The 57,279-nt window shown below is 64.5% G+C and carries 56 protein-coding genes and 2 pseudogenes (1 of these 58 only partly in view); 39 read left to right on the top strand and 19 right to left on the bottom strand.

Annotated features, from left to right (window positions below; genetic code table 11):
* Both P9A17_RS31760 and P9A17_RS31765 read left to right on the top strand, forming a co-directional pair.
* Window positions 1–186: pseudogene (locus P9A17_RS31760) on the top strand (S-(hydroxymethyl)mycothiol dehydrogenase); the annotation flags it as partial.
* Between the two features lie 10 nt (window positions 187–196).
* Window positions 197–1,378, top strand: a complete 1,182-nt coding sequence (locus P9A17_RS31765; protein ID WP_278042785.1) for an MFS transporter — start codon at window positions 197–199, stop codon at window positions 1,376–1,378.
* A 67-nt stretch (window positions 1,379–1,445) separates the two neighbouring features.
* Here the strand turns inward: P9A17_RS31765 and P9A17_RS31770 are convergent, their stop codons facing one another.
* Together P9A17_RS31770 and P9A17_RS31775 are read right to left on the bottom strand one after the other, a co-directional pair.
* A complete protein-coding gene (locus P9A17_RS31770) occupies window positions 1,446–2,804 on the bottom strand; it encodes a PE-PPE domain-containing protein (protein WP_278042786.1) in 1,359 nt (452 codons plus the stop codon).
* A gap of 304 nt (window positions 2,805–3,108) precedes the next feature.
* Entirely contained in the window at window positions 3,109–4,110 is a 1,002-nt protein-coding gene (locus tag P9A17_RS31775) for a YihY/virulence factor BrkB family protein (RefSeq protein WP_278042787.1), read from the bottom strand.
* Between the two features lie 154 nt (window positions 4,111–4,264).
* Between P9A17_RS31775 and P9A17_RS31780 the strand changes: the two genes are divergently transcribed.
* The 17 genes from P9A17_RS31780 (at window position 4,265) to P9A17_RS31860 (ending at window position 20,005) form a co-directional block, all read left to right on the top strand.
* Complete coding sequence (locus tag P9A17_RS31780) at window positions 4,265–4,426, top strand: hypothetical protein (protein WP_278042788.1); 162 nt, start codon at window positions 4,265–4,267, stop codon at window positions 4,424–4,426.
* A 115-nt stretch (window positions 4,427–4,541) separates the two neighbouring features.
* Window positions 4,542–4,847: a hypothetical protein gene (locus P9A17_RS31785; protein WP_278042789.1), complete on the top strand. Its 306-nt coding sequence runs from the start codon at window positions 4,542–4,544 to the stop codon at window positions 4,845–4,847.
* Window positions 4,848–5,170: 323 nt separating this feature from the next.
* On the top strand, window positions 5,171–5,977 hold the full coding sequence (locus P9A17_RS31790) for a SigB/SigF/SigG family RNA polymerase sigma factor (RefSeq protein WP_278042790.1): 807 nt from the start codon (window positions 5,171–5,173) through the stop codon (window positions 5,975–5,977).
* Window positions 5,978–6,151: 174 nt separating this feature from the next.
* Window positions 6,152–6,592, top strand: a complete 441-nt coding sequence (locus P9A17_RS31795; protein ID WP_278042791.1) for a response regulator — start codon at window positions 6,152–6,154, stop codon at window positions 6,590–6,592.
* 264 nt (window positions 6,593–6,856) lie between these two features.
* Entirely contained in the window at window positions 6,857–7,324 is a 468-nt protein-coding gene (locus tag P9A17_RS31800; protein ID WP_278042792.1) for an STAS domain-containing protein, read from the top strand.
* Between the two features lie 66 nt (window positions 7,325–7,390).
* Window positions 7,391–7,669, top strand: coding sequence for a hypothetical protein (locus P9A17_RS31805; RefSeq protein ID WP_278042793.1), 279 nt, complete (start codon window positions 7,391–7,393; stop codon window positions 7,667–7,669).
* Between the two features lie 92 nt (window positions 7,670–7,761).
* Entirely contained in the window at window positions 7,762–8,016 is a 255-nt protein-coding gene (locus P9A17_RS31810; protein ID WP_278042857.1) for a CsbD family protein, read from the top strand.
* 137 nt (window positions 8,017–8,153) lie between these two features.
* A complete protein-coding gene (locus P9A17_RS31815) occupies window positions 8,154–9,410 on the top strand; it encodes an MFS transporter (protein WP_278042858.1) in 1,257 nt (418 codons plus the stop codon).
* 113 nt (window positions 9,411–9,523) lie between these two features.
* Window positions 9,524–10,435: an MBL fold metallo-hydrolase gene (locus tag P9A17_RS31820; protein WP_278042794.1), complete on the top strand. Its 912-nt coding sequence runs from the start codon at window positions 9,524–9,526 to the stop codon at window positions 10,433–10,435.
* A 34-nt stretch (window positions 10,436–10,469) separates the two neighbouring features.
* Window positions 10,470–11,228, top strand: a complete 759-nt coding sequence (locus tag P9A17_RS31825) for an SDR family oxidoreductase (RefSeq protein WP_278042859.1) — start codon at window positions 10,470–10,472, stop codon at window positions 11,226–11,228.
* Window positions 11,229–11,339: 111 nt separating this feature from the next.
* Window positions 11,340–14,120: a LuxR family transcriptional regulator gene (locus P9A17_RS31830; protein WP_278042795.1), complete on the top strand. Its 2,781-nt coding sequence runs from the start codon at window positions 11,340–11,342 to the stop codon at window positions 14,118–14,120.
* A 124-nt stretch (window positions 14,121–14,244) separates the two neighbouring features.
* The gene (locus P9A17_RS31835) at window positions 14,245–14,970 is read left to right on the top strand and encodes a sigma-70 family RNA polymerase sigma factor (protein WP_278042796.1); all 726 of its coding nucleotides are present in this window, start codon (window positions 14,245–14,247) and stop codon (window positions 14,968–14,970) included.
* Entirely contained in the window at window positions 14,960–15,703 is a 744-nt protein-coding gene (locus P9A17_RS31840) for an SDR family oxidoreductase (protein WP_278042797.1), read from the top strand. Before P9A17_RS31835 ends, P9A17_RS31840 begins: the two co-directional genes overlap by 11 nt.
* 51 nt (window positions 15,704–15,754) lie before the next feature.
* The gene (locus tag P9A17_RS31845) at window positions 15,755–15,943 is read left to right on the top strand and encodes a hypothetical protein (RefSeq protein ID WP_347403869.1); all 189 of its coding nucleotides are present in this window, start codon (window positions 15,755–15,757) and stop codon (window positions 15,941–15,943) included.
* 204 nt (window positions 15,944–16,147) lie between these two features.
* Window positions 16,148–16,423 carry a hypothetical protein gene (locus tag P9A17_RS31850; protein ID WP_278042798.1) on the top strand — a complete coding sequence of 92 codons (276 nt, stop codon included), beginning with the start codon at window positions 16,148–16,150 and terminating at the stop codon, window positions 16,421–16,423.
* 52 nt (window positions 16,424–16,475) lie between these two features.
* Window positions 16,476–18,080, top strand: coding sequence for a S53 family peptidase (locus tag P9A17_RS31855; RefSeq protein ID WP_278042799.1), 1,605 nt, complete (start codon window positions 16,476–16,478; stop codon window positions 18,078–18,080).
* Window positions 18,080–20,005, top strand: coding sequence for a zinc ribbon domain-containing protein (locus tag P9A17_RS31860; protein WP_278042800.1), 1,926 nt, complete (start codon window positions 18,080–18,082; stop codon window positions 20,003–20,005). The genes P9A17_RS31855 and P9A17_RS31860 overlap by 1 nt, the downstream gene beginning before the upstream one ends.
* 22 nt (window positions 20,006–20,027) lie before the next feature.
* On the opposite strand, the gene P9A17_RS31865 is transcribed toward P9A17_RS31860, so the two are convergent.
* The 3 genes and pseudogenes from P9A17_RS31865 to P9A17_RS31875 form a co-directional block, all read right to left on the bottom strand.
* Window positions 20,028–20,606, bottom strand: coding sequence for a TetR family transcriptional regulator (locus P9A17_RS31865; RefSeq protein WP_278042801.1), 579 nt, complete (start codon window positions 20,604–20,606; stop codon window positions 20,028–20,030).
* Between the two features lie 121 nt (window positions 20,607–20,727).
* Entirely contained in the window at window positions 20,728–21,345 is a 618-nt protein-coding gene (locus P9A17_RS31870; protein ID WP_278042802.1) for a TetR/AcrR family transcriptional regulator, read from the bottom strand.
* Window positions 21,338–22,589 (bottom strand): annotated as a pseudogene (locus tag P9A17_RS31875) (cytochrome P450). The gene P9A17_RS31870 and the pseudogene P9A17_RS31875 overlap by 8 nt, the downstream one beginning before the upstream one ends.
* A 361-nt stretch (window positions 22,590–22,950) precedes the next feature.
* On the opposite strand from P9A17_RS31875, the gene P9A17_RS31880 reads away from it, so the two are divergent.
* Window positions 22,951–25,275 carry a bifunctional diguanylate cyclase/phosphodiesterase gene (locus tag P9A17_RS31880; RefSeq protein ID WP_278042803.1) on the top strand — a complete coding sequence of 775 codons (2,325 nt, stop codon included), beginning with the start codon at window positions 22,951–22,953 and terminating at the stop codon, window positions 25,273–25,275.
* Window positions 25,276–25,606: 331 nt separating this feature from the next.
* On the opposite strand, the gene P9A17_RS31885 is transcribed toward P9A17_RS31880, so the two are convergent.
* Window positions 25,607–27,142: an AMP-binding protein gene (locus P9A17_RS31885; RefSeq protein WP_278042804.1), complete on the bottom strand. Its 1,536-nt coding sequence runs from the start codon at window positions 27,140–27,142 to the stop codon at window positions 25,607–25,609.
* Between the two features lie 128 nt (window positions 27,143–27,270).
* On the opposite strand from P9A17_RS31885, the gene P9A17_RS31890 reads away from it, so the two are divergent.
* The gene (locus tag P9A17_RS31890) at window positions 27,271–27,855 is read left to right on the top strand and encodes a TetR/AcrR family transcriptional regulator (RefSeq protein WP_278042805.1); all 585 of its coding nucleotides are present in this window, start codon (window positions 27,271–27,273) and stop codon (window positions 27,853–27,855) included.
* A 13-nt stretch (window positions 27,856–27,868) separates the two neighbouring features.
* Here the strand turns inward: P9A17_RS31890 and P9A17_RS31895 are convergent, their stop codons facing one another.
* The gene (locus P9A17_RS31895; protein WP_278042860.1) at window positions 27,869–28,651 is read right to left on the bottom strand and encodes a TetR/AcrR family transcriptional regulator; all 783 of its coding nucleotides are present in this window, start codon (window positions 28,649–28,651) and stop codon (window positions 27,869–27,871) included.
* Between the two features lie 259 nt (window positions 28,652–28,910).
* Here P9A17_RS31895 and P9A17_RS31900 point away from each other — a divergent pair, with 259 nt between their 5' ends.
* Window positions 28,911–30,098, top strand: a complete 1,188-nt coding sequence (locus P9A17_RS31900; protein ID WP_278042861.1) for an amidohydrolase family protein — start codon at window positions 28,911–28,913, stop codon at window positions 30,096–30,098.
* A 73-nt stretch (window positions 30,099–30,171) separates the two neighbouring features.
* On the opposite strand, the gene P9A17_RS31905 is transcribed toward P9A17_RS31900, so the two are convergent.
* The 3 genes from P9A17_RS31905 to P9A17_RS31915 are packed head-to-tail and all read right to left on the bottom strand — an operon-like array spanning window position 30,172 to window position 32,068.
* Window positions 30,172–30,348 (bottom strand): hypothetical protein, encoded by a 177-nt coding sequence (locus P9A17_RS31905; RefSeq protein ID WP_278042806.1) that lies wholly within the window; start codon window positions 30,346–30,348, stop codon window positions 30,172–30,174.
* Window positions 30,330–30,986, bottom strand: a complete 657-nt coding sequence (locus P9A17_RS31910; RefSeq protein ID WP_278042807.1) for a nitroreductase family protein — start codon at window positions 30,984–30,986, stop codon at window positions 30,330–30,332. Before P9A17_RS31910 ends, P9A17_RS31905 begins: the two co-directional genes overlap by 19 nt.
* A complete protein-coding gene (locus P9A17_RS31915) occupies window positions 30,983–32,068 on the bottom strand; it encodes a dihydrodipicolinate reductase (protein WP_278042862.1) in 1,086 nt (361 codons plus the stop codon). Before P9A17_RS31915 ends, P9A17_RS31910 begins: the two co-directional genes overlap by 4 nt.
* 108 nt (window positions 32,069–32,176) lie before the next feature.
* On the opposite strand from P9A17_RS31915, the gene P9A17_RS31920 reads away from it, so the two are divergent.
* The gene (locus tag P9A17_RS31920; RefSeq protein ID WP_278042808.1) at window positions 32,177–33,085 is read left to right on the top strand and encodes an enoyl-CoA hydratase; all 909 of its coding nucleotides are present in this window, start codon (window positions 32,177–32,179) and stop codon (window positions 33,083–33,085) included.
* 38 nt (window positions 33,086–33,123) lie between these two features.
* The gene (locus tag P9A17_RS31925; protein WP_278042863.1) at window positions 33,124–33,537 is read left to right on the top strand and encodes a PaaI family thioesterase; all 414 of its coding nucleotides are present in this window, start codon (window positions 33,124–33,126) and stop codon (window positions 33,535–33,537) included.
* Here the strand turns inward: P9A17_RS31925 and P9A17_RS31930 are convergent.
* Entirely contained in the window at window positions 33,516–34,526 is a 1,011-nt protein-coding gene (locus P9A17_RS31930; protein WP_278042809.1) for an acyl-CoA dehydrogenase family protein, read from the bottom strand. The two genes, P9A17_RS31925 and P9A17_RS31930, sit on opposite strands and share 22 nt — an antisense overlap.
* A gap of 109 nt (window positions 34,527–34,635) precedes the next feature.
* Between P9A17_RS31930 and P9A17_RS31935 the strand changes: the two genes are divergently transcribed.
* Window positions 34,636–35,796 carry an acyl-CoA dehydrogenase family protein gene (locus P9A17_RS31935; RefSeq protein WP_278042810.1) on the top strand — a complete coding sequence of 387 codons (1,161 nt, stop codon included), beginning with the start codon at window positions 34,636–34,638 and terminating at the stop codon, window positions 35,794–35,796.
* Window positions 35,797–35,805: 9 nt separating this feature from the next.
* Here P9A17_RS31935 and P9A17_RS31940 read toward each other — a convergent pair whose 3' ends face one another.
* Genes P9A17_RS31940 through P9A17_RS31955 form a run of 4 tightly spaced genes read right to left on the bottom strand, consistent with a single transcriptional unit; the run spans window position 35,806 to window position 39,651 of the window.
* Window positions 35,806–36,630: an enoyl-CoA hydratase/isomerase family protein gene (locus tag P9A17_RS31940; protein ID WP_278042811.1), complete on the bottom strand. Its 825-nt coding sequence runs from the start codon at window positions 36,628–36,630 to the stop codon at window positions 35,806–35,808.
* Window positions 36,627–37,709, bottom strand: a complete 1,083-nt coding sequence (locus P9A17_RS31945; RefSeq protein WP_278042812.1) for a hydroxyacid dehydrogenase — start codon at window positions 37,707–37,709, stop codon at window positions 36,627–36,629. The genes P9A17_RS31940 and P9A17_RS31945 overlap by 4 nt, the downstream gene beginning before the upstream one ends.
* Window positions 37,706–38,821 carry a TauD/TfdA family dioxygenase gene (locus tag P9A17_RS31950; RefSeq protein ID WP_347403870.1) on the bottom strand — a complete coding sequence of 372 codons (1,116 nt, stop codon included), beginning with the start codon at window positions 38,819–38,821 and terminating at the stop codon, window positions 37,706–37,708. The genes P9A17_RS31945 and P9A17_RS31950 overlap by 4 nt, the downstream gene beginning before the upstream one ends.
* A 44-nt stretch (window positions 38,822–38,865) precedes the next feature.
* Window positions 38,866–39,651: an aldolase/citrate lyase family protein gene (locus tag P9A17_RS31955; protein WP_278042814.1), complete on the bottom strand. Its 786-nt coding sequence runs from the start codon at window positions 39,649–39,651 to the stop codon at window positions 38,866–38,868.
* A gap of 76 nt (window positions 39,652–39,727) precedes the next feature.
* On the opposite strand from P9A17_RS31955, the gene P9A17_RS31960 reads away from it, so the two are divergent.
* The 3 genes from P9A17_RS31960 (at window position 39,728) to P9A17_RS31970 (ending at window position 42,635) form a co-directional block, all read left to right on the top strand.
* Complete coding sequence (locus P9A17_RS31960; protein ID WP_278042815.1) at window positions 39,728–40,873, top strand: acetyl-CoA acetyltransferase; 1,146 nt, start codon at window positions 39,728–39,730, stop codon at window positions 40,871–40,873.
* Window positions 40,873–41,271, top strand: a complete 399-nt coding sequence (locus P9A17_RS31965; RefSeq protein WP_278042816.1) for an OB-fold domain-containing protein — start codon at window positions 40,873–40,875, stop codon at window positions 41,269–41,271. Before P9A17_RS31960 ends, P9A17_RS31965 begins: the two co-directional genes overlap by 1 nt.
* 62 nt (window positions 41,272–41,333) lie before the next feature.
* Window positions 41,334–42,635, top strand: a complete 1,302-nt coding sequence (locus P9A17_RS31970) for an amidohydrolase family protein (protein WP_278042818.1) — start codon at window positions 41,334–41,336, stop codon at window positions 42,633–42,635.
* Window positions 42,636–42,653: 18 nt separating this feature from the next.
* Here P9A17_RS31970 and P9A17_RS31975 read toward each other — a convergent pair whose 3' ends face one another.
* The gene (locus P9A17_RS31975) at window positions 42,654–44,228 is read right to left on the bottom strand and encodes an AMP-binding protein (protein WP_278042819.1); all 1,575 of its coding nucleotides are present in this window, start codon (window positions 44,226–44,228) and stop codon (window positions 42,654–42,656) included.
* A 57-nt stretch (window positions 44,229–44,285) separates the two neighbouring features.
* Between P9A17_RS31975 and P9A17_RS31980 the strand changes: the two genes are divergently transcribed.
* Window positions 44,286–45,182 (top strand): SDR family oxidoreductase, encoded by an 897-nt coding sequence (locus P9A17_RS31980; protein WP_278042820.1) that lies wholly within the window; start codon window positions 44,286–44,288, stop codon window positions 45,180–45,182.
* Window positions 45,183–45,184: 2 nt separating this feature from the next.
* On the opposite strand, the gene P9A17_RS31985 is transcribed toward P9A17_RS31980, so the two are convergent.
* Entirely contained in the window at window positions 45,185–46,003 is an 819-nt protein-coding gene (locus P9A17_RS31985) for an enoyl-CoA hydratase-related protein (RefSeq protein ID WP_278042821.1), read from the bottom strand.
* A gap of 100 nt (window positions 46,004–46,103) precedes the next feature.
* Here P9A17_RS31985 and P9A17_RS31990 point away from each other — a divergent pair, with 100 nt between their 5' ends.
* The 10 genes from P9A17_RS31990 (at window position 46,104) to P9A17_RS32035 (ending at window position 56,040) form a co-directional block, all read left to right on the top strand.
* Window positions 46,104–47,381 carry a MaoC family dehydratase N-terminal domain-containing protein gene (locus P9A17_RS31990; protein ID WP_278042822.1) on the top strand — a complete coding sequence of 426 codons (1,278 nt, stop codon included), beginning with the start codon at window positions 46,104–46,106 and terminating at the stop codon, window positions 47,379–47,381.
* A gap of 5 nt (window positions 47,382–47,386) precedes the next feature.
* Window positions 47,387–48,193 (top strand): enoyl-CoA hydratase-related protein, encoded by an 807-nt coding sequence (locus P9A17_RS31995; RefSeq protein ID WP_278042823.1) that lies wholly within the window; start codon window positions 47,387–47,389, stop codon window positions 48,191–48,193.
* An 8-nt stretch (window positions 48,194–48,201) separates the two neighbouring features.
* Complete coding sequence (locus P9A17_RS32000; protein ID WP_278042824.1) at window positions 48,202–49,446, top strand: acyl-CoA dehydrogenase family protein; 1,245 nt, start codon at window positions 48,202–48,204, stop codon at window positions 49,444–49,446.
* Entirely contained in the window at window positions 49,443–50,255 is an 813-nt protein-coding gene (locus P9A17_RS32005; protein WP_278042825.1) for an enoyl-CoA hydratase-related protein, read from the top strand. Before P9A17_RS32000 ends, P9A17_RS32005 begins: the two co-directional genes overlap by 4 nt.
* Window positions 50,252–51,070, top strand: coding sequence for an enoyl-CoA hydratase/isomerase family protein (locus tag P9A17_RS32010; protein ID WP_278042826.1), 819 nt, complete (start codon window positions 50,252–50,254; stop codon window positions 51,068–51,070). Before P9A17_RS32005 ends, P9A17_RS32010 begins: the two co-directional genes overlap by 4 nt.
* The gene (locus P9A17_RS32015; protein WP_278042827.1) at window positions 51,067–52,518 is read left to right on the top strand and encodes a class I adenylate-forming enzyme family protein; all 1,452 of its coding nucleotides are present in this window, start codon (window positions 51,067–51,069) and stop codon (window positions 52,516–52,518) included. The genes P9A17_RS32010 and P9A17_RS32015 overlap by 4 nt, the downstream gene beginning before the upstream one ends.
* 5 nt (window positions 52,519–52,523) lie before the next feature.
* On the top strand, window positions 52,524–53,126 hold the full coding sequence (locus tag P9A17_RS32020; RefSeq protein ID WP_278042828.1) for an SDR family oxidoreductase: 603 nt from the start codon (window positions 52,524–52,526) through the stop codon (window positions 53,124–53,126).
* Window positions 53,126–53,881 (top strand): SDR family oxidoreductase, encoded by a 756-nt coding sequence (locus P9A17_RS32025; RefSeq protein ID WP_278042829.1) that lies wholly within the window; start codon window positions 53,126–53,128, stop codon window positions 53,879–53,881. The genes P9A17_RS32020 and P9A17_RS32025 overlap by 1 nt, the downstream gene beginning before the upstream one ends.
* Window positions 53,882–53,888: 7 nt before the next feature.
* On the top strand, window positions 53,889–54,776 hold the full coding sequence (locus P9A17_RS32030) for a TIGR03619 family F420-dependent LLM class oxidoreductase (RefSeq protein WP_278042830.1): 888 nt from the start codon (window positions 53,889–53,891) through the stop codon (window positions 54,774–54,776).
* A 130-nt stretch (window positions 54,777–54,906) separates the two neighbouring features.
* Window positions 54,907–56,040: an amidohydrolase family protein gene (locus P9A17_RS32035; protein ID WP_278042864.1), complete on the top strand. Its 1,134-nt coding sequence runs from the start codon at window positions 54,907–54,909 to the stop codon at window positions 56,038–56,040.
* A 3-nt stretch (window positions 56,041–56,043) separates the two neighbouring features.
* Here P9A17_RS32035 and P9A17_RS32040 read toward each other — a convergent pair whose 3' ends face one another.
* Both P9A17_RS32040 and P9A17_RS32045 read right to left on the bottom strand, forming a co-directional pair.
* Window positions 56,044–56,901, bottom strand: coding sequence for a hypothetical protein (locus P9A17_RS32040; RefSeq protein ID WP_278042831.1), 858 nt, complete (start codon window positions 56,899–56,901; stop codon window positions 56,044–56,046).
* A protein-coding gene (locus P9A17_RS32045) for an LLM class flavin-dependent oxidoreductase (RefSeq protein WP_278042832.1) crosses the window boundary here: on the bottom strand, window positions 56,898–57,279 show its 3' end. It continues 587 nt past the right edge of the window; 382 of the gene's 969 nt are visible here — the last part of the coding sequence; its start codon lies off the right edge, out of view; its stop codon occupies window positions 56,898–56,900. The genes P9A17_RS32040 and P9A17_RS32045 overlap by 4 nt, the downstream gene beginning before the upstream one ends.

Raw genomic sequence — 57,279 nt, forward strand, 5'->3', positions numbered from 1 at the left:
AAATCCTCCTGGTACGGCGACTGCCTACCCGAACGCGACTTCCCCACCCTCATCAGCCTCTACCTCCAAGGCCGCTTCCCCCTCGACAAATTCGTCTCCGAACGCATCACCCTCGACCAAATCGAAGACGCCTTCCACAAAATGCACAACGGCGAAGTCCTACGCTCCGTGGTCGTGCTGCAATGAGCCCAGAGTCTTGACGATCGACCGCAGGCACGCGGCGCTCGTCAGCTCTCCCCTGCTGCTGATCGGTGTCGCGCTGGCGGCGTTCAATCTGCGTCCCGCCGTCACGAGCATTGCCTCGGTCCTCGGTGAGGTCCAGGGTGACGTCGGTGCGTCGCTGGTGTGGGCCAGCGTGCTGACTGCTGTCCCCGCAATCTGTTTCGGGCTCGCCGCGATCGCGGCGCCGTGGCTCAATCGACGGCTGGGACTGGCCCAGGCCATCGGTCTGGCGCTTGCGGTACTGACGTTCGGATTGATCCTCCGTGTGCTCGGCGGGCCGTGGACGGTGCTTGGCGGCACATTCATCGCCACGTCGGGCATCGCCATCGGCAATGTGCTGATTCCGGTGGTGGTGAAGCAGTCGTTCCCGCACGCGGTGGGACGGGTGACCGGGATGTACACCTCCGCGCTGGCCGCGGGCGGCGGGATCGCCGCGGCAGCCACTCCGGCGCTGGAGCATGTCCTGGGCGGCTGGCGCGGCGCAGTCGGGGCGTGGGCGGCGCTGTCTGCCGGAGCTCTCGCCTTATGGCTCATCGGAGTTCGGCACGAGGACGACGCCGACGTCCCCACGGTCACCGAGGCACGACGGCGGTCGCTACTGCGCAGCCCTGTGGCGTGGGTGGTGACGGGATTCTTCGCCATGCAGTCGTGTTCGGCGTACATCTTGATGGGCTGGCTGGTGGAGTTCTTCGTGTCGCACGGCGTCGCACGGACCGAAGCCGGGATCATGTTGGCGCTGATGAATCTGATGGGCATCCCGCTGAATCTGGTGATTCCGCTTCTCGCGCTGCGGAGGAACTCTCAGTCCGGCTGGATTCTGGCGGTCACCGCGTCGTCGATGATCGCCGTGATCGGCCTCGCCGCGGCGCCTACCGCAGCGCCGTGGGTGTGGACCGTACTTCTGGGGGTCGGTACCGCGACACTGCCGATCGCGCTCGGTCTCATCGCACTGCGGACCGCAGTGCCATCGGAAACAGCTGCGCTGTCGGCGATGTCGCAGGGCTTCGGCTACCTCATCGCTGCCGCGGGACCGTTGGCGTTCGGCATTCTCCATGCGATGTCGACGAGTTGGGCGTTGCCGCTACTTCTGCTCGGTGTCGTGACGGTTGTCCAGGGCATGCTGGGCTGGCTGGCCGGGCGGCCTCGACTCGTCTGAAAGATGTTGCCGCACAACCACGAGGCCCCGTTGTTCGACGGGGCCTCGTGGCTGCGGAGGTGCGGGGTTACTTGGAGCTCGGTGCGGAGTCCGAGGAATCCGCATCGGCATCGGTTGATTCCGTGTCGCTGCTCGACTCCCCCGAATCGGTGGACTCGGTGTCCGAATCGGCGTCTGCCGAGTCCGTGTCGGCGGCACCGGTGTCGGCCGCATCGGTGTCGGCGGCATCATCGTCCGGAGTGAGAGCGGAGGCCCCGTCCTCATCGGCGGCGCCCGTGAGCTTCTGCGTGATGGCCGTCAGAACGGAGCCGAGCGTGTCAGCCGTCGGCTGCGCAGCCTCAGGTTCGTCGCTCGCGGCCTCGATCTGATCGCTCAGACTCGACGGCGTCTCAGCATCGGCCTTGGAGGTGGCTTCGGCTTCGGCATCCTCCTGCAGGGCGGCGGTCCGGGCGAGATCGACGTTTTCGACCTCGTCGACGTCGGGGGTCACGATGTCGCGGATTCGCTGCGGGACATCGGGGCCGGCCAGACGGGCCGCGACGTTCGCGGGATCGTTTCGGCTGTAGGCCCGGTCGATCGTGGCCCGCAACTCGGCCTCACGCGGCGCCAGGCGCGGATTGGCCTGCACGAGCGGCAACGGTTCAGTCGGCACCAAGAGGCGAACGGTGGTGCCGCCCAACGAGTTTTCCGTCACCGTGGTGTTCTCCTTGGGCACTTCGGAGAGATCTGAGAACATCATCGGGACGTGTACAAGCGCCGAGCCGAGCATCGCGTTCTGGATCGCGGTCAGGCTGAAGCGGTCTGGGAAATCAGCCATTCCGTCGTATTCGCCAGTGACCTCGATGGTGTCGTACACGGTGTCGGGCGGCTGCCGATAGGTGTAGTCGTACTCCTCGTTGTATTCCTCTGTGTCGTCGATGATCTCCTGCCGGCTCGAATCGGCTACCACGACGAAGTTGATGTCTTCGGCGTCGGGATCTTCTTCGTCGTCGTCCTGCCAGCCACGCAGGGTCTCGGTGACCACAAGCGACCCCGCGGACAAACCCACCACGGTCACTTCCTCACCCTCGAGCGGATCGCCGTTGGCATCGCGCTCGAGCTGATCCAACGCGTCATCGATCTGCGCGTTCAGGTTGGCGCGGCCGATCTCGATGGATTGGCCCAGCGTCATGTCATCGGCTCCGGTGTAAGGCCTCGCCTCGGCCGGCCAGTTCACCGAGACGCGCTGGTCGTAGTCCTGAAGCGCTCCGCCCATCAGCTGAGACATGACCACATCGTGCAAGGACGGTGTGCCGAGACCGCCGATGACGATCGCTGTGCTGACCGCCCAACCCGGTGTCGCCGCCGTCATGGCGAGTACTGCGGATGCTGCTGCCGCTCCGCAAGCAATGCTGGTGGTGTGCTTTCCGCGCTTCGTGATTCGCATGGGAATCTCCCCCAAAAGTGTTGCTATCTGTCAATTTGTCGCCACTACCGGCGTAAACGCAGAATGTTCATGAACAAAATCGACCAAACGGCAAATTCTCATCAAGGCGATGCCAGCAAACATTGGCACGATTGTCCCGATCCTCAGGGCTGCGCGGGCTCGGGTATTGGTGCTGGCAGATCATGACAAATGGTTTGCCAGTCTCCGTTGCTGAAGCCCGGCAGAGTAAATAATTCTGGCAGGGACTGGCATGTCACGGAGATGTGCTAGTCGGGCCGAAACTCAGCTGCCCTGCGATCAGCAGTCAGGCGGATTCAGCCGGTTTCATGCTCGCCTCCGGCTCACCCTCTTGGCCTTCATCGCCGAATGTCACGTCAACCTGTTGAAAACTCTTGGCCCGCTGCGCTTCTACCTGACCCGCATACGCTTTGCGATCAGCGTCGGTGAGGTCGACATTGTCCGTGAACGGCGTGAGCAGCGCCCGCGGATGAAGGCGATCCACCCGCACCACGTTGATTTCGGCGCAGAGCATCAACGACGTGGACACCAGGTACAGGAAGGCGAGCAAGCCCAGGACGATGGCGAAGACGCTGTTGGTGACGCTGGCCGAAGCGACGACGTGCGAAACATAGGTTGCGCCGAACCACTGCAGAATCTGCCAGAGAGCCGCCGCGATTACCGCGCCGGGCAGCACCTGCCCCCACCTCAGCGGCCGCACGGTGGTCACGCGGAACGCCACCGCACACACCGCGGTGTTCATCGCCACCGATCCCGCGACGACGCCGGCGGTACCGAACACCCCCAAATTGGCCCAATTCTTGCCCAGACCGGTCAGCAGCGTCGTTCCAACCAGAGCCGACCCAAGGATGACCAGCAGCAGAAGGCTGTGCACCCGCGACTTGATCGGGTCGCGGCGCACGAACTTCGGTACCGCCCAGACCGTGTCCATGGCGTTCTGCAGTGCCTGCCCGACTCCGAGTCCGCCATATAGCGCGCCGAGGATGCCGATGACGACGGCTGTCGACCCGCCGCTGAGCGATTCGGGTCGGCTCAGCTGGTCACCGATGAGGGGAAACTGACTGATGGCCGAATCGACAATCTGGGCACGCCATTCCGGCCGGTTCCACAGAAGCACGCCGAGCGTCGTGGTCAGCAGCAGGAGCAGTGGAAACAAAGAGACGAACGCGTAATAGGTCAGCAGAGCCGCGAGGTAGGTGCCCTGGTCGTCCAGGTACTTGTAGATAACCGCGATGACGAAGCCGGCGAACCGGCTTCGTTGCTGCACGCGGTCAAGCCACGTGACCATAGCGACCTCCCGCGGTACCGGTGACCGCGTGTCACCGTGAGGTGGGTACCCCATCACCTGGGGGTTCACGCGAACCTCCGCGAGAACGCGAGTTTGGATTTGACGAAGTGGGCAATACCTCTCGTCGCTAGGCTCTCCCTACACAGTGATTGGAATGAAGATGATTGTTCTCGGTGTCGTTCTGCTATTGATCGGCTACTTCGCGGGCATCTCGATCCTGTACACGATCGGCGGAATCCTCGTGGTTGTCGGCGTGGTGCTGTGGATCCTCGGTGCGGTCGGACGCCCGGTCGGAGGACGCAAGGTCTGGTTCTAGCGCAGCCTGCGAGAGCAGGCTCGAATGAATTAGCTCGCAACGCTTTTCGCCGCGGCCGTCTCGGGTTCGGATGCCATCCGGTCCCAAGGCGGCCGCGGCGCTTTACACTGCGCCCGTGATCAGGGTCGGTGACGTTGCCTCCGCGGCGGTCGGCATCTTCGCCGGAGTCATCGCGTGGGCTCTTGTCGCCCTCGCTCTCCGCGCTGCCGGATTCGGGTCCTATGCCCTCACCACTGCCCTGCCGGTTGCCATGGGTGCGACCGCTGTGGTTGCACCTGTGCTCTTGATTTGGACGCGTTCTCGGGCTCCCCAGCATTTCCGCCAGCGCTTTGGAGTTCTGTTCGGCGCGTCGGGCTTCCTTCTGTACGCCAGTGCCGCCGTCGTTCTCCTCGTGCCGGAAACGATCATGTTTCTCGCTTGACCACGCTTGTTAGCACTGTGACGGCTCGGAGGTACCACCTGCAGGGTTGCGTTCCTCGGATAGGGCCGTATCGTTGAAGGCAGGCTATAGAAGTGTGACCCTCACCGAGTCGAACAACCCGGCACATGCCGTCGACGCTTTGAGTTACCTGCCGCAGCAAGCGCATGTCGAGAATCTGGCGTGATCCTGTTGGTATTGGATGCCAATCGCTAGCGAGCGGTCCCCGACGTGACGTGAGCTTTCCTGGGCCTCAGCCGAAGACTTTGAGCCGGCACCCCCCTCGCTTCACACGTCACGGCAGCGACCCGAAAGCCGTGATTCGAATGACCACCCTCCAAGAGCGAATGCCGGAGCGGACTGCCTCGAGGTCCCGCGACGGTTACGACGACGTCATCGAGATGTTCCACGATCTTGCGCTTCTCGAAGACGGATCCCCTGCGTTCAACCGGCAGCGTGAGCGCATCATCGAACGCTGTCTCCCCCTGGCCGACCACATCGCGCGCCGTTTTCGCGGCCGCGGCGAAGCTCACGACGATCTCGTCCAGGTCGCACGGGTCGGACTTCTCAACGCTGTCAACCGATTCGACGTGGACGCCGCGAACGATTTCCTGGCGTTCGCGGTGCCGACGATGATGGGCGAGGTCCGACGCTACTTCCGCGATCACGGCTGGTCGCTGAAGGTTCCGCGCCGCCTCAAGGAATTGAACGTGCGTCTCAATTCCGCCCGCGCGGAATTGACGCAGCAGCTCAACCGGGCGCCCACGCCCAGCGAGCTGGCGGCCCATCTCGGCATGGACCGCGAAGAGATCGTCGAAGGTCTCGTCGCAGCGAACGCCTACTCGACGCGCTCCACCGAGCAAGCGACCCTGCTCAGCGGCGAGGGCGAAGGACTGTCGCTGCAGGACACCTTCGGCGAACTCGACACGAACATCCAGCGGGTCATCGACGTACAGACCGTGCACCCGCTGCTCGCGGGTCTTCCGGAACGCGATCGGCTCGTGTTGAAGCTGCGCTTCTTCGACGACAAGACCCAGACTCAGATCGCCGAACAGATCGGCGTCTCGCAGATGCACGTCTCGCGACTGCTGGCGCGCGCTCTCGAAACGCTGAGGAATCAGGTCGGCCAGTGACGGCCGGAGCGCGAACCAGGCTGGTAACGCGGGTTTCTGTGGGAGAATGAGCCACCTTCAGGGCTGACGTCCATGGTCTCGGAGGCGCCCCCTGTGGGGTTGTCGTTCAGCATTCAGCGCCAACACCGCCGCGTGACCGTCGTGACCGCGACGCCATGGACCTGAAGGGATCTCATGACAACCCCCAGCCAGACAATCGACGTCCTGCTTGTCGAAGACGATGCGGGTGACGAGTTGATCACCCGAGAAGCGTTCGAGCAGAACAAGATTGCGAATACACTCCATGTCGCCCGCGACGGCCAGGAGGGTCTCGATTTCCTCTACCGCCGGGGCGAGTACGAACTCGCGCCCCGACCCGACCTGGTGCTGCTCGATCTGAACCTCCCGAAGTACGACGGGCGGCAGTTGCTGGAGCAGATCAAGTCCGACCCCGAGCTGTGCGACATCCCCGTGGTGGTCCTGACGACGTCATCTGCCGAGGAAGACATTCTGCGCAGCTACAAGCTGCACGCGAACGCGTACGTGACCAAGCCCGTCGATCTCGATCAGTTCATGAGCGCAGTCCGCCAGATCGACGAGTTCTTCGTTCAGGTGGTCCGCCTGCCGGGGCGCTGACGGCGACAACGGATTCCGTTGCATCGTCAACCTCGTTTGACGCTCGCGTAAACGCAACGTGGTCAGCCACGACGCAAAACTGCCTCGCCAGCTCAGTTTTCGCGATGTTTGTGATGCAGCACACAGACGACGGATTTCGTACTACACTCGGGTACCAGGTTGAGCTACCAGCCCGCGGACGCGTCTCGACGCAGCCAGGTCCGATAGTCGGCCTGCACCTGTCGAACCACCACACGGCGCCTCCGCAAAACCATGAGCGTGAGGATGGTAGCGATCAAAACGCAAGGCACTTTCCGTCCGACCATCGCGTCGAACGATGCGCAACAGCGTTACGGCGACGCCGTGTTCGACATGCGGCGTTGCTCGAATCACCGGGTGGCGGTCGCCGTCATGGGCGACGTCGATGCCTCCAACGGCAGGGAACTCGGTCGATACGTGCAACGACACACGAGAATCTCCCGTCAGCTCGTGCTCGACCTGCGTGCCGTCCGGTTCTTCGGAACTTTCGGCTTCACCGCGCTCCACTACGTGAGCGTGCATTGCGCTCGCAATGATGTGGACTGGGCGATAGTGGGCAACGAGTCCGTGCGACGACTGTTGTCGATCTGCGACCCCGACGGCGAGCTGCCGCTGGCTGACGACCTCGCGGCGGCACTGAATCGACTCGACCGGCTCGCCCACTGGCGCCACCATTTCGTCTGGACCGGGAAGGCTGGATGGCGCGCGGGGTGAGCCCCGAACGGATCCGCCCGCATCGCGGTGGTTTGCCGCGCCCGCCACTGGGCAACATGTAGGGCCATGACGCACGCGAAAGTTTTTCTCATGTCAGCACTGGCCGCCACCGCCTTTCTGAGCGGTTGCTCCCAAGTCACCAATGACGGCGGCGACACCACGTGCGCAGACTTCCAGGCGGCCGAGGAGAAAGAACAGAACGAGGCCATCACCAAGATGCTGACCGATGAAGGCAAGAACGAGCCGAGCAACGCCGAGCTCACCGGCACGAGGCTTTCGATCACCGCTTTCTGTCAGACCGTCGGGAAGCAGGAGAGCACGATCAAAGAAGCGCCCCACCTCTAGCCCGACGCATGACGTGGATCACACCACGTTATAGCCAGAATACGAAATGGGTAACAGACGGTCACCTCAACAACGGCACATCAAAGTGCGCGATGAAAGGAAATCCCGTGGGTGACAGCGGACCTGAGAACGCAATCGACGGCGTGGTCGAAGATGTCAAGGGCAAGGCCAAGCAAGTCATCGGCATCGTCACCGACAACGACGGGCTGAAGGAAGAAGGCAAGGCCCAGCAGGACAAGGCCGAGGCTGAGCGCGACGTCGCCAAGAAGGAAGCCGAGGCCGAGGCTGCTCGTGCCGCGGCGAGTGCCGCCGAGGCGCGCCAGGAAGGCGCCGAAGCCAGCAAGTAACAATCTCCTCATCGGGCCCCACCTCATCGGTGGGGCCCGATTTTTGTTGCCGGAACCTGTCCGAAATGCGAGCAATTTCGGCAGCATGTGCCACGACCATGACTACCGAAACCGCGGACGCCGCCACGCCGCCGTCCATGAAGCGAATAGCATTCGCGAGCTACGTCGGGACGGCGATCGAGTACTACGACTTCTACATCTACGGCACCGCCGCCGCGATCATCTTCCCGTCGGTGTTCTTCCCGAACCTGTCGGAAACCATGGCCACCATCGCCTCGTTCGCCACATTCAGCGCGGCATTCTTGTCGCGGCCGGTAGGCGCGGCGGTGTTCGGGCATTTCGGCGATCGACTGGGCCGCAAGAAGACTCTGATCGCGACGCTGATGATCATGGGTCTGTCGACTGTCGCCGTGGGTCTCGTCCCCAGCGCTGGGTCGATCGGTGTGCTGGCGCCGATCCTTCTGCTGACGCTGCGCCTGCTCCAAGGTTTCGCCGTCGGCGGCGAATGGGCCGGCGCGGCGCTGCTCAGCGCGGAATACGCACCGCCCGCACGACGTGGCACGTATGGCATGTTCACCCAACTCGGGGTCGGCACCGGCCTGGTGTTCAGCAATCTGGTCTTTCTCACTGCGAATGTGACGATCGGCGAGAAGAGCGAGACGTTCATGACCTTGGGCTGGCGGTTGCCCTTCCTGTTCAGCGCTGTCCTGGTCCTGGTGGCGCTCTATGTGCGGCTCAACATTGACGAGACCCCGGTGTTCACCCAGGCTAGAACCGAAAATCAGGTTGCTCGTGCGCCTTTGGGAGAGCTGCTGAAGCGCCAGCCCAAGGAGGTTCTGCTCGGCGCGGGGGCGATGACGGGCATCTTCACCTTCAGTTTCATGGGCGGCACCTACCTGATCGGTTACGCCAGTACGCAGTTGGGGCATCCGCGCACGCTGATCCTGTCTGTCGGCGTGCTCGGCGGTCTCGCGATGATGCTGCTGACGATGATCTCGGCGCGTCTGTGCGACAGCTACGGTCGTCGGCGGATCATCCTGTTCGGGTTCGTCCTCGGTGTCCCATGGTCTTTCGCGGTGCTGCCGCTGCTGGACACCGAATCGCCCGTCCTGTTCGCGATCGGTATCGCAGGCACGTTCGCGATCCTCGGCATCTCGTACGGCCCGATGGCCTCGTTGATCCCCGAGGTGTTCGCGACCAGATTCCGTTACACCGGAGCGGGACTGGCCTTCAACCTGGCCGGGATTCTCGGCGGGGCGGTGCCGCCGCTCATCGCAGGCGCGCTCCTCACATCGTTCGGCCCCGGCGCGATCGGAGTCATGCTCGCGGTCCTCGTCGGTGTCAGCCTGGTCAGCACGTTGGCGCTACCGGAGACCATGGGGGCTCAGCTCTAGGCAGTCGTCGTCGATTTTTTCCCGCGGGATGAACTCCGCGACCCTCGTGCGTTCGACCCGGCAGCACAGTCCGTGCAACGCATTCGCCGGATAGGCGGCCAGGAGGAAAAGTCATGAGCGTTGACAGCATCGCACTCGGAACACAGGGACTCGACGAGATGGTTCCGTCGCGTTACGCCGTGCAGGTCGGCGACATCGAAGTGCTGGTGATCAGCGATGGCGTGCTGCCGATCACCGCCAGGACGCAGGCGACCAACGCCGACACCGCCGAGTACACACAGTGGCTCGATGACCGATTCCTGCCGCACGATGTGCTCGACTGGCCGCTCAACGTGGTGGTGGTGCGCAGCGGTGACCGGACCATCCTTGTGGACGCGGGACTGGGTGTGGAGTTTCCGGACTTCCCCAAAGCCGGCCAGACGGTCCACCGACTGGAGGCAGCGGGCATCGATCCGGGAGCCATCACCGACGTGGTGATCACGCACATGCACATGGACCACGTCGGCGGCTTGCTCACCGAGGGGCTCAAGGAGCGCCTGCGCCCCGATCTGCGCATCCACGCAGCGACCCGCGAGGCCGAGTTCTGGCAGGCACCCGACTTCACCCACACCGACATGCCCGCCCCGGTGCCGCCCACGCTGCGCCGCGTCGCCACACAGTTCCTCGACCAATACCACGGTCAGCTCAAGACATTCGAGACGGACTACGAACTGGCCCCGGGAGTCCTGGTCTCCCGCACCGGCGGTCACACTCCCGGTCACAGCATCGTCCGGCTCGCCTCCGGCGGTGAGGCGCTGACCTTCGCCGGTGACGCCGTGTTCGCTCCGGGATTCGACAATCCCGAGTGGCAGAACGGTTTCGAGCACGATCCGGTGGAATCCACCCGCGTCCGGATCCAACTCCTTCGCGAGCTCGCGGCGACCGGCGAGGCACTGGTGGCCACCCACCTGCCGTTCCCGTCGGTCTGTCACGTGGCGACCGCCGGCGACGTCTTCCGCTGTGTACCTGTCAGCTGGGATTACTGACATGGCCACTCGCGAAAGGTCAATCATGAAGCACTTGACTGTTGTCGTCATCGGAGGAACCGGGCTGATCGGTTCGAAGGTCGTCAAGAACCTCGAAGAACACGGCCACGACGTTGTCGCCGCAGCACCCAGCACCGAAGTGAACGCGGTCACCGGGGAGGGGCTGAGCCAGGCACTGGCCGGCGCCTCGGTTGTCGTCGACGTGTCGAACTCACCGTCGTTCGAAGACGAGGCCGCCATGGCTTTCTTCCACAAGTCCACGACCAACCTGCTCGCCGCCGAGGCCGCCGCCGGTGTCGGCCACCACGTGGCGCTGTCGGTTGTGGGTACCGACCGACTGGCCGCCGACAGCGGGTACTTCAAGGCCAAGCTCGCGCAGGAGGAACTCATCGCGACCGGACCGATCCCATACACGATCGTGCGCGCCACCCAGTTCTTCGAATTCCTGCGGGCCATCGCCGATACCGCCACCGTCGACGACACGGTGCGCGTCCCGCCGTCACCGATCCAGCCGATCGCATCTGCTGATGTCGCCGAGGCGGTCACCATCGCCGCCGCCGGTGATCCCGTCAACGGCATCACCGAGATCGGCGGCCCTGAGAGATTCCGGATCGACGAGGTGCTGCGCACAGCTCTGACCGCAAGGGGCGATCGCCGACCCGTCGTCACCGACCCGTCGGCGACCTACTGGGGCGTCGATGTCAGCGGCGGCACACTGGTCCCTGCCGCTGGGGCCGCGCTTTTCGACACTCGCCTGGCGGACTGGATCATCGAATCTGCGGCCAGGCCGTAACCGGCTGCGTGGACCGGCCCGATGACCGCTGACTACGATTCTGTCCGATCGGACCGGGGCCCACGTCGCGTGATGCCGCGACGTCCGCCGGAAACAGACACGGTGGTGCCTATGTCGAACAACGGGCAACGACCGGTGTTGCGCGGCAGGAACACCGAGTGCGAAGCGATTCGGCAGGCGATGGCGAGCGCCCGGTCCGGCGACAGCCAGGTTCTTGTCCTGCGCGGCGAAGCAGGCGTGGGAAAGACAGCGCTGCTCGGATACGCCACCGAACTGGCCTCCGGGTTCCGCGTGACGCACGTCGCCGGCATCGAGTCCGACATGGAACTCGCCTTCGCCGGACTGCACCAGCTGTGCCTGCCCCTGATGGGACTCATCGACACTTTGCCCGAACCTCAGCGCGACGCGCTGAGCGTCGCGTTCGGGCGCGGGGTGGGACCGCCGCCGGACCGCTTCCTCGTCGGGCTGGCTGTGCTGAGCCTGCTGGCCGCCGGTGCCGGCGACCAGCCGTTGTTGTGCGTCGTCGACGACGCCCAATGGCTCGACCAGGTGTCGGTGCAGGTCCTCGGATTCGTCGCACGCCGCTTGTTGGCCGACCCCGTCGTCCTGCTGTTCGGCGTGCGCGACGCCAGCGACGTCCTCGCGGGGCTGCCCGACCTCGACATCGGTGGCCTGTCCGACGGGGACGCCCGGGCCCTCCTGGAGTCGGTGATGGTCGGCGGTATCGACGCCGGGGTCCGCGACCGAGTCGTCGCCGAGACGCGCGGTAACCCGTTGGCGCTACTCGAAATACCGCGCAAGTACTCCGCTGCCGAACTGGCCGGCGGCTTCTGGAACATGGGCGGAAGATCATCGCCCAACCGGCTCGAAGAAGGATTCACCCAGCGCATCCGGGGCCTGCCCGCGCAGACGCAGAAGCTGCTGTTGGTCGCCGCCGCGGAACCCGTCGGCGATTCCGGATTGTTCTTGCGCGCGGCGGCGATCTTGGGAATCGCGGTCGACGCGCTCGCACCGGCCGAGGCCGCGGGGGTGATCGAATTCGGCCCGAGGATGCGGTTCCGGCATCCGCTGGTGCGATCGGCCACCTACCGCGCCGCCGACCTGGCGGACCGCCGCGAAGTTCACCGTGCGCTCGCCGAGGCCACCGATCCCGCATCCGATCCCGACCGGCGCGCCTGGCACGCCGCCACCGGGGCGACGGGACAGGACGACGCGATCGCCGCGGAGCTGGCGGCGTCGGCGGGCCGGGCGCAACGCCGCGGTGGAATCGCCGCGGCCGCAGCTTTCCTGGAACGCGCGACGGTACTGACGTCGGACGCGGTTCTTCGCGGCTCCCGAGCACTGGCCGCCGCGCAGGCCAAACGCGACGCCGCAGCTCCGGCTGCCGCCCACGAACTCCTCGCGATCGCCGAGTCCGGTCCGCTGTCCGATCTGCAACGGGCCCAGGTCGTCCGGATGCGGGCACAGATGGAGTTCGTCCGCAGCCGCAGCGGGGCCGCCGGCGCGCCGACATTGACCGAGTCGGCATCTCGATTACACCGTGCGGCAAGGCAACTCGAAGGAGTTGACACCGCCCTTGCGCGGGAGACCTATCTGGAGGCGCTTGCCGCCGCCATGTACGCCGGCCGCCTCGGAGACCCCGCCACGTTGACCCGCATCGCCGAGGACGGGCGCGCGGCGGTAGATCGACTGGGCTCGCCGGACCGGCCCATCGATTTCCTGCTGAGCGGGATGACGCGCCGAGTCCTGCAGGGACCGAGCGCCGGCTCCGATCACTTGCGTCTCGCACTCGAACGATGGAACTCACAGGTGCAGAGCGACAGTGACCCACCCGCGCACTGGCCCTTCCCGATCGCGCAAGAATCCGCGGCACACGAACTCTGGGACGACGCGGTGTTGCAACACATCGCGGCCGACATGGTGAAGCGGGCGCGGAACGCCGGGGCGCTGGCCGTGCTGCCGCCGGCACTCACCTATCTCGCCGGAATCAATGTCTACAAGGGCGATTTCGCCGCGGCCGCAGGTCTTCTCGAAGAGGCCGGCGCAATCACCGCGTCGATGGGCGCCACCCCGGTGAAGTATCACTCCCTCACCGTCGCGGCGTGGCGCGGGGTCACCGCCGACGCGCTGAGTCTCATCCAATCGGCGGCCGCGGACGGAACGGCCAGGGGCGAGGGCAGGCTCGTCGGACTCGCCGGGTATACTTCGGCGGTGCTGTACAACGGTGTCGGCCGGTACGACGAGGCGCTCGCGGCCGCCCGATCCTGTTGTGAATACGAGGATCTGGGCTTCTACAGCTGGTGCCTTTTCGAGCTCATCGAGGCCGCTGCCCACGTCGGTGACCGGGAGTCCGCCGCCGTGGCGTTGCCGGAGTTCGAGGCTCGCGCAGGTGGCAGCGGCACGGCGTGGGGTCTGGGCGCGGTCGCTGCTGCACAGGCGCTGCTCGCCCCGCACGAGGAAGCCGAAGCGCTGTTCGTCGAGGCGATCGACCATCTCGAGCGTGCCGGCATCGGGCTGCACAAGGCACGGACCCACCTGACGTTCGGCGAATGGCTCAGACGCTCGAACCGTCGCCGCGACGCGAAGCGGCAACTCGACACCGCCTACGTGATGTTCACTCACATGGGTGCCCACGGTTTCGCCGAACGCACGAGGCGGGAGCTGGTGGCGACCGGGGAGAAGGTCCGTAAGCAGCCCGTCGGCGCAGGAGAAGACCTCACCGCGCGGGAGTCACAGATCGCGCGGCTGGCGGCAACAGGTCTGACCAACCAGGAGATCGGCGCCCAGCTGTTCATCAGCACCCACACCGTCGAATGGCACCTGCGGAAAGTCTTCGTCAAACTCGGCATCACCTCCCGTCGCCAACTGCGAACCATCACCTGGTCCGGCTGACCCCAGGTCAGGGCACGGACCACGCACCACGGACTACGGGTTTTCAAGGGTCCGCTACGGCGCCGCACGAACAAGTCTGAATACGTCACCACCACCTATTCGGACATGCTGCGGGAGGTTCATCATGAAGGTCGTCGACATCGGAGGCACCGGACTCATCGGCTCCAAGGTCGTCGCCTCCCCCGATACCGGGGTCAACACCGTCACGGGCGCCGGGCTGGACGAGGCACTGACCGGTGCGCACGTGATCACCACGCTCCCCCGCGCCTCGACCCACAGCCCCGAACTGCGTGCACGCTTCACCCGAGACGTCGTGCCCTTTACCGAAGTGCTGCACCGAGGTGCGCGGCGGCTGACCAACTCCGACGCCGACGCCGACGACCTCCTCCAGGAGACGCTCCTGCGGGCGTACTCGGGATTCCACAGCTTCAAGGAAGGCACCAACCTGCAGGCATGGTTGTTCAAGATCCTCCACAACAAGTGGGTCAGCGCGCACCGCGCCAAGCAATCCCGGCCCCTCGAAGCCGCCGAAGACGCCATCACCGACCGCGTATTGGCCGGTGCGGCAGAAACTTTCGGCTGTTTGTCCGCAGAGAAGGAGGTGCTGACGACCATTCCCGACAACGACGTCTTCGCCGCACTCGCGTCGCTGCCCGAAGGATTCGCCGAGGTCATCTATCTCTCGCTGATCGAGGGCTACACCTACGCGGAGACCTCGGAGATCCTCGACGTCCCGATCGGCACCGTGATGTCCCGGGTCCACCGCGGCCGCCAACGGCTGCGGATCGCGTTGGCCCACCGCGCCCCCCAGCTCTGCAACGACGATCCGGCGGCACACCATGTCGCGTGAGACCGAGCCCGCGGGCGAGTTGCGCGGGCAGACGGCACTGATCACCGGCGGCACCGCGGGAATCGGTCGGGCGTGCGCACTGCTGATGGCCCGCGCGGGCGCCTCGGTGATCGTCACCGGCAGGGACGCCGCTCGTGGTGACACCGCGGCCGGCCTCCACGACCGAATGCGGTTCATCGAGGCCGACCTCTCGGATCTGGAGTCGATCGAATCGCTTGTGCGACAGGCACCGGACATCGACATCCTGGTCAACAACGCGGCCGCCTTCCCCGGCGCGCTGACCGTCGACCAGGAGATCGCGACCCTGGAGCGCACCTTCGACACCAACGTGCGCGGGACGTACGTCCTGACCGCCGCACTCGTACCCGGAATGCTGCGTCGCCGGCGCGGCGCGATCGTCAACGTCACGTCGATGGTGGCGTCCAAGGGAGTCCCCGGCGCGTCGGTGTACAGCGCGTCCAAGGCCGCCGTCGAATCCCTGACCCGGACATGGGCGGCCGAATTCGGAGGCAGCGGGGTACGCGTCAACAGTGTCGCCCCGGGTCCCACCGACACCGAGGGCGTGGTGGCGGAGTGGGGCGACACCAACGACGAACTCGGCCGAGCTCTTCCGCTGGGCCGCACCGCCGATGCCGATGAGATCGCGCAGGCCGTTCTCTTCCTCGCGTCGCCCCGCGCCAGCTTCATCACCGGATCGACGCTGCACGCCGACGGCGGCGGCAACGCGATCTGATCAAGGAGACTGCAATGACGAAAATCTGGGTCGGAGTGGCAGCCGCCCCTCGTGCTCAGCGCCGGCGAGGCGTTCTGGGAGCCGGTTGGCGACGTCATCCATTACCAGGACGGGAACAATGGCGAGGACATCAGGGTTCGGTTTGTCATGACGATGTTCTGCGTGCCCGGTCAGCTGATGCTCGAGCTCGTGGGCGACGCCGAACTCGAAGCGCTTAAGCACCTCCGGCTGGGAGCTTGAGCCGTGCGCGGGGAATGTCGTTGGCTTCGTCGGTTGGCTTGGTCGAATTCGGCGACCGCTCAAATCGGCGGAAGGAGCGACACGTGACCAGCTACCAGTAGTTTCGCCCCGCGCACCATTTGAATACGAATACTATTCTTCAAGTGTTCTGTGGAATTAAGGCGACCGCAGGGACACCGTGAACTAACCAGTAAAGGACTGAACATGGCATCAGCTCGTCTTCGTCGTCGCATCGCGGCAGCCGTGGGCGGTGGCGCCGTCATCGCGATGATCGGCCTCACCGCGGGATGTAGCACTGACAGCGAAACTCCCGAAGAGACGACCACCACGACGACGACCACCACCACCACGCCGCCGCCGCTGAGCCCGACCGAGAAGGCCCCGGACCCCGACGGCCCGAACAACATCTTCACTCCCCCGGTTCAGGCACCGCAGCAGACGGTCAACCCGGGTCGTGACGACTACGGATCCGGTTCGTGATCGAGGCGGGTCCGGGCAGTGACCGGGCCCGCCCTCAATTTGTGTGCGAGCAATGACAACGGTGTCGCTTCGCTCGCTGGCCGCGATGTTTGTCGTCGGGGCGGTGGTGGCGGGTATCGGTTTTTCCGTCAGCAAGCACCGTCCCGATGACAACCTCATCGAGGGCCCGTACGCATCGCTGCTGGACGCGTCGACCGATCTCGGGCCGGCGCGCGAGCAGAGCATCGAGCTGACCGCCAGTCTCACCAACCGGACCCGACCCGCGGCGCTGATGGATTGGGCCCGCGACCAGTCGCTGTCCGTGCGGTGGCGGCCGGGCGACGACTGGGTCATCGTCGAGGGTTCTCCCGACGCCGTGGGTGAGGCGTTCGACGTCTCCGTGCGTGACTACCGGGGACGGATGGGTCAGCACTTCTACGCCTCGCCTCACCAACCGGCTGTGCCCGAACACCTGCGCGGCGAGGTGTCCGAGGTGGGCCGGATCCTCAGCTACATACCGCATCACATGTCGCGCCCCGACCACATCCCGCTCGATGTGCCCGACCGGGGATTGGGACCCGAGGCGCTGCGCACCACCTACAACGCCGACGACCTGGCCAGGGCAGGGTTCACCGGCAAAGGCACCACGATCGTGATCTTCGCCTTCGACGGCTTCAATCAATCCGACCTCGACAAGTTCACGTCGACGTTCGCCCTGCCGGCGTTCACCCCAGAGGTCGTCGGCGGAATGCCGGGCGAGGTGCGCGGCGAATTGTCGATGGATCTCCAAGTGGCGCATGCCATTGCGCCCGATGCGCGCAAGGTCGTCGTCAATGCCCGTCCCACCGTCGAAGGTGGCGGCGGATACCGCAAGATCGGCGAGATGCTCGAGGAGACCGACCGGCAGTTCCCCGGCGCGGTGTGGAGTTTCTCGATCGGTTGGGGCTGCGACAAACTCATCACCGCCGCCGATCTGGCGCCGGTCCGGTCCGCGCTGCGCACTGCGCAATCGCACGGCACCACCGCCTACAACGCCAGCGGCGACCTTGCCGGCATGGAATGCCGTGGCGGACAAGACTGGTCGTCGCCGCCGAGTGAGGACGACGTCGGACTCGACTCGATCGCGTCGCTGCCCGAGATGACCAGCGTCGGCGGCACCACGCTGTCCACCGACGCCGACGGAACATGGGTGTCGGAGCAGACCTGGTTCGACGTTCCGCTGTCGCAGGGCACCGGCGGCGGCGTGTCCGCACTGTTCGACATGCCGGACTGGCAGGCCGCGGCGTCCGGTGCGATCGCCCCTGACCGCCACGACGGCAAGCGGATGACGCCGGACGTCGCCGCCGTCGCCGACCCGTTCACCGGCGTGCAGTTCGTGCTCAACGACCAGATGGTCGTCGGCGGGGGCACGTCGCAATCGGCCCCGATCTGGGCGGGTCTGACCGCGGTGATGAACCAATATCTCCTCGAAAACGGCGGAACCCTCATCGGCGACATCAACCCGCTGCTGTATCGGATCGCCGAGGGAGCTCCACGACCCGCATATCGCGATGTCACGTTGGGCGGCAACGCGGTCGACAACGCCGGCCCCGGGTACGACCTCGTCACCGGACTCGGTACCCCAGATCTCGACAATCTGGTCCGCAACATCGAGATCGCGCAGAAGGTGCAGGCCTGATGAGCGCTCCTACCGGTTTGGTGGAATGCCCGGTCTGTCAGGTCGATGTTCCTGCAGGCGAATACTGCGGCCTCTGCGGTGTGCCGTTGGCCGAGCACCGTGACGGGGACGGCCCGCACTGGCTGCGCGCCCGCGCCTTCAGCGCCGCGCCGTCCCAGCGGCTGATCACACCGGCCCTGACGAGTTCGCTGTTCCCGCACCTCACGCCGCGAGCACGCAAGGTGTTCCTGATGGGCCTGGTTTTGCTCGTGGCTGCCCTGACCGTCGCCACGTTCCTGCGCATGCCCGCAGCGCTCATCGCGGTGGCGTCGCTCGGGTTGCCGCTCCTGTTCGCGCTGTACCTGCGCGAATCCGGTGTTTCCCACGACATCCCACGGCGCACACTGGCGCTGACGACGCTTCTCGGTATCACCCTCGGCGTCGGCTGGGTGTTGCTGACCGGTGCGGCAGTGGCGCGCGCCTATGGCGTTCCACTCGGCGCAGGTATCGCCGGCGGACGCATCCTGCGCGACGGCATCGGGGTACCGGTAGGCAGCATGCTGCTGATGTTGGTCCCGGCGGTGGCGGCCCGGTTCACGTGGCGAGGTAAGCGGGAATCGTTGGACGGCTATGCCATCGGCGCTCTGGGTGCCCTGACGTTCACCGCGGCGGCCACCCTGACGCGGCTGGCGCCCGGGTTCACGACCGGAATGATCAACCGCGTCCGTCCGATGGACGGGCTTCTCGTCGAAGCGGGTATCCGCGGGATCGCGATGCCGCTCACCGCCGCAGCTGTGGGCGGACTCATCGGTGCCGCCCTGTGGTTCACGCGTCCGCCGACCAAAATCGGCAAGAATCGCGGATTCGTCCGCGGGATTCTCATCCTGATCGCGGTCGTCGTCATCGCCGTCTACATCGGGCTCGGGCTGGTCGACGTCGCCCGTGTCCCCCAGTTGTTGCAGCTGGCAATGCATCTGGCGTTGACGGGGCTGGCGCTGTTCGCTCTCCGGATCGGCCTACACCTTGCGTTGCTCCATGAGGCGCAGGACGAGATCCGCACCGACGAGGCCATCCTGTGTGTCGAGTGCAATCACGTCGTGCCTGATGCCCCGTTCTGCGCCCGGTGTGGAGCGGCGATGCAGGCATGCTCGCGCCGTTCCCGCCGCGACCGGCGCGAGGAGCGCCCGATCAGGCTCGCCGACGACCCCGTGCCCGGTGAGATCGTCGTGGGGCTGCTGCCCGGGTATTCGACCCAATCCGGAACGTTCGAGCCGGGCCAGACACCGAAGACGTCGTCGTTCCGCACGGTCGCGCTGGCGCTCGGCATCACAGTGGTCGTTGTGGCGGGCGGACTGGTCGGCCTGTCGGGGCTGATCTCTGCTCCCGCACCCAAGTACGTCTGCCCGCCGGACTGTGGAAGCCCGCCGATGAACCGCGCGGTGGAGATCAATCCGCGGTTCACTTCAGCCGATGGCGCCTTCTCGGTGTCCTATCCCGTCGAAGGCTCGGCTTATGAGATCACCAAGCAGGCCGACGGCGTCACTGCCGTGCTGCAGGCCGGTGACGGTGGCACCATGCGGTTGTTCAGTCAGCCCGCAGACGGGCGTAGCGCACAGGAGATCGCGGTCGCTCTGCTGAACGAGACGTTCCCGGATACGAAGACTTCCTACGAAATTCCCAACACGATGGTCGGCTATGAACGCGGATACGGGGTGGCCGCTGATCTGTGGCCGCAGGGCGCGATGAGTACGTCGACCCGGATGCGCATCATCGTGATGGTGGCCGTGAAGAACGACCTGGCCCTCATTGCGGGGGCGGTCGGACCGTACCGCGCATTCGGTCCGGACTTCGGCTCCGGCAAGCCGTCGGCGGCGAGCCTTCAGCTCGCGCTGGACATGGGGAAGTACGTCAACAGCTTCAGCTGGCGTGGCGACCCGCCTCGCTAAGCAGTTGCCGCGCAACGGATTCTTACTTCCAGGCGAACTTGGCTTCCAGGAAATCGAAGCTACGCGCGAGTTCCTCCTCGGGTAGAGGTGTGCCATCGGAAGCGGCCATCAACACGCCGACGATGGCGCCGGCGATGACTCGGCGTTCAGTGACGCCGGGTGATCCGTCGAGGCGGTGAACCAGAGCGTCGGTGAGACGGTCCATCAGATCGACGTACTCCGTGTACAGCAGGCCGCGCGCCTCCGGCACGTTATAGAGCAGGTGCTGGCTGACGATGGCATCGTGACGCTCGTCGTCGGTGAGGCCGGCGAAGTAGGCATCCACGGCGTACCTGTACGCGGCCACCGGCGACAGCTCTCGCGGGGCATCGATGAATGCAGCGACGATCGGCCCGAACTGATCGCAGATCAGCAGCGCTTCCTTGACACCGAAATACCGATAGAACGTGCGCGCGGAGACGTCGGCCTCCTCGACGATCTGATCGACGGTCGTATTGGCGTAGCCATGCGCGAGGAACAACTTCAACGCAGCATCGCGGATCGCTGCCCGCGTTCTAATTTTCTTGCGTTGACGTAAATTCGGCGCTTCCGGCGGCTGCACGTGCCGATTATCCCCGATCACCGAGAAGGGCGTCCCTGAATCGAGGGAGCCTGTGCTAACGGATAGCCTCGGCTCGGTTCTCGACCGGTTCGGACGAGCCCGCCGTCCCTGCCGCGTACTGCTATGTCGGCACCGATGCCATCCGCGGATACAGGATGGCCGGTCCCAGCCAGCGGGCCACGAAGCGGCGCAGCGTCGGCGCATCGCGAGGGGTTGGGCCTGGGTCGGTGAGAAGTGATTGCACGCTTCGCAGGGTCATTTCGGCCAGTTCACCGAGTGCCAGGTCGTCGAAGCCGTGTAGCGCCCAATCGACATCGAGGCGGTGCAAGACAGTTCGGCAGTAAGAGATCGCCGTATCCGACGTCAGCGAGGTGATGGCGTCGCCCTCGGGTCGCCGGCTCAGGAGGCGCTCCATCGGTGGATCGCCGGCGAGTTTTTCGACGCCGAACGAAACGCATTCGACGACCGCGGTGACGGGGTCTTTGTCTCCTTGGACGTGTTCGACGATCTGGTCGATAAAACCGTTGGCCGCGCGCATAGCGCTGGCGATGAGCAGCGCGTCGGCATTGGGAAAGTAGCGATAGACCGTCTGGCGGGTGACACCGAGCTGGCGGGCGACGTCGGCCAGACGTATCGCTGGTCCGTGTTCGGCAACCACAACGTCGACAGCATCCAGTATTCGAATAATGGCCTCTTCGTCGGAGGTCGGTGCAGAACCCGCCCAACCGCGGCTACGCATGCGCTGTCACTAGCCGTTCGGCGCTGAACTCGATGGGAAGTGTAGTCGGACCGGTCATTCCGAGCAGAGATTTCCAGGGGCCGGGCCGACGCGGCGGGGTTCGGCAAGTCGCCGGGTGAGAACGACAAGCGCTTCAGCCAACTCGCGTCGTGCGGGGTTGGCCCCGAGGCAGTAGTGAGCGCCGCCGCCGAACGTCAGAATTGCGGGGACATCGTTGCGTGTGATGTCGAAGCGGTCGGCACTCCTGTAGATGGCGGGGTCACGGTTGGCTGCAAAGGTGTTGACGAGGACGAACGTCCCCGCCGGGAAGGTGTATCCGCCGAATTCGGCGTCGACGGCGGCGGCCCGCGGGACGATGCAGGCCGCCGGTGAGTGGCGCATGCTTTCCTCGACTGCCTGCATCGCCAGTTCGGGATGATCGCGAAGCTTGGCCCATTGTTCAGGGTGCTCGCAGAGCACTTGCACGGAAGCAGCGAGTTGATTTCGCGTGGTGTCCGTACCTGCCATCAAGAAGCCGGCTACCAGCATTCGCAATTCGTCAGCGTTGAGGCGGTCGCCGTCGTGTTCCGCGCGAATGAGTTCGGACAGCAAGTCGTCGGTCAGATCATGTCGGCGGGCGGCCACCATATCGTCGACGTAGGCGTCGAGCTCGCCCCACGCCCGCATGATCTCGGATTCGTCGAAGGTGACGTCAGTCTGGAAATTCAAGGCCTGAAAGACCACTTCGGTCCAGTCGGCGAACAGGTGCCAGTCCTCGCGAGGCGCTCCGAGAAGCGCGCAGATGATGGGGGTCGGGTAGGGGCGCGCGATGTCGGTTACGACGTCGCACCGTCGGTCCTCAAGGATGCTGTCGATGAGCCCGTTGACCACACCGTGGATGATGTCTTGCAGTCGTGCCGTCGACCGCGGCGTAAAAGCCTTGGACACCGGTTTTCGAAGGCGAGTGTGCGGTTCTCCTCCTGGCCCAGCAGGCTGTTCGCCATCTTGTCGAACAGGGGCCCCGAGGTTATTCCCTGCGCCGCCAGGGTGATACCGGGCGGCAACCGGAACCTGCTGTCGCGCAGCATTTCCCGAGCCAGCTCATAGGACAGGATTTCCGGACCCAGTGGACCGATGGCAATGGGCGGGCGCGACTGCGCCGCCCGGACATCGTCGAAGATGTCCTGCGGCGTGGCGGTGAGGCCATAGCTGAACGTCGGAAGGCCAGCGTCGAAGACACTCGGCGCGGTACTGGTCACGGTCATCGGTATCTCGACTTCCCTGGCCTCAGATGAGGTATGGACGTTTCCAGACAAAGCGTATGACCACAGCCGCTACTCGTCAATCGCATGTTTAAATAAGCCCAGTTGAAGGCGCGTTCTCCGTGCCGCGATCATCCGTTTTGAACAAGAACGTCCAATGGGACGCGGCAGGTTCATCCGTCGCCAACCGGCAGTAGCCCACACGCGCAAGCAGGCATCGACAACTGAAGATCGGGAGGTGATTGACGAGCCGCCTGACCTACTGACGGACGCCCGGCGAACGCGTTCAGCAATCGCCGATGTCGTCCGCAGGTGATGCGTTAGCGTCGCGCAACCAGGGTTTGCGGGTCGAGGCAGGAGGGCCATGAGTTCCGGCCACTATCGGCCTCTGACGAGGCTGTCCATCGCGGTGCCGATCGCGGTCTGCATCGGCCTCGGGGTGCTGCTCGCCGTCGGTCGCAGCGGCTCGGCGGTACCGATCATCGACGACCTGACCATTCTCGGCCTGTCCACCTATGCAACCGTGTGCGCCGTGCTGGCCGCCCGGACGGCGGTTGGCCGCATGCGCGTCGCTTGGTCGATCATGGCTGTAGCAGTGGCTGCCTGGGCGGTCGCCGACCTGATCTGGCTGCTGTGCGACTACGTGTTGCAGGTAGAGCCGTTCCCTTCGCCGGCTGATTTGTTCTATCTGGCGTTCACCGTTTTGACGGTTCCCGGCCTGCTCGCCATGGCGCCGTTCGATGCGTGGTCGAGGCGGCAAGCAAAGGTCCGCATCACACTCGATGGAGTCACCGTCGCGCTGTGTGTGTTTCTGTTGGCCTGGATAACTGCGCTGAGCACCGTTTATGACACCTACCGCGACGACAAGCTGGCCCTCGTTCTAGCGCTGTTCTATCCGGCCTCCGACATCGTGATCCTCGCCGTCTCCGTCGCCGTGCTGGCGCGCGTCGAGACCCGGCAGCGGGCGGCGCTCGGGCTGCTGGTCGTCGCCTTCGCCATCATGACCGTCACCGACAGCGCGTTCGCTTCCGCCGTCGCCCAGGACAACTACGTGACCGGCAGCCTGATGGATGTTGGATGGGCCGCCGCGTCCGCGACGATCGGTATCGCGGCCCTCAAAAGCCGGCGGACACCACCTCCGCGCCCGGCGACAGTGTCGGTGCCATCAGGCACCGCATTGTGGGCGCCGTACCTGCCCCTGCTATTGGTGGGGACGGTAGGGCTGCCGCTGGTCACCACGGGGCTGGAACAGTACGTGGTCCCCGTGATCATCGTCGCGGTGTGCCTGCGCCAGTTCGTCGCCGCGCGGGAAAACCGGCAGTGGCTCAAGGCCGCCGCCGAGCACTCCCTGCGGGATTCGCTCACCGGGTTGGCGAACACCACGCTCTTCCACGACCGGCTCAGCCACGCGATGATGCTGCACGCCCGAGACGACCGGTCGGTGATGGTGGCGTCACTGGACCTCGACGACTTCGCGTTCGTCAACCTCAACATCGGCCATCCCGCCGCCGACCGTCTACTGGTGCACGCCGCACGCCGGATCGCGGCGTGCGTGCGGCCCGGCGACACCGTGGGGCGTGCCGGGGGTGACGAGTTCGCGCTGCTGCTGGAGGGTGACGTGCATGCCTCACAGCGCGTGCTGCAGCGTGTGGTCGAGACATTCGACGAGCCCTTCGAGGTCGACGGGGAGCAAGTGACCATCCGGTGCAGCGTCGGGATCGCCGTCGTTTTCGCCGACGAGCCCGATGTCACCCCGGAAACGATGCTTACGCGGGCTGACGTCGCGGTGCGGGCCGCCAAGCAGTCCCATTCTCGGCGGATCCGCTTCTTCGAAGAAGACATGGAGCAGACCGACCCCGACTCGGCGGAGGCCGGCGACCGCAACACCGAGCTGGTGTCTGTCGCGGGTGCGGCCAGGGTCCGTCTGCTGAGTGAGTTGCGCCGCGCCGTCGACCATGGCGATCTGGAGCTCGCGTACCAGCCGAAGGTCGACCTTGTCGGCGGACAGGTCGTCGGAGTGGAGTCGCTGCTGCGGTGGCCGCATCCCGACCTGGGGTTGCTGTATCCGGGCACGTTCATGCCGCTAGTCCGCGAGCACAAGCTGATACGGCCGGTCACGGATCTGGTGATCGACAAAGCGCTCGACGACGCGGCGCGATGGCTGACTGGCGGAGTGCACATGCCGGTCGCGGTCAACCTGTTCGCCCCGTCGCTGCGCGACACCCGGTTACCCACATCGCTGCGCGAAGCCCTGGAGCGTCGGGGTCTGCCTGCCGGGCTGTTGACCGTCGAGATCACCGAGGATCTCGTGATCAACGATCTCGACCGGGTCACCGGCGTCCTCGAACAGCTCCGCGAACACGGAATACCCGTTGCCATAGACGATTTCGGCAGCGGCTATTCGGCGCTGTCCTACTTGCGCGACCTCGTGATCGACGAAATCAAGCTCGACCGTAGTTTCATTGCATCGGTCACGACCGACCTGCGCGCGGCCGTCGTGGTGGCCGCCATCATCGAGCTCACCCACGGTCTCGGCATGACCGTGGTAGCCGAAGGCATCGAAGAGGCGGCAACGGCGAATTGGTTGCGCGACAGCGGATGCGACGTCGGACAGGGCTACCACTTCGGCAGGCCGATCGACGCCGACGATGTTCCCAGCCTGGCTCACCTCGCCATAGGGCCGCTCTGACATCACCGGCGAATCCCAACGGTCCGATGGCATTGCGAATGGATGTCGTTTCACTGACACAAATCGCCATTGACGCCTGCTATGGACGCGTAGTCCGAGGGGTACTAACCAGGAAGCTCAGGCGCGTGGCGCCGGGGCGTCATCCTCCGGCCTCTTCGTCCGACGTCGGTCTTGGACCGGTCCGACCTCGACTACGCATCGACTGCTACCACGCCGTCACTGGCGAATTCCACGGGAACGGTTGTTGGACAGGGACGTTTTAGACGCAGCGCTTTTCAGGTCAAGACAACACGACGGAATGCACTCGCACGAGCAGACGATGAGCCTGAGATCATCTGCAGCTCTCTCCCGAGGCCATGTACTCCAGTATCAGTCGGTCTTTGTACAGCTTGCCCGCATCGGTCCGCGGCATGTTCTCGGTGAAAACTATCGACCGAGGACGCTTGTGCCGCGCGAGGCGGTAGCTTGCCCACGACATCAGTTCCGCATTTGTGGCTTCACTGGCGAGTGCAGGCTGCGCGAGCTCAACGACCGCAATCACCGACTGACCCAGATCGTCGTCATGCACGCCGAAGACGGCGACATCCGCGACGAGTGGATGGCTGATCAAGACGTTCTCGACTTCTTGCGGATACACGTTGACGCCACCAGAGATGATCATGTTGTGCCGCCGATCCGTAAGGAAGAGATAGCCCTCTTCATCGACAAACCCGATGTCGCCCACTGTGACCCACCCCTGAGGCGACCGCGATCCCGCAGTCTTCTCGGCATCGTTGAGGTACTCGAAGCTGTACCCGCCATCAAAGTAAACGTCACCGATCTGTCGCGGTGGCAACTCCTTGAGGTTCTCGTCGAGGATGTGAGGTTGTCCCAGAATCGGTTTGCCGACAGAACCCGGCCGCCGGAGCCACTCCTCAGCACTGATGAGCGATATGCCTGCGCCTTCAGATGATCCGTAGTACTCATCGATGATGGGACCCCACCACTCGATCATTTGGTGCTTGATGGCGGGTGGGCACGGAGCAGCGGCGTGTATGACTCGACGAAGGCTTGACAGGTCGAATTGTTGCTTTTCTCGCCGCGACAGTCTGAGCATCCTGACAAACATCGTGGGCACGAACTGCGCGTGTGTCACGCCGTAGCGCTCTATACACCGGAGCGCCTGCAGTGCGTCGAATCGCTCCATCATGACGGTCGTGGCACCCACCGCCTGCGCTGACATCGTCCACATCGCCGGCGCAGTGTGATAGGTCGGGGCGGGGCTGAGGTACACCGAATCCCTTGCGACGCCCAGCGCTTCGAATACCGGCGTAGGTAGCGACGATCGACCAGCCGATCCGCTGATACGCGGCCGCCGTATCCCCTTTGGTCTCCCCGTGCTACCTGCCGAGTATTGAAGTAGCTGACCTTCACTCTCATCGGGTGTGAATTGGATCGACTCACCCTCAGCGCATTCAGGGTAGTTCTGCCATCCGGTCATGTCGCCGTTGGCGACAAGTGCGACAGACGGAAGGCCGTGCGGTAGGTGACGCACCATCTCGACGCACACGTCTGCCATTGCGCGCGACGAGATGATGGCCTTGGCGCCACTGTCATTGACGACATAGGCGGCTTCGGAAGCAGTCAAGTGGGTGTTGACCAGGGTGAAATACAGGCCGCTGCGCCTAGCCGCCCACATCACTGCATGGATGTGCTCGTTGTTCTCCATGAGCACTGCGATGGTGTCGCCGGAGTCGATGCCGCGGCGTCGCAGATAGTTTGCGAGCCTGTTTGCGCTTTCATCGAGCGCCTTGAAGGTCACGCTGCGACCTGACGGATGCAAGATCACCGCAGCCTTACCCGCGCCAACGTGATTGCACAGATCCACCAGTGTCCTTCCTTCTGGCGACTCGGCGACCCAGTCGCCACCGCCGCAACGGCACAAAGAGAATGACTACTCTCGTAGAGTGATAATGCTAATACTTAGTTGGGTGCAGCAAGCAAGTTGGAAGGACGATGGCAGCAGAGACGGATACGCGCCGCGCATCGTCGCGAGCTCAAATACTCAAGGCATCAACGATGCTCATGCGATCCGGTGGGCCGTCGGCGATCACGGTGGATGCGGTGACCCGCATCTCGACGGTGGCGCGCGCAACGTTGTACCGCCACTTCGCCAGCACTGACGCACTCCTCGCCGCGACATTCACGGCGCTGTTGCCGCCGGTCCCACGATTGACAACGGCGAGGTCTCTGCGCGACCGACTGGTCAAGTCAGTGCTTACTCACTTCGACAGCGCCTCGACAGGGGGCTCAGTTATTGCAGCGATGTCGTGGCTGATGTTGGCCGCCGGGGACGAGTGCGCTGAAAGAGCGACCCTGCGCACTCATCTCATCCGCCGATGCGTCGACCCCATAGAGGCCGCGCTGTGTACGCCCAGCGCCAGGAAGCGCCTTGGCGATGTGGACGTCCAAGCCGCGGCAACCCAGATACTGGGACCCGTCGTCCTGGCCGAAATACTGCAACTGGACAGCGTCGACCGGTGCGCGCTCGCCCGAGCTTCAGTGGACGCGTTTCTCGGCGCCCATTCAGCGAGCAGCTAGCGTTGCAGCCCAGTCAGCCTGCAGCACTCCTCGTCCGCCGCGTCGACGTCGCTCGCGGCGACGCTTTGGGCCGGGTTGGCTTGACGTCTTCGGTGGGCGGCGACACGGCTTGCTTGCACCACGCCCACAGCTGCTCTTCGTTCAGGTTCGCACCCTTGATCCCCAGCTGAAACACGCCGATCTGCGCGAGAGCGGTCAGCGTCGAGTTCAGCAACGTGGTCATCTGCGCCGGCGACAGGTCCTTTCGAACCAGACCTGCGCGCGAGCACGCTGTCAGAATCTTCGTGAGCAGCTTCTGATGCGGCTCCCAGATCTTGGCGAAGTCTTCGGGACGCTCGATTTCCAGGCTGAGGTTGTAGATGGTCATGACCCGCCCGCCCACGGCTTCCGACGATTCGGCACGGGAAAGAAAACCACGACAAAACGCTTCGAGCTGCTCCAACGGCCCGTCGGCGGCAGCCACTTCTTGGCGAATGCTCTCGGTGAACTGACTGGTCACGTTCTCATACAACGCCAACAGCAGTTCGTCTTTACCGGCGAAGTGCTGGTAAAACGCCCTCAAACTCAGATTCGAGCGGTCGATCAGCGTCTGAATCGTGAAATCCGCACGCCCGGACTCCTCAACGAGCTCCAGTGCGGTGGCGAGGAAACGAGAGCTTCGCGCGAGTGCTCGTGCGCGTGCTGTGCTCAGCCGCCGTTCGATAGTGCGTTGCTGCCACGTCGTGGGCATCTCCACCTCAGCGTCGACGATCTCGAGGGTGTCGTCGGCGTCGCGTGCGCCCTTGCCTTTCGCCATCATAGTGGATAAGAGAATACGCGATCTCAGCGAGAATTCGCGCTCTACCTACACGTGCATGTCGCTTCGCGGTATTCGTAATTCGCAGTTCCACTCTTCCCGATCTCGCCGCCATCTGGGCCCAACGCTCCTGCGAACCTCCTTCGGCTCCCGTAGCGCGAACCGGAACAACCCATGCGCTACTCTGAAAACGTTCATTCTCGATTACGGAAATGATTATGTCGGTCGCGGTGCCGCAAGCCGTCCCGAAGGAGCAAGCGTGAGCACAGACATCTTGATCGTGTCGCCAGATGACCATCTTGTGGAGCCAGCTGACCTGTGGACCAGCCGATTGCCCGAGCGCTATCGAGATATCGGACCGAGAATCATTCGGCACCGCGGGAGGATGGACCCCACCGTCACATCAGACGTCGCATTCGTCGACGACGAGGACGGCCGCGATGCCGACATCTGGCACTACGAGGACGCCGTCATCCCCATTCCACTTATCAGCGCAGCGGCCGGCTACGAGATCGATGAGCTCACCACCGATCCGATCACCTATGACGAGATGCGGCCGGGCTGCTTCCGTCCGGCTGACCGGTTGGCCGACATGGATCTTGCGGGTATCGAGGCGTCGGCCTGCTTCCCGAACACGCTTGTCCGCTTCTGCGGGCAGCGATTCCTGCACGGCAAAGACAAAGATCTCTCGCTCCTCTGCGTGCAGGCTTACAACGACTTCCAAATCGACGAGTGGGGCGGCAGCTCCAACGGCCGCCTGATTCCCCTCGGCATCATCCCGCTGTGGGACGTCGACCTTGCGGCGAAGGAAGTGGAAAGGGTCGCTGCCAAGGGCATGCGCGCGGTGTGTTTTTCAGAGTTGCCCGCGCGCCTCGACCTTCCATCTATTCACAGCGGCTACTGGGACCCGTTCTTCGCAGCATGTGAGCGCAATGAGGTGGGCATCATGCTGCATATCGGGTCTAGCTCGTCGCTCACCAGATCCTCCCCCGACTCCCCGCACGTCGTGACGAGCGCGCTGATGGCCGTCAACTGCACGATCGCGTTGGTTGACTGGCTGTTTTCGGCCAAGCTCAAGCAATTCCCGAAATTGAAGATCGCATTCGCCGAGGCCCAGGCCGGCTGGATTCCCTACTACCTGCAACGTGTCGACGAAGTGTGGGAGGACCGGCGAGCCTGGGGCGGGATCCATCCGCTGCTCACCGAACCCCCGAGCAACCAGGTCCCCGGACGCATCTGGTTTTCCACGTTCGGCGACCCCGTCGCGTTCCGCATCCTCGATCTGGTCGGCGAAGACCAGCTCATGTTCGAGACGGACTACCCCCACAACGATACGAACTGGCCGCACAGCACCGACGTCGCGAACAAGGCGACGGAAGGCCTCGACGAAGCGACGAAGCGGAAGGTGTTGTCCACCAACGCGAAGAACTTCTTCGGGATGGTCTAGCGGCCATCGCCGGTTACGGCGCGGAAAGCGTCGACCAAAGGGCTGAGGAACTCAACCGCGCCGACCAGGGGTTTCAATCACGCGCCGTCGAGGCCCGCGGGTTTCGCCCGCCGGCCTGACCGCCCTCGGACGGATCGGCATATGCGGCAAGTTTCTTGTCGAACACCACGCGGTCGGACACCACCAACCGGTCGATGCCAGCAGTGTCCATCGCGCGGGCGAGGTCCAGCGTCACGACCCCGTTTCCCACGGCTGATCCCACCGGTCGAGCACCGCTGCATGGGAGAGCGGCTTGCGGCGGACGGGATGATGGCCGCCTTGCGGCCAGCCGACCGTGAGCAGCGTGGCGATCTTCCAATCGTCCGGGATACCGATCGACGTGCGTAATTCGGCGTCGCAGTGGCCGTGCCAGAGCGTAATCGCCGCGCCCAATCCCTGGGCGCGCGCAGCCAGGAGAAAGTTCTGCACCGCTGGGAATATGGATCCCGCCTGCTGGAGTTCGGTTGTTCCCCGCTGAGGCTGCACGCAAAAGAGCACCAACTCGGGTGCGCCCCCGCCGACGCGCATGTGCTCGGCCATCGTCCGCAGGACACGGGATTTCGGATCATCGGCGCTCTCACCGAGTTCCGGGATCCGATAGAAGTCCTTCATCACCTCCCACGTCGATCGAGCAGCCGCAGTGATGACGCCGCGCAATTCCTCGGAGCGGATCACCACGAACCGCCACGGCTGTCCGTTTCCACCTGAAGGGGCCCACGAAGCCGCCGTCAGGCACCTCTCCAACACTACGTCCGGGACAGGTTCTTCGCGATAGCGCCGAACCGCCGTGGCGGTGTTCATCACCGTCCACACATCGTCCGAAAGCTTGGGAACGGCAGCACGATTCATGCTCGCGCTTTCTGAGGCAAGATGCCCTGCCAGGTTCCACCGCGGACGGGTCCTGTGACCACAGGAAGATCCAGAGTCGACAGCAGCCCCGGCGGCGCCGCGATCACTGCCGGGATCGCGTTGAGCTCGCGCATGACGGTCGCGTAGGTGAGGCCTCGCATGTTGTTTCCTCGACCGTGCATCTCGATGTCGACCGTATAGGTGGGTAGACCGTCGACGATGACGCGATAGCCACCGTGCGGCGAGGGGTGCCGCGGCCAGTCGGGCGCTGACTGCTCGCCCATGCGCGTGATGTGTTCGAGGACAACGCGCTCCTCGCCATCGACCATGCCGGCCAGCTTGAACCGCATACCTCCCATGGTCCCGGGCTCAACCCAGCCCGACGCGACCTCATACCGCTCGGTGGCGAGCCACTTGTCGATCGTCGTCACCACGTCATCGAGCGGCAAGCCGACCCCGTCGGCGACCAGATGCACAATCGGTGCCCACAGCGCGGCGAGGCGCGCGGTGTCGAAGAGCGGTGCGGGGTGGTCGGGCGGATGGCCGAATCCCATGAAGTCGAACATGATCTCGGGTTGTGCGATGGGTCCGTAGTCGAGAATCTCCAGCATCGTGATGGTGTCGACACGGCTGCTGAATCCGGTCATGGTCAGAGCGATCACATCGTTCGCCCAGCCAGGATCGACGCCGCTGTTGAACATGCTCGTGCCGCCCTCACGGCACGCCTGCTCCAGCAGCTCAACGGTCTCCTGGTCCGCGGCGGGCGGGTAGCACAGCGGCACCAGGGATGTGCACACGACGTTCTTGCCGGCACGCAGACAGCGGGCGACGTCCTCCGCCGCCTCTCGATACCGATAGTCGCCCGAGGCAAAGAATGCGACGACATCCGCGTCGAGGCTCAACGCCGCATCGACGTCGCGCGTCGCGACCACCCCGGTTCTCGGCATACCGCAAATATCCCCGGCATCCCTGCCATCTTTGGACTCCGAATGCACCACGAGTCCAACGAGGTCGAGTCCGGGATGGGCAATGGTGGCGCGCAGTGCCCCGATCCCGACTTGCCCAGGCCCCCAGAGAATCACCCGCGGGTTCCGTTCAGCGACCACCATGTCGATTCTCCCGAGTCGGTGTGAGAATATTGCTTCTCATATATCGGTAACATCATTACCACAGGCGGCAGAGGGAGAACAGTGAGCGAGTACCGGTTCTTGAAGTGGGCAACCTATGACGACGGCCGCATCGTACGGATCTCTCTCAACCGACCGGAGCAGCGCAACGCGCAGAACCGGGGCATGCTCGTCGAACTCGACGAGGCCTTCGGCGCCGCGGAGGCCGACGACAACGTCCGCGTCGTCATCCTGGCCGGCGAAGGCAAGATGTTCTCGTCCGGCCACGACATCGGATCGAAACAGGCCATCAGCGAGTACCTCCCTGGACCTGACCAGCATCCCAGTGCGTCGGTCAACGGAGGCACCCGCGACGGCGCCGAGAAAACCATGCTCCAGGAGTGGCACTACTTCTTCCAGAACACGCTGCGGTGGCGCAACCTGCGCAAGATCACCATCGCCCAGGTGCATGGCGACGTGTTCTCGGCAGGGTTGATGCTCATGTGGGCCTGTGACCTGATCGTCGGGAGCGACGACGTGCGGTTCGCCGATGTCGTCGGCACCCGGTTGGGTATGTGCGGTATGGAGTATTTCGGTCACCCGTGGGAGTTCGGACCCCGGAAAGCCAAGGAGCTCATGCTCACCGGGGATGCCATCGACATTCACGAAGCACATCAACTTGGCATGGTGAGCAAGGTCTTCGGTAGGGACGAACTTGCCGACCGCACGCTCGATATGGCTCGCCGGATAGCGGAGGTGCCGACGATGGCGGCATTGCTGATCAAGGAGTCTGTCAATCAGACCGTGGACAACATGGGTTTCTACAACTCGCTGCAGTCGTGTTTCACCCTGCATCAACTCAACCACTCCCATTGGGGGCAGGTCCGCGAGGACGGCAGGCAGACGGCCGGGCCGGAGAACGGCGTGCCGGACTGGCGTGATGCACCGCCGGTAGCTCTGGCGGTCAAGGATCAGGTCCGACCGCAGTCGTGAACGATCGCGGAGCGCCCGAACTTCCTGAACCGCAACCTATGCCGGTCACGATTCCCGGCCACCTCTTCGGCAAGCTGCCGTTCTACGACGTTTTCGAGGGCGAGGACACGGTCATCGTCGATCTGCACAATCGAGCAGACTTGGTGAATATTCGCGGAGCATTGCAGGGCGGGCTGGTAGCGACGCTCATCGACGTTGCCGCGGGTCGGCTGGCCCAGGCGCGCGCCGACGGCGGGGTAGGTGTCGGGACGGCCGACATGACCATTCACTACCTGGCGCCCATCATCGACGGGCCGGCCCGGGCAGTGGCGAAACTCGTCAGAGCGGGCCGACGAATCATCGTCGTGGGCGTGGATGTCTTCGATGTTGGACGAGGCCGACTCGCAGCACGGGCAACGCTGAGTTTCGCGACCTTGGAAGCGCGGAAAGATCAAGCTGTCGCGGCGCCGTAGCGTGCCTCGGCGACGCGATCGAGCGCGACGTTCGGTTCGCCGAAAACCAGCGCCCATCCGCGAACCCGGCGATAGTACAGCTGGATATCGCCTTCCATACCGAATCCGTACCCGCCGTGGATATGCAGACTGTGGCGGGTCGCGTCCCTGGCCGACTCGTAGGCGAACGCGAACGCCATCGCGGCAAGTTCGGTGACACGCTCCGGTTCGTCGTCGAAAGCGCAGGCGGCTTCGAGAGCGATCAGACGCGCTCCTTCCGCGGCCGTTGCACTGTCGGCGAGTGGATGTGAAACGGCCTGAAACGCACCGATCGGCGTCCCAAAGGCATGTCGCTGCTTGGCGTAATCCACCGCGAGTTCGACAGCCTTGGCCGCCGCTCCTGCGAGCGCGGCAGCCGTCATCGTGAGCCAGAGGTCAAGGGCATCCGAATAGAGCCGCGTTCCGGCATCCCCTTCCGCGAGTACAACGGCGTCCCGCCCCACCGACACATCAGCCAGCGACAACGTCCCGAGATTCGACACATGCCTGCGCGTGTCATCGATCGGAACCGCGAGCAGTCGTCCGTCAACGAACGCGACGACAAGATCTGCGACGGCACCGCCGGGCACCATCGTCAGAAGAGTGGAGGTCTTCCGGGGCAGAAAGGTGACAAAGCGCTCCCCCCGCAATGCATCGGCGAGCAACGCGCCTGCGCCGGCGGTCGCGAGTGCATGCACGGCGACCTGCGCCTCGATGACAGGCGCAGATGCAGCGGCGCGCCCGAACTGCTCTGCCACCAGCGCAAGATCCGCAGCGGAGGCGCCCCACCCACCATCCGACTCGCCTACCGCCATATCCAGAATGCCCGTGTCTCGCAAGGCGTCCCACAGCTTCGCGTCGAATCCGAGCGGTTCGGCAGCACGGACGCGCTCCGGTGAGGATTGCCGCTCGTAGAGCGCAGCGAAGGAATCCACCAGCTGCCGCTGCTCATCGGTAAGACTCAGGTCCACGACAACTACCCCCTCACTAGCGGATATGATTATTCTCGTTTCTGAGAGTAGCAGTATCAGAGTCACCAGCAGCCTGAGAGGTTGCCGCCCAAACAGATTGGTTCATACGATGCACTTTCAGCTCGACTCCGCCACGGCCGCCTACCGCGACGAAGTCGGCGCCCATCTCACACAAGCACTCACACCGGACGTCGAAGAACGCGTATACCGCAGCGGTGTCGCCCACGATGACGCTTTCGCGCAGGGCCTCGTGGACAAGCACTACTTCGCGCCGGACTGGCCTGCGGAATTCGGCGGAGAAGGCCGAAATGCCTGGGAAGCCCAGGTGCTCAAAGAGCAGCTGATGCGTTTCGACGCACCCGTCTATCTGTCGGAGACCACACGCATGGTGGCGTCGATCATCCGGGCCGTCGGCGCACCAAAGATGAAGGACCGCCTTCTCCCCGGAGCTATGCGAGGGGACATCACGATTGCGCTCGGTTTCACGGAGCCCGAGTGTGGCTCCGATGTCGCCGCGGCGGCCACAAGGGCCGTACGCGACGGTGACCACTGGGTGATCAACGGCTCGAAGATGTTCACGACCAATGGGCACATCGCCGACTACATCTTCCTACTGGCGCGCACTGATCCGGCCAAGCCCAAGCACAAGGGCCTCACGATGTTCCTTGTCCCCTGCACCGCAGAGGGTTTCGAGGCCCAGGCGGTGTGGACACTCTCCGGCGAACGCACCAACATCACGTTCTACAGTGACGTCCGCATCGCCGATGAATGGCGCATCGGCGACGTCAACGGTGGTTGGCAGGTGCTCGGCATGTCGCTGCAGGATGAGCACGCCTCAGGCTGGGGTCCGCATCTGGCGCGCCTGCTGCACCACGCCGAGAAGTGGGCGGAAGAGTCGGCTGTGCCCGGCGGGCCGCCACGCCTGCACGATCCCGATGTGCGCCGCCGACTTTCGAGGGTGGCGATGGAGTACGAGGTGTCGATACTGCTGCAGCGCCGCTGTGTGTGGATGGTCGAGAAAGGGCGCGTCCCGATAGCCGAGGGTCCGATGTCCAAAGTGTTCAGCACAGAAGCGCTCGAACGTGCCAGCCAGGACATCGTCGAACTCGTCGGGCCGGATGCGCTGCGAAGTTATCTGGATCCGACGGCTCCGGAGCGTGGCAGATTCGACCACACTATGCGCTTTTCGCTCGGCACCACCATCTACGCGGGCACCAGCGAGGTTCAGCGAACGATTATCGCCCAACGGGGGCTCGGCCTCCCCCGGTAACGACCGGAGTCAGAGTGCTTTCCAGTCCGGGGTGCGTTTTTCAAGGAATGCTCGTGGACCCTCGATCGCATCCTTGGTGAGCGCCACCTTCATCCGATAATTCTCCGCCAGGAGCTCGGCCTCGTAGATGGGCAGCGAGAGACCCTTACGCACCGCCATCCGTGAACCCCGAACGGCCAGAGGCGCATTGGAGTTGATGACGTCGGCGATCTCCCAGGCCCGCTGCATCAGCGCGTCGTGTGCGACGACCTCGGTGAACACCCCGAGGTCGAAGCAGCGTTGCGCATCGAGCCGCTCATGCTTGCCCATGAGGACCAGTCGCATCGCCACAGGCAGAGGCAAAATCCTCGCCAGCCGCACGGCCTCGCGGCCAGAAGTGACCCCGATGCTCACGTGTGGGTCCATCAACGTCGCGCGTTCGGACGCAACCGTGATGTCCGCTGTGGTGACGAGGTCCATTCCCGCGCCGCAGGCGATGCCATTCACAGCGCAGATGATCGGCTTCGTCATCTGCAACCACGGCGGGGTGGCCTCCTGAGGGGCGTCCCACTGCCGCATCGAGCTCAGGATCGGCTCGCCCTGGTTGTCGATACCCGCGGCGTTTTCCATGTCGTGATCGGCCGCCTTGTTGACGTCCGCGCCGACGCACAGCGCGCGACCCGCACCAGTGATGATGACAGTCCAGATGTCTTGCGAACGCTCGATCTCGGTGTAAGCGACGGCAAGTTCTGCGATCATCTCGTCGTTGATCGCATTGAGAACTTCGGGCCGATTCAATGTCACGCAGACGGTATGCCCCCGGACCTCGACGTCGATGGTGTCGTATGTCGTCATGTGCGAGCTCCTTGCGCTGCTTCCTCGACCACAGGCCGCACACCCAGGATTTCCTCGAAACGATCGCAGTAGCGTGGCCACACGTCGGGGTTGAGGAGACGTGGCGGCATACGGCCGTCGAAGATCGTCTGCCATTGCTCGGCAGTCGCGACGGCAATATCCCGGGATGCCTCAACCGTGATGCCTGCGGTGTGCGGCGTGGCCACGACGTTGTCGAGCTGCAACAGCGGATTGTCCTGGCGCGGCGGCTCCTCGTGGAACACGTCGAGGCCGGCGCCCGCAATCTGGCCGTTCTTGAGCGCGCCGAGGAGCGCCGCCTCGTCATGCACCGGTCCCCTCGCGGTCGTGATGAAGAAAGCGGTTGACTTCATAGCCTCGAACTCGGCTCTGCCGAACAGCCCCTCGGTTTCACTGGTCAGTGGACAGGTCACCTGCACGAAATCCGCACGCTCGACCAGCTCCGATAGCGCGACTTTCGCAACACCGCGGGCATGCGCTACGACGTCGTCAAGGTAGGGGTCGAACACCAGTACGTTCATGCCGAATGGTGCGCAAAGTTCGACGAGCCGCTTCCCGATGGCGCCGAGCCCCACCACCCCAAGGGTCTTGCCGAGCAGCTGACTTCCCCGTAGGGCCAGTCGATTTCCGAGACGCCCACTACGCAATGTCCGGTCCGCCACGGTGATCTTCTTCGCAAGGTCGAGCATGAATCCCAACGCGTGTTCGGCAACGGCCTCCGCGCCGGGACCGGAGTTGTTGCACACCGCAATCCCTGCGCGCGTGCACGCATCGACGTCGATGACGTCGTATCCCGCACCGGCGGAACATACTGCCAGAAGATTCCGGCATCGCTCGATCAGCGCGGGTCCCGCCAACCATCGTGTGCCGTCGACGCATGCCGCAACATCGGTGCGTGTGGCCACTTGGTATCCGTTCGCGGATTCCAAGGCCGCCCAATTATTTTCATCGGATGCTGCCAGATCCAGCTTGACGACGTCGACATCAGCCGATGCCAGGACCTCGCCCGCGACAGGATCGGTCCAGCGTTCGAACACCAGCCGCGGACGGACCACCGTCACGGCTTCGTCTTGGGTTTCGCCTGAGCGGCCTTGAACATATCGGCCAGTGCCGCGTCGACGTTCTTGTAGTCGTTCTGAGCAATGGTTCCGTCTCTGCCTTCGACCACGTCGTAACCCAAACGCAAATCCTTGTTCTCCATATGGAAGTACTCGCGGCCCAGAGGCAAACGGCGGTCTTCGCGCGGGACCTCCATCCACGCCCGCAAGAAGCACCGGGCTTTCTTCGGATCGTTGCTGCTGACGAAGTCCGACCGCGAATGACACATGGCAAAGTTGTTGGCTACGGCCGCCTCACCGGATTCAAGCCGGAACTCCACTTGCTGCTCGACGAGCACGTTGCGGAGTACCTCGATCGCCTCCTCTTGAATGGGCGTGAACTCCCGCCCGAGGGTTTTCATCGCGGGCAGGATGCTGCTGTAGGTGAAGTTCAGACAGATGCGGCCATTGATCTGGGAGAACACCGGCACGTCGTACGGCGTCACATCGGGCTGGTCGTCGGGCTGTTCGCTTCGGCGGTGGTGCGGGAAGCCCTGATACAGCACGTCCAACAGGTCGGGCCGCTCGGCGAGGATCCGGTTGTGTGCCGCGGGGCCGCTCGCGAACTGGCTCTCGCCACCTTCTGCCGCCGGGTAGACGCACAACAGCGACAGAATGTCGGCAGCGTCGTTGTGCATTGCCAGTTCTGCACGTGACTTCGTGCCGCGCGCGGGTTGCACGCCATTGGGCAAGATCTCCTCTTGCACACGCACCAGGCGATGCCCGAACGAATTATTGGACACCGGGTAGCCGAGATGCCAACAGAACGCCCAATAAATGCGTTCCAGATCTTCGATCGAATGCTGTTCTACCGGGAACCCGCGCACACACGCCAATCCCTTGCCGAACATCAGGTCCTGATAAAGCCTGGCGAGATCGTCGTCCAGATCAGGATGACGGACATCGTCGCCGGTGATGTCGTCACGGTTCTTGTTCGCCGTCCGCGCCAGGATCGATTCCAATGCAGCGACATTGCGAGAGGACAGGTCGAAGCAGAAATCGTCCTTGCTGGAGAAATCGGCGCCTGTCCACGCCATCGAGTCCGTCACTTGGTCGGTGTAGATCGCTGTGGGCATCCGTCCTCCTGGTGTACTGGCACGGTTGTTCGGTTGTCGCTGTTTCAGCTGCCGCGGCGGTCGAGGGTACGAAGCGCCTGTGCGCGCGTAGTGGCCGCTTCGGTCATCATCCCCACATCTGTTCCTGCCGAGATGAAGCGCAGACCGAGATCTACGAAACGTTCCAGCAGGTCCTGGGACTTGATACCGGCCACTCCGAGCGCGACGCCGTGGTTCCGACACGCCACTGCAACGGACTTTACCGCATTTTGGAAATGTTCATTCTCATAGTCGCCGTGGATACCCATCTCAGCGGTCAGGTCACTCGGCCCGATGAGAATCATGTCGAGACCATCAACCGCGGCGATGTCGTCCACCAAGGACACCGCCTCAGGAGTCTCGACCATGACGGCGACCGTCGTCAGCGCTTCGAGTCGTGCCGTCAACTCGGTGGCCGACACAGGCGCGTATCCGCTCAGCGCATTCGGTCCCGATATCGAGCGGTGACCCAGCGGCGGGAACCTTGCCGCATCGACGACAGCCTGGGCCTCCGACCGCGAGTTGACGTGCGGCACAATAACTCCACTAGCTCCGACATCCAAGACACGCGCTATGAGGCTGGGTTCTTGCGACGGCACCCGAACAAGGCCGGCGATTCCGGCTCCGAGTGCACTTGCGCACAACATCCCCGCCGTCTCGAGGGACGTTGCGGTGTGCTCCAGGTCGACGTAGATCGCATCGTAGCCGCACGTCGCGGCGATCGCCGGTACGTCAGGGGTACGAGAGTTCAGCAGCGCCAGGCACAGAACCAACTCGCCTTCGCGCAGCGACTCCCGCAACGATCGCGTCACGGGTCCACGCTAGCCGAATGAGAACGAGTGTTGCATCTATTCGTAAACGTCATTATCAGTGTGATTAACATGGGGTATGCCAGCACGCCGCGTTGCGATCGTCGGGGCCGCGCTGTCGGACTGCGGGAGAGTCCCGGACAAGACGGCGATGGCCCTGATAGCGCAATCGTCCCGACTCGCCATCGCGGATGCAGGTCTGACGAAGAACGACATCGAAGGTTTCGGTGGGCACGGCGCATTACTGCCACCTCTCGAGGTCGCGGAATACCTCGGACTGAAGCCGGTCTGGGTAGACGCGACGAATACCGGCGGGTCGTCGTGGGAGGTCATGGCGCGACACGCCACGGCGGCGATCGCAAATGGCGAGATCGATATCGCCCTGCTCACCTACGGTTCCACGGCGCGCTCGGACGTCAAACGCCGGCAACGCGGCTCGGTCGCAGCGATGAGCACGGGGGGCGCGATGCAGTACGAGGCGCCCTACGGTGCCACCCTGATCGCCAAGTACGCGATGGCTGCGCGACGCCACATGATCGAATACGGGACGACGGTCGAACAGCTCGCCGAAGTAGCGGTGGCCGCGCATGAGTGGGCAGCCATGAACGACAACGCCTTTGACCGTGACCGGCTCACTGTGGCTGACGTGTCAGCGGCACCCATGGTCGCCGACCCCTTCACCACCAAGCACGTATGCCTGCGCACCGACGGTGGTGGAGCCATTGTTCTGGCCAGCGAGGGTGTCGCCGAGAACTGTCAGCGCGAGCCCGTCTGGGTTCTGGGCGCCGCCGACGCAACCTCCCACGTCAGCATGAGTGAGTGGGGTGACTTCACCACGTCGGCGGCCGCAGTCTCCGGTCCGAAGGCCTTCGCCCAGGCTGGTGTCGATCCCTCGGACATCGATGTGTGCCAGCTCTACGACTCCTTCACCGCCACCGTCTTGCTCAGTGTGGAAGATCTGGGCTTCTGCGCCAAGGGAGAAGGTGGCGCATTCATCGAGTCCGGCGCGCTGCGGCCCGGCGGCGTGCTACCGACGAACACCGACGGCGGCGGACTCGCGTCGTGCCACCCGGGAATGCGGGGCATGTTCTTGATGGTCGAAGCTGTCCGGCAGTTGCGCGGCGAATGCGGGGAACGACAGGTCGGCGGGGCACGACTGGCGTGCGTGCATGCAATGGGTGGCTTCTTCAGTCACAGCGCGACGATGGTCCTGGGAAAGAACTGATGGGCGCCGCGGATCGGCCGACGACCGACAGCGATAGCGAGATCTGGTGGTCGGCCATCCAGAATCACGCCCTGCACGTCAACGCGTGCGGCGATTGTGGCCGAAAGTCGTTGTACTCGCGGCCCTTCTGTCCGCACTGCTGGAGCGAGGACGTGACATCATTGGTGGCGACCGGCCGCGCGACGCTCTACACGTGGAGTGTCGTACACCAGAACGCTGCCCCGTTCGACGTGCGCGCCCCGTACATCCTCGCGATGGTGGATCTCGAAGAAGGCCCTCGGCTGATGACGGTCATCGAACAATGTCCTGCCGAGCAGCTCCATGCCGGTATGCCACTCGCTGTCGCCTTTCGATCCGACGATGACGGCTTCGTGGTACCGGTCTTCCATCCGAAGTAGTCGAAACAGTCTGTGGAAAACGATGTTTGCCGTCCGTACGTACGTGTGAAAGGAACCGAGAGATGAACAAAGACGACATCATTCTGATCAGCGTGGACGATCACATCGTCGAACCGCCGGACATGTTCAAGAACCATCTGTCGAAGAAGTATCTGGATGAGGCGCCGCGTCTGGTGCACAACGAGGACGGTTCGGATACCTGGCAGTTCCGCGACGTGGTGATCCCGAATGTGGCGCTCAATGCGGTGGCGGGCCGACCTAAGGAGGAGTACGGCCTAGAGCCCCAGGGGTTGGACGAGATCCGGCCGGGGTGCTGGCAGGTTGATGAGCGCGTCAAGGACATGAATGCCGGCGGCATCCTGGGGTCGATGTGTTTCCCGTCGTTCCCCGGGTTCGCGGGTCGGTTGTTTGCCACCGAAGACCATGATTTCTCGCTGGCGTTGGTGCAGGCCTACAACGACTGGCACGTGGAGGAGTGGTGCGGGGCGTATCCGGCGCGGTTCATCCCGATGACGCTGCCGGTGATCTGGGACCCCGAGGCGTGCGCGAAGGAGATCCGCCGTAACGCCGCACGCGGCGTGCACTCGATGACCTTCACCGAAAACCCCGCGGCGATGGGGTATCCCAGCTTCCACGACTTCGACCACTGGAAGCCCATGTGGGACGCCATCGTCGACACCGACACCGTCCTCAACGTGCACATCGGGTCGTCGGGGCGACTCGCCATCACGGCGCCGGATGCGCCGATGGACGTGATGATCACGCTGCAGCCGATGAACATCGTGCAGGCGGCTGCCGATCTGTTGTGGTCACGCCCGATCAAGGAATACCCGGACCTCAAGATCGCCTTGTCCGAGGGCGGGACCGGGTGGATCCCCTACTTCCTGGAGCGGGTGGATCGCACGTATGAGATGCATTCGACGTGGACGGGTCAGGATTTCAAGGGCAAGTTGCCGTCGGAGGTGTTCCGTGATCACTTCCTGACGTGTTTCATCGCCGATCCGGTGGGCGTGACGACGCGGCATCAGATCGGGATCGACAACATCTGCTGGGAAGCCGACTACCCCCATAGCGACTCGATGTGGCCCGGCGCCCCCGAACAACTCGACGACGTCTTCACGTCCAACAATGTGCCCGATAACGAGATCAACAAGATGACATATGAGAACGCCATGCGGTGGTACAACTGGGATCCGTTCACCCACATCACCAAAGAACAGGCCACCGTCGGCGCACTACGCAAAGCCGCCGAAGGCCACGACGTGTCCATCCACGCACTGTCGAAGCGAGAGCACAGCGCCGGCGCTTCGGATTGGCAGGCTCAGATGAGCAAGGCCACGGTCAATGTCAGCGGAGGGAAGTAGCTTCCGCCTCAGCCACGCCTACCCCGCGTTGACCAAGCGGTTCGCCAGCATCCTGGGTCGCCCGTGCGAGCGGGCGTCCAGGGTGTTGCGTTCCACCTTGCCATTCGCGTTGAGCGGTAGCGGCTGATCCCACAGCACAAGTTCCTCGGGCAGTTTGTACTTCGGCAGGCCGGCGGTCAGCAGAGCTTCGGTGATGTCGTCGAGTGACAGCGTCACCCCGGGCCCGAGGACCATCGCCACTGCGAGCCTCTCCCCCGTCACCGGGTCGGCGACGGAATAGGCGGCACACTCCTTCACGCCGTTGATCCGGGCGACGGCCTCATCGACCTCCGCTGTGGCGATCTTGAGGCCGTTGCGGATCACAATGTCCTTGATACGCCCCACGATTCGGACCCGACCGTCGGCCAGCTCGGCGACATCGCCGGTGCGAAACCAGTCATCGTCGAAAGCCTCGACGTCGCCTTCGCCGCGGGTGTAACCCAGGTAGGTGTGTGGGCCCCTGATACAACACTCCGTGGGTTCCTGCGCCGAACCCACCTTGATCTCCACGTCCTGTAGAGGAACTCCATCATCGGCATGGCGGAGTTCCTTGGGTTCGAATCGCAGCCCGGACGTGCTGACGGGCACTTCCGACGACCCGTAGGCACGCATCACGACGATCCCGAAATCGTTCTCGATCCGCTCGACGATGCGCCGATCGAGCATGGTGCCGCCGAGATACACCGCGCGCAGCGGGAGCGCCGCACCCCGCTGGACCGCTTCGTCGAGAAGCCTGTCCAACAACCGATCTGGGCCGCCATACCACGTCGCCCCGGATTCGATGAGCAGGTCGCAGGTTGCCGCCGGCTCCCAGCGGTCCTCCAACGTCACCGGTGCCGCGAGCATCGGCCCGATGAACACCGCCTGGAGGACACCGGTGACCGATGCGAGCGGGCTGATCAAGAAGATGCCGTCGTCGTCGGTGAGGCCCGCCGCCGCCACGTAATTGGACGAGGCCTTGAGCAAAGTGCTCAACGAGTGCACGACCCCCTTGGGTGCCGACGTCGTGCCGGAGGTGAAGAGGACCAGGGCAGGCTCGTCGGCGGCGCGCACCGGGTTGGCAGGGAGCGGCCTAAGGTCACCCCGGAGACGCTCGATGTCGATCCAGTGCAACAGATCGGACAGCTGCGATCCGCCGGTCTCAGACCAGTTCGGCGCCAACCCGTACTCGACACCTGTACGTTGCACGATGTCGGCGACCTGTAGAGGACCGCTGCTTCTCGGCACCAGAAGGACAACGGCATCGATCCGCAGCGCCGCATGAATGGCGACAAGTGAATCGACGTCGTTGCCTACCACGACCAAGACGCAGATCGACGCGCCCACTCCGGCATCGCTCATCACCGACGCCGCCGCGTCGATCCGTTCGTCCAGCTCGGCGAACGTCAATTCTCCCTGGCGGTCTCTCACCGCCGGCCGGGCTGGGCAGCGCGCGGCGGCGGCGCGAATCACGTCCATCGGCTCGGAGGACCAGAAACCCTCGGCTCGGTAGCGATCTCGCAGAGATGCGGCTCGCAGGCGTGCCCGTCCCAGCAGCTCAGACGAGCTGGTCATGATCGTCCTCCGATGCAAATGTCGGTTCTCGTTTGTAGTAAATGTAACCTCTCACGCATGGCTTCTTCGTACACCACCTCTTCCGACCTCCCATCGTTGACGTTCGACGACCAGGTGGCCATCGTCACCGGCGCGGGAGGGGGGCTCGGGCGGTGTCATGCGCTCGAGCTGGCTCGGCGCGGAGCCCGCGTCGTGGTCAACGATCTCGGCAGCGCTGTCGACGGCAGTGGGGCCTCCACGTCGGCAGCACAGGCCGTTGTCGACGAAATCACCGCCGCGGGTGGGACAGCGATAGCCAACGGCGACTCCGTGGCCACCGAGGCCGGTGGCGCAGCGATTGTGACAGCAGCGAAGGACGCCTTCGGCCGGGTGGACATTCTGGTCAACAACGCGGGCATCCTGCGTGACGCTGCGTTCAAGAACATGACGGCAGACCAAGTCGATGCTGTGTTGGCTGTCCACCTGACCGGCGCCTTCAACGTGACCAGGGCCGTGTGGCCGATCATGCGCGAACAGAACTACGGCCGTATTATTCAAACCACCTCGGGCACCGGCCTTTTCGGCAACTTCGGACAGGCCAATTACGGCGCCGCGAAGATGGGGCTCGTCGGCATGATGCACGTGCTCGCGATCGAGGGCGCACGCAACGGAATTACGATCAACGCAATCGCACCCATTGCCCGGACCCGAATGACAGAAGACATCATGGGCGAGGCCGGGAAAGCGATGGATCCCGAACTCGTCACCCCTGTGGTGATCTATCTGGCCCACCGCGACTGCGACCGCACCGCGCACATCTACTCGGTCGGCGCCGGCAAGGTCTCCCGCGTGTTCATCGGCGTCACCAAGGGCGTCGAGAACACCGAGCTGACGGCGGAATCCGTCTCCGCGGCGATCGACGAAATCGACAATCCCGCCACCTTCACGATCCGCGGCGGGCCCGCAGCCGGCTGAGGTCAGCGACCGCGGAAATCAGGAGTGCGCCGCTCAGTGAAGGCACGCAACCCTTCCGTCAGGTCGGAGGTGTGCGAAATCAACTCGGCGGCCCAGGCTTCCTGCTCGAATGCCCGGTCCCGGCTCGACTCCGAGGACACCGCCAAGAGGCGCTTGGTGTGCGAGAGCATCACCGTCGGTCCCGCTGCCAGGCGGACCGCCAGTTCCTCCGCGGCCGAGGTCACCGCCTCCGGCGGCGCCACCCGGTTGACCAGGCCGAGGCGTTCGCAGGTAGAGGCTCCGACCGGCTCACCGAGCATCAGCAACTCGGTGGCCTTGCGGAGACCGACAATCCGGGTCAAAAGGTGTACCGCGCCCGAATCCGGCAGGATTCCGCGATGAACAAAGGCCTCGATCAGTGTGGCCTCCGACGACATCACCACCAGATCGCAGGCCAGCACGAGGCTGGCGCCCGCACCGACCGCGACCCCGTTGACTGCTGCGACGACCGGCTTGTCGCAATCCAGTACAGACGCCACCAGCCGTTGCCAGCCCTGTGCCAGCATTCGGGCGATGTCACCGGGACGCTTTTCCGCAAGCGCCAGTGACACCGAGTCATCGGACTTTGACGGCAACCCGGCCCCGGCGCAGAAATGGCGCGAGCCGACCGCGCCCAGAAGTACCGCCCGCACCGACGGGTTGGCGTGAGCGTCCTCAAACGCCTCAGTAAGTGCATCACGAGCGTTGGGCGACAACGAATTTCCCACGTCGGCACGATTGATGGTGATTCGCAGTACTGCGTCGCCACCGCGCTCGACATCGATACCGGTTGCTTCGGTCATCTTCTGCTCCACCCTGCGTTAACGGCGTTTCCGTTTTTCGGGTATCTTAATTTCCGCAACGATGCCGAGGATAGTGCGGGCCAAGACGAGGAGGCGCTGGATGACTCGATCCTCCTCTCAGGCCGACTCTCTGAGGACCGGGCAGATCACCGACGAAGGATTGGCCCGGCTGCGTGCCACCATCGGCATCGCTGTACCGCACACTCAGCCGCCGCATTACTTTCGTCCCAACGAGGACAGTTTCCGGCACGTAGCCGAGAGCTACGGTGACGCCAACCCGCTGTGGTCGGACCCCGAGTACGCGGCCAAATCCGTCTGGGGCGAGCCGGTGGCGCCGCCGGCGCTCGTCGGGGGCGACACCCTCATCGGCGAGGACGAAGTCGCCGTGCTCTCCGACGACGATCGCGCCCTCACCAAAGGAGACCCTCTCCGCGGGGTCCACGCGTTCTACGCATCGTCGTCGCGGGAGTGGTGGGCACCGTTGCGCGCCGGCCACCGCATCTTCCGGCGCAACGCCCTCGTGGCGGCGCTCGACAAAAGCAGCGAGTTCGCCGGCCGCGCCATTCACGAGTGGTCGGCGCAGGTATTTCGGGACGACGAGGGCGTCATCCTCGGCGGCCAGTACCGCAACATGATCCGCACCGAGCGCAGCAAAGCTCGCGGCCAGAAGAAATACGAAGCCGTCGAACTGAAGACGTGGACCGAGGACGAGATCGCCGACATCGATGCGCGGTATGCGCGCGAGGTGCCGCGTGGCGCAGATCCCCGATGGTGGGAGGACGTCAACGAGGGCGACTCGGTGGGGCCGCTGACCAAAGGCCCGCTGACGGTCACCGACATGGTGTGCTGGCACGTCGGGATGGGCACCGGAATGTACGGGGTGCGCCCGCTGGGCTTGGCATGGCGAAACCGCCAACGGATTCCGCGGTTCTACACGCCGAACGAATACGGCGTACCTGATGTGCAGCAGCGGGTGCACTGGGAGCCTGACGCCGCGCGTAATGCAGGCAACCCCACCACGTTCGACTACGGCCGTATGCGTGAGACGTGGTTGATCCACCTGTGCACCGACTGGATGGGCGACGACGCCTGGCTGTGGAAACTCGACTGCGAGTTTCGTCTTTTCAACTATGTCGGCGATCTGCACACCATCACCGGCACGGTGGAGCGTAAGTACCTGGCCGACGGGGACCGTCCTGCGGTCGACGTCGAACTGGCCGCGACCAGTCAGCGGGGGCAGGTGACCGCTCCCGGTCGTGCCACGATCCTGCTTCCCAGCCGCGAACGCGGACCGGTGCGCCTTCCGGACCCGCCCGGCGGGGCCACTGACCTGCCGACGCTGCTGACCGCGGTGTCAGCCCAATTCGCCGGGCGCTGAAGACGATGTCGTACGCGAGCGTGCCCGGTCTCCGCGCAGAACACATCGGCGCCGTCCTCGCGCTGACATTCGATCGGGCCGACCGGCGCAACGCCGTCAACGACGAGATGCTCGACGCGATGAACGGCCACCTCGCTGCGGCAGGCATCGACGAGTCCGTCCGCGTCATCCGCATCGACGCCGACGGACGGGACTTCTGCGCGGGGTCCGATCTGGTCGCCAACAACGCACACTCGGAACGCAAACCCCGCGTGGGCAGCACCCAGCGGCGGTTGCCGAACAAGGCCAACAGACTGATCCCGCTGATGCTGGAGACTCAGGTCCCGATCGTCACCGTGGTCCGCGGCTGGGCCGCAGGACTCGGTTTTCACATCGCGATGGCTTCTGACTTCTGTGTCGCCGCCGACGAGGCGCGGTTCTGGGAGCCGTTCATGGCGCGGGGCTTCAGTCCGGACAGCGGCGCGGCATGGCTACTCCCCCGGCTCATCGGGATGGTCCGCACGCGCCAGCTCCTGATGCTCGGTGAGGAGATCTCGGGCGCCACGGCCGCCGAGTGGGGCATCATCCATGGAGCCCACGACGGCGACGAACTTGATTCCGTCGCTGACGAACTCGTCAGCCGGCTGGCGGCCGCGCCCACCGTGGCACTCGGTCTGACCAAATGGCTACTGCAGTCCGGCAACGGCCTCGACCTCGACCGGCACCTGCAGAACGAAGCCCTTGCTCTTGAGTTATCCAGCCGCAGTGACGATTTCAAAGAAGGCTTGCGCGCCTTTCGCGACAAGCGTGATGCAGAGTTCACGGGGCGTTAGTGGGGGCCATGACACGACTGCCGATCACCGATACCACCAGCGCCGCTGACGCGGTCACCGTCGTCGAACAATGGGTGGCCGAGGAAGTGCCGGCCGCATGGCGCGAGGCTGCAGCCGAGGGACCCAAGGCGCTGCGTGCCGCGCGCAGCCGTGACGAATACAGCCGGTGGTATCCGGTGTTCGCCGAGTCGGGCCTGGTGGTGCCGACGTGGCGCCCCGAGCACGGCGGGCTCGATGTCGGCAACGAGGTCGCTCGTGCCATCGAGGTGGTGCTGACTCCGCTGCGACTGAACCGGCTGAACCCCCTCGGGCTCAACAATGCGGCGGCCGCTCTGTTCAGTCACGGGACGGAAGAGCAGCTGCTGCGTTTCTTGCCGCCGATCGTGCGCAACGAAGAGAAGTGGTGCCAGCTCTTCAGCGAGCCCGGAGCCGGATCTGATCTGGCCTCGCTGGCCACCAAAGCAGTGAGAGATGGCGACCAGTGGGTGGTGTCCGGCCAGAAGGTCTGGACCACGTGGGCAGACGAGGCCGACTTCGGAATCCTCTTGGCACGTACAGATCCTGATCAACCAAAGCACAAGGGCATCACCTACTTCCTGCTCGACATGCGCCAGCCCGGCGTCGAGGTTCGGCCGCTGCGACAGATCACCGGCGAGCGTGAATTCAACGAGGTGTTCATCGACGGCGCCGTCGTGCCGGATGCACATCGGGTGGGCGAGCTCAACGATGGTTGGCGGGTCAGCGCTTCGACCCTTTCCAGCGAGCGCCAGATGGTCTCCGGATCGGGTTCGGGTGGGATAGGTCGGCTCGGCGGCTCGAGCGCCGAACGCTTGATCACGCTCGCCCAGGAAAAGGGACGATGGTCTGACCCCGTGATCCGCGGAAAGGTCATGCGACTGTGGGCGCAAGAGCAGATCCGCGGCTGGACCAACGCGCGCGTACGGGCGGCCCTCTCGGCAGGCCAGTCACCGGGGGCGGCGTCCTCGATCGGCAAGGTGCACCAAGCCACGCTCAACCAGCAGATCCAGGATCTGATGGTGGACCTCCTCGGAACGGACGGACTCGCCTGGTCCGGCGGCGACGACAACGCGTTGCCGCGAGAAGTGCAGGGATGGATGCGCAGCCTCGCCAACAGCACCGAGGGCGGCACCACCGACATCAACAAGAACATCCTGGGCGAGCGGGTCCTCGGCCTTCCCAAGGAACCTGATCCGTGGAAAGGCAAGCCCTGGAAGGACATTCCGCGATCGTGAGTTCTTACGAGCGACTCGTCGTCGAGAAGTCCGACGGTATCGGCTGGCTGATCTTGAACCGGCCGGACGCCGGAAACGCTTTTGACGCAGGAATGCTCGACGAACTCGAGGCAGCCTGGGCCGACCTGGATGCCGACCCGCAGGTACGCGTCATCGTGAATACTGCGAACGGCAAATCTTTCTGCACCGGTATGGACGTCGTTCAGGTGGCCCGCGACAAAGACGCCATGCGCAAGCATTCCCGACGCACCCGCGACGCCGAACTGAAGATCTCGTCATGGCACTGCGGTGTCTGGAAGCCGGTCATCGCCGCGGTCAACGGTGTGTGCGCTGGCGGCGGACTGCACCTCGTCGCCGACGCCGACATCGTCATTGCCGCCGAGACGGCCTCCTTCGTCGACCCGCACGTGTCGGTCGGCCAGGCCGTCGCCTACGAGGCAATCACATTGCTGCGGAAGTCACCGATGGAAGCCATCACCCGGATGACGTTGAGCGGCAAGGGTGAACGTATCTCCGCGAGACGGGCCTACGGGCTCGGCATCGTGTCCGATGTCGTTCCTGGCGATACGTTGCGGGCGGCGGCCGCCGCCCTGGCCGGCGCTGTGGCCGCGAATTCTCCGACTGCGCTGCGCGCCACCAAGAAGTTGCTTTGGCGGTCTCTGGAGATCGGACTGAGCGCGGCGCGACAGGAGGCCGCGGCCGAGATCGACCGCCTCGCCGGTCATCCCGATCAAGAGGAGGGAGCCCGGGCGTGGTTGGAGAAACGACAGCCGAACTGGCAGCCCACGGAAACGGTGGAGGCACTGTGACAACCGAACCGCAGGCGACCTATCAACGGCTCATCGTCGAGCGGCGCGGTCCGGTGGGCTGGATCATCAACAACCGCCCGGAACGTCTCAACGCCTACGACATCGTCATGCGCGAAGAATTTCCCAGGGCCTGGGCCGAACTCGACGCCGACCCCGATGTCCGCGTCATCGCCCATACCGGCAACGGTCGGGCGTTCCAGGTCGGTGCCGATGTCGAGGAACTCGACGGCGAGGCGGTCCAGCAGTTCCAGGAGACCATGCGCACCCTCGACCTGAAGCTGACCGGGTGGCACTGCAACGTGGGCAAGCCGGTCATCACCGCCGTCAACGGCGTGTGCGCGGGCGGCGGCCTGCACTGGGTGGCCGACGCGGACATCGTGATCGCCGCCTCTGACGCCACGTTCGTCGACCCGCACGTCTCGATCGGTCAGGTCAGCGCGCTGGAGACCATCGCACTGATGAGGAAGATGCCCGCTGAAGCGGTACTGCGTATGGCACTCGTCGGCAGCCACGAGAGATTGACCGCCCAACGGGCCTACGAACTCGGCATGGTCAGCCAGGTCGTGGATCCACCCGAATCGCTGCGAGATGTCGCACAAGAACTGGGAGAGAAGATCTCCAAGAACTCCCCCGTGGCGATGCGCGCTACCAAGCGCGCTCTGTGGGGCGCCTTGGAACACGGGCTCACCGACGCCTGCCGGGAAGGCGCACGACACCTGACGTCAGTCTGGGGGCACGCCGACCAGGACGAGGGACCACGGGCCTTTGCCGACAAGAGAACCCCGAATTGGCTGCCGTTGGAGGCTGACCGGTGAGTCTGGCGCAACTCCTCGACGGTCTTCCCCCCGTCGCGGTGCACACCCTGGACGCGGATGTCTCCGCCGACCAGCTGGTAGCAGATGCCGAACGCATCGGTGAATTGCTCACTGGCACAGGCCTGCAGACCGGCCAGGTGGTGGCGGCAATGCTGCCGAACGACTCGATCACGATCGCCGCGCTGTTCGGCACGTGGCGCGCGGGCGGTGTCTATACACCACTGAATCCACGCGCGGCGGATGCCGAGGTTGTCAGTCAGCTCGCCACCTTGCGCCCTGTCGCAGTGATCACGACGCCCGAACTCGCACAGCGATTCTCCGAGCACAGCCTTCCCGTCATCACCGGCGCCGGCGCACTGTGGGAACTCCGCAGCGCGGGCTCCGCCCCCGGCGATCCTCGACAGTACGACGACGACGTGGCGCTGTTGCAGTTCACCTCGGGCACCACCGGTGCTCCGAAACCGGTTCCGTTGCGTCACGCCACGGTGCTCGACCTGATCGACCGGCTCCTCGCGAAGCTGCGCGGCGCCAAACGCGACAAGGACACACCTCGACGCGCACCGATGCCAAACCTGGTGCCGCTGTCGTTGTCGCTATGGGCAGGGATCTATCAGGTGCTCTTTGCTTTTCGCGCCGGTTCCGGTGTGGTGCTGATGGATCGGTTCTCCCCCAACGATTTCGCCGTCCTGGTCGCACGACATCAGTTGCGCTCGACGGTGCTGCCGCCGGCGGCGCTGACGATGGTCCTGCACGATGAAGGGGTCACCGACCTGTCGCCACTGAAAATCGTCCGCTCCATCACCGCTCCGTTGTCACCGGTTCAGGCGGGCCGTTTCCGGGACAAATTCGGTGTGCTGGTACTCAATTCGTATGGCCAAACCGAGCTTGGGGGTGAGGTCGTCGGCTGGTCGGCTGCCGACGCCCGCGAATGGGGTGAGACCAAACTCGGATCCGTGGGACGGCCGCTACCCGGAATCGATGTCACCATCGCCGACGACGAGGTGATGGTGCGGACGCCGACCACCGCGGCGCGCAAGATCGATCCGGCGTTTCTGGACCGCCTGACCGACCACGGCTGGTTCCACACCGGTGACCTCGGTTGGTTCGATGACGACGGTTTCCTGTGGCTCGACGGCCGGGTTTCGGACATGATCAACCGCGGCGGGCTGAAGGTGTTCCCGGGGGCTGTGGAAGACGTTCTGATGTCCGCCGACGGTGTGCGCGAAGCCGCAGTGGTGGGAGTACCCGACGAACGCGTCGGCGAGGTGCCCTGGGCGTTCGTCGTCCGCACCGACGATTCGGCATCCGAAGACGCTCTGGTGGCGTGGTGCCGAGAGAGGCTGACCCCCTACCGTGTACCGGCCCGAATCATGTTCGTGGATCGGTTGCCGCGCAACGACGTCGGGAAAGTCGTCAAACGCGACCTGGCAGCTTTGGCGCAAACGTGACGGTCATGCCCCTCGGAGACGTCGCTGTTGTCGGTGCCGGCGACGACGTCTCGTCCGCGGTCGCCCGCCGTTGCGGCGCGACGGTCCAGGACACCGCAGCACTCCTTCCGGCGGTGCTGGACGGAATCGTCGTCGTCATGGGTGCCGATGCCGCTCCGACGTCCCTCGAATCCATGGACGCGCGCGAATGGCGGCGGCTCGTAGATGAGCCATTGTGGCAGACCATCTCCCTCCTCCAGCGGGCGTGGACTTCGATGCGCGATCACGGTGGCCGCGTCGTGTTCGTCGTCCCGACCATCGGCATGACGGGTGCACCCCGATTCGTGCCGCTCACGACCGTGACCGAAGGTACCCGCGCACTGGCGAAATCCGCTGCGCGCCAATGGGCCGACAGCGGCGTCATCGTGAACATCGTGGGTGTCCCCATGACCTTGCTCATCCCCGGGTCCGCGGACGCAACACAACACCTCACTGCACCCGCGGTCGCCGATCGCTCGACGCTTCTCGACGAGGTCGTAGAGACCGTCGCGCATCTCTTGCGGCGCGACGTCAGACATCGGATCGGACAGACCGTCATCGTCGACGGAGGATCGGTGATGCTCCCGTGATGCTCGATGACCATACGGTTCTCGTCACCGGATCGGGAGCGGGTGTCGGTCTCGGCATCGCGCGTGCGCTTGCCGCCGATGGTGCGCACGTCGTGCTGGCGACACGAAACGAGAACGGCGCCAGGGCCGCCGAAGCAATCCGCGCTCTGGGCCACGCGGCGACCTGGGTGCGCTGTGACGTCACCGACGAAGCGTCGGTCGACGCCGCGGTGGCCGCGACCATCGACACCGCAGGAAGGTTGGACGCCGTCGTGCACAACGCGACGAGCAATGCCTCGAGCCAGCCACACCAGCTCGCCGATGTCGACAACGTGTTGTGGGAGCAGCACTACTCGGTGTCGCTGCTCGGCGCCTATCACTGTGCCGCCTCGGCCTTTGATGCGTTGCGCGCACGGGGTGGAACCCTCGTCGTGATGACGTCGCCCGCGGGCATCGAAGGAAGTGCGACGCTGCCGCTCTACGCGACGATGAAAGGTGCGCTGCGCGGATTCGCCAAGAGCCTGGCTCGCGAGTGGGCACCGCACCGGATCACAGTGAACATCGTTTCGCCGCTTGCCTACTCGCCTGCCATGACCGCCGCCATCGCGGCCGAACCGGCCATGCAAGAACGTCTGGAGCGACGTGTCCCGCTTGGTCGCATCGGCGACCCGGAAGCCGACATCGGTGCGGCTGTCAGCTTTCTCGTCGGCCCCCGAGCGCGGTACATCACCGGTCAGACACTGGGCGTCGACGGCGGTCACTTCACGAGCCTGTAGCGCACCCGTGGAACTCGGCCTCGTGCTACCTCACTCCGGTCCTACGGCGGCGCCGGAGTTCATCCGAGATTTCGCCCAGACCGCCGAGGAGGTCGGCATCGACGGGCTCTGGGCCGTCGACCACCTCGTGCTACCCCGGATCGTGGCATCGCCCTATGTGCTCGGTCGCCAACCGGTCCAGGTGGCCGCCGGTTGGCTGGCCGAGCACTTGTCCCCGAACTACGAGCTGATCACGACCCTTTCGTGGGTGGCGGGAATGACCAGAACGATCTCGCTGGGCACCTCGGTGTCGGTGTTGCCCATCCGCAATCCTGTGGCCAACGCTCGTCAGCTCGCCAGCCTCGACGCGCTGTCCGGGGGCCGGCTGTGGTACGGCGCCGGGATCGGCTGGATGCGCGAGGAAGCTGATGTCCTGGGGCTGCCCTGGGACCGGCGGGGCGAACGCAGCGAGGAGCACATCGCGGTGCTGCGGGCCCTGTGGCGCGGGAACGAGCGGTACGTCGAGTTTCACGGCCGTTTTTTCGACTTCGACGAAGTGGACCGACGTCCCCAACCCCTCCGTGGCACCATCCCGATCCTGATCGGCGGTCACTCCGAGGCTGCCCTGAGCCGGGCTGCCCGAATCGGGGACGGATGGATCGCGTCACCGATGCCACCGGAGCGCCTCACGGAACTGCTGTCGCAGCTGCGTGTCCATCGCGAACGCGCAAAGACGTCCGACCCCGATTTCCGCGTCGTTGCGGCAACGAACTTCAGCGACCTCCATACCTTCGCCGCCTCGATCGCAACCTACCGGATACTCGCCGTCGACCATCTCCAGGTGCTGTTGCCCGCTGCCGACACGGTCGCGACAATCGACCTCATTCCTGAGATCGCACGAGTCGGGCGAGCCTGACTTCGTCACGTCATCCGAGAATGCCTCCTCTCGTTATGCGGTAATGTCGTTCCCGGCGAGAGCACGTCAGAGTCGAAGGAGCCGTCCCGTGGAAAACAAGCCGTTCGAGGTGTGGGATGCCGACAACCACATGTACGAGACGATCGACGCGTACACGCGCTACCTGCCCGAGAAATACTCCGAAGCAATCAAATTCGTCGACATCAAAGGGCGCAAGAAACTCCAGATTCTCGGCACCATCACCGAGACGATCCCCAACCCGACATATGAAGTCATCCCCACCCCTGGCGCGTGGGCGGACTATTTCCGGGGCATCAACCCCGAAGGCAAGACGTTGCGCGAGCTGGCGGAACCCATCCGCTGCCCCGACGAGTTCCGACGCCCCGACCTGCGCCTGGCACTGATGGACCGCCAGGGTGTCGACGGGACGGTCATGTTCCCCACCACCGCCGGCATGCTCGAGGAAAGAACGAAGTCAGACACCGAACTCACGCACGCTGTGACCCACGCGTTCAACCGGTGGCTACTGGAGGACTGGACGTTCAACTACCAGAACCGCATCTTCGCCGTACCAGCCATTTCGCTGAACGACCCGGCACTCGGTGTCAAAGAGCTCGAATGGTGCCTGGACAACGGGGCGAAGACAGTACTGATTCGGCCGGCTCCGGTGCCCCGTGAGGATGGCACGTCCCGGTCCCCTGCGCTGCCCGAATTCGACGACTTCTGGCGCCTGGTCGAATCCGCAGGCATCTCCGTGCAGATGCACAACTCGGATTCCGGTTACGAGCGCTACGTCGACGACTGGGAGAGCGCCGCCGAGTTTAACGGATTCGCGTTGAGCAAGCTGCGGGGATTCATCTACGAGGAGAGCCGCAACATCTTCGATACCCTCGCCGCGTTCATCGCACACGGTGTCTTCGAGCGGTTTCCCGGCGTGCGAATCGGCGTGGTCGAGAACGGAGGTTCGTGGGCCCACCGCCTGATCGACGTGTTCGACCGCGTGTACCGCAAGAGGCCGTACGACTTCGATCAGCACCCGTCCGACGTGTTCCGTAAGAACGTGTGGATCAACCCTTTCCACGAAGAGAACATGTCTCAGCTCGTCGAGCTCCTCGGCGCGGACCGCGTGATGTTCGGATCGGATTATCCGCATCCGGAGGGTCTCGCCGAGCCGAGGGACTTCCTCTCCGAGTTGGCCGACCTACCCCAGGACACCGCCGAGCGGGTGATGGGACGCAACCTCAAAGAGCTGCTGGGAGTCTGACGGTCACCCAACCTCAGTCGTGCCAAAAACGTGGGTCGCGACGGTTACCAACTTACGGTCAGCGCCCTCGTCGTACACACATGTTCGCGCTGCCACAGAGCCTCCGTATCCGGCCAGCGGTTCTGCCTCAAACGTGAACGGCCCCGTCTTCGCCCGGGCGAGGAACATCGTGTGCGAGGAGACCCCCAGGAGAGCAGTGGTCCCGACCACGCCGGCCACGCTGCTGCGGGCCGCGGTCTCGGTCATCACAAACTGCGGACCCACGTGCAAAGCGGCATCCGGCGAGGCTACGGCCGCCGTCAACGCAGGCAACGTCCACGTATCCGTGTCGACCTGATTGCCTCCGAACACCTGCCACAGCGGCGGCAGCGCCGGCGAATCCACGACTTCCAACGGCTCCACAGTCATCTTCTGTAACCCCGCCGGGGGTACACCGATTGATACGCCCTGTCCCTCGGTCATCGCCAGGACACGGCAGGGATGGTCGGCGTCGACGATGAGTGACCGGCTGTAGGCCATCCGCTGTCCTCGTTTGAGGTCCTCGGTCCGCACCTCGAATCGCGATACTCCGTGACCGGGGTCGAGGACTTGACAGGAATGCACCACGGGGTTGGGCACCGCCTCCAGATCGGACACGAGACCTCCTTCGGGGGAGGCGATTCCGAAGACACTGAGCAGGATTCCACCCCCGCCGTCACGCATGTCGTGCCGGACCGAAACAGAGTCGTCGACCGGACCGACATTCATCGATGCGTGGTGGCGTCCGATGTAGCGGTAACTCAGCAGTCCACCCCAGCGACGATGCAGTTCGGCAGCGTAAGCAGCCGGATCGTCAGTGAGATCCCTGATGTCGCGAATCACGAAGCCTCCGTCATCAATCCTGCGAATCTCTTCAAGTACGGCCAGGCGATGTCTGGCGGGATCCCGCCGCACAACGGCGAGATGTTGAACACCTCACCCCCTCTGATCCGTTCTCGCGCCTCGTCCACCGACACGATCACATGGGACGACGACGTTCGGCGTAATTCCTCGACCGTCGTGGCGGTGGTGATGTTCGCCGACACCGTGTTGCCGGGATTCCACTGTGCGTAGGCCGTCGCGTCATGGAGCAGGTAGGTACCGAGCTCATCCCACGCGTCATCGACATGCTCGGCGACAAAACAGTTCGTCGCGGCCTCCCGGTCGGGGATCAGCACGAATCCAGGATCGAAACCATGCTCCCGGCAGGCCTTCTCATAC

Source organism: Mycobacterium sp. 236(2023) (assembly GCF_029623955.1).
In the GTDB taxonomy this organism is placed as follows: Bacteria; Actinomycetota; Actinomycetes; order Mycobacteriales; family Mycobacteriaceae; genus Mycobacterium.

Coding starts and splice junctions, on each gene's coding strand:
- P9A17_RS31770 (WP_278042786.1), bottom strand. CDS start 2,804: ATGCGAATCACGAAGCGCGGAAAGCACACCACCAGCATTGCTTGCGGA.
- P9A17_RS31775 (WP_278042787.1), bottom strand. CDS start 4,110: ATGGTCACGTGGCTTGACCGCGTGCAGCAACGAAGCCGGTTCGCCGGC.
- P9A17_RS31780 (WP_278042788.1), top strand. CDS start 4,265: ATGAAGATGATTGTTCTCGGTGTCGTTCTGCTATTGATCGGCTACTTC.
- P9A17_RS31790 (WP_278042790.1), top strand. CDS start 5,171: ATGACCACCCTCCAAGAGCGAATGCCGGAGCGGACTGCCTCGAGGTCC.
- P9A17_RS31795 (WP_278042791.1), top strand. CDS start 6,152: ATGACAACCCCCAGCCAGACAATCGACGTCCTGCTTGTCGAAGACGAT.
- P9A17_RS31800 (WP_278042792.1), top strand. CDS start 6,857: ATGGTAGCGATCAAAACGCAAGGCACTTTCCGTCCGACCATCGCGTCG.
- P9A17_RS31805 (WP_278042793.1), top strand. CDS start 7,391: ATGACGCACGCGAAAGTTTTTCTCATGTCAGCACTGGCCGCCACCGCC.
- P9A17_RS31810 (WP_278042857.1), top strand. CDS start 7,762: ATGAAAGGAAATCCCGTGGGTGACAGCGGACCTGAGAACGCAATCGAC.
- P9A17_RS31815 (WP_278042858.1), top strand. CDS start 8,154: ATGAAGCGAATAGCATTCGCGAGCTACGTCGGGACGGCGATCGAGTAC.
- P9A17_RS31820 (WP_278042794.1), top strand. CDS start 9,524: ATGAGCGTTGACAGCATCGCACTCGGAACACAGGGACTCGACGAGATG.
- P9A17_RS31830 (WP_278042795.1), top strand. CDS start 11,340: ATGTCGAACAACGGGCAACGACCGGTGTTGCGCGGCAGGAACACCGAG.
- P9A17_RS31835 (WP_278042796.1), top strand. CDS start 14,245: ATGAAGGTCGTCGACATCGGAGGCACCGGACTCATCGGCTCCAAGGTC.
- P9A17_RS31840 (WP_278042797.1), top strand. CDS start 14,960: ATGTCGCGTGAGACCGAGCCCGCGGGCGAGTTGCGCGGGCAGACGGCA.
- P9A17_RS31850 (WP_278042798.1), top strand. CDS start 16,148: ATGGCATCAGCTCGTCTTCGTCGTCGCATCGCGGCAGCCGTGGGCGGT.
- P9A17_RS31855 (WP_278042799.1), top strand. CDS start 16,476: ATGACAACGGTGTCGCTTCGCTCGCTGGCCGCGATGTTTGTCGTCGGG.
- P9A17_RS31860 (WP_278042800.1), top strand. CDS start 18,080: ATGAGCGCTCCTACCGGTTTGGTGGAATGCCCGGTCTGTCAGGTCGAT.
- P9A17_RS31870 (WP_278042802.1), bottom strand. CDS start 21,345: ATGCGTAGCCGCGGTTGGGCGGGTTCTGCACCGACCTCCGACGAAGAG.
- P9A17_RS31880 (WP_278042803.1), top strand. CDS start 22,951: ATGAGTTCCGGCCACTATCGGCCTCTGACGAGGCTGTCCATCGCGGTG.
- P9A17_RS31890 (WP_278042805.1), top strand. CDS start 27,271: ATGGCAGCAGAGACGGATACGCGCCGCGCATCGTCGCGAGCTCAAATA.
- P9A17_RS31895 (WP_278042860.1), bottom strand. CDS start 28,651: ATGGCGAAAGGCAAGGGCGCACGCGACGCCGACGACACCCTCGAGATC.
- P9A17_RS31910 (WP_278042807.1), bottom strand. CDS start 30,986: ATGAATCGTGCTGCCGTTCCCAAGCTTTCGGACGATGTGTGGACGGTG.
- P9A17_RS31925 (WP_278042863.1), top strand. CDS start 33,124: ATGCCGGTCACGATTCCCGGCCACCTCTTCGGCAAGCTGCCGTTCTAC.
- P9A17_RS31935 (WP_278042810.1), top strand. CDS start 34,636: ATGCACTTTCAGCTCGACTCCGCCACGGCCGCCTACCGCGACGAAGTC.
- P9A17_RS31940 (WP_278042811.1), bottom strand. CDS start 36,630: ATGACGACATACGACACCATCGACGTCGAGGTCCGGGGGCATACCGTC.
- P9A17_RS31950 (WP_347403870.1), bottom strand. CDS start 38,821: ATGCCCACAGCGATCTACACCGACCAAGTGACGGACTCGATGGCGTGG.
- P9A17_RS31960 (WP_278042815.1), top strand. CDS start 39,728: ATGCCAGCACGCCGCGTTGCGATCGTCGGGGCCGCGCTGTCGGACTGC.
- P9A17_RS31965 (WP_278042816.1), top strand. CDS start 40,873: ATGGGCGCCGCGGATCGGCCGACGACCGACAGCGATAGCGAGATCTGG.
- P9A17_RS31970 (WP_278042818.1), top strand. CDS start 41,334: ATGAACAAAGACGACATCATTCTGATCAGCGTGGACGATCACATCGTC.
- P9A17_RS31975 (WP_278042819.1), bottom strand. CDS start 44,228: ATGACCAGCTCGTCTGAGCTGCTGGGACGGGCACGCCTGCGAGCCGCA.
- P9A17_RS31980 (WP_278042820.1), top strand. CDS start 44,286: ATGGCTTCTTCGTACACCACCTCTTCCGACCTCCCATCGTTGACGTTC.
- P9A17_RS31985 (WP_278042821.1), bottom strand. CDS start 46,003: ATGACCGAAGCAACCGGTATCGATGTCGAGCGCGGTGGCGACGCAGTA.
- P9A17_RS31990 (WP_278042822.1), top strand. CDS start 46,104: ATGACTCGATCCTCCTCTCAGGCCGACTCTCTGAGGACCGGGCAGATC.
- P9A17_RS31995 (WP_278042823.1), top strand. CDS start 47,387: ATGTCGTACGCGAGCGTGCCCGGTCTCCGCGCAGAACACATCGGCGCC.
- P9A17_RS32000 (WP_278042824.1), top strand. CDS start 48,202: ATGACACGACTGCCGATCACCGATACCACCAGCGCCGCTGACGCGGTC.
- P9A17_RS32020 (WP_278042828.1), top strand. CDS start 52,524: ATGCCCCTCGGAGACGTCGCTGTTGTCGGTGCCGGCGACGACGTCTCG.
- P9A17_RS32025 (WP_278042829.1), top strand. CDS start 53,126: ATGCTCGATGACCATACGGTTCTCGTCACCGGATCGGGAGCGGGTGTC.
- P9A17_RS32035 (WP_278042864.1), top strand. CDS start 54,907: ATGTACGAGACGATCGACGCGTACACGCGCTACCTGCCCGAGAAATAC.